Origin of the sequence: Colwellia sp. 1_MG-2023 (genome assembly GCF_030546755.1) — a bacterium.
Classification (GTDB): Bacteria; Pseudomonadota; Gammaproteobacteria; order Enterobacterales; family Alteromonadaceae; genus Thalassotalea_H.
The window spans coordinates 173,015-213,941 of record NZ_JAUOPE010000008.1; the positions used below are offsets into that span (position 1 = coordinate 173,015).

General features: G+C 37.4%; 42 protein-coding genes and 1 pseudogene (1 of these 43 only partly in view). 19 read left to right on the plus strand and 24 right to left on the minus strand.

Annotated elements, in window-relative coordinates:
* The 11 genes from Q4493_RS11225 to Q4493_RS11275 form a co-directional block, all read right to left on the minus strand.
* Window positions 1-405, minus strand: the 5' portion of a protein-coding gene (locus Q4493_RS11225; RefSeq protein WP_303452608.1) for a hypothetical protein. Its footprint begins 48 nt before the window's first position; only the first 405 of its 453 coding nucleotides appear in the window; its start codon is at window positions 403-405; its stop codon lies beyond the left edge, outside the window.
* 170 nt (window positions 406-575) lie between these two features.
* Window positions 576-1,535 carry an RNA polymerase sigma factor RpoS gene (gene rpoS, locus Q4493_RS11230; protein WP_303452697.1) on the minus strand — a complete coding sequence of 320 codons (960 nt, stop codon included), beginning with the start codon at window positions 1,533-1,535 and terminating at the stop codon, window positions 576-578.
* Window positions 1,536-1,575: 40 nt separating this feature from the next.
* A complete protein-coding gene (locus Q4493_RS11235; protein WP_303452610.1) occupies window positions 1,576-2,397 on the minus strand; it encodes a peptidoglycan DD-metalloendopeptidase family protein in 822 nt (273 codons plus the stop codon).
* A 37-nt stretch (window positions 2,398-2,434) separates the two neighbouring features.
* Window positions 2,435-3,013: a YqaA family protein gene (locus Q4493_RS11240; protein ID WP_303452612.1), complete on the minus strand. Its 579-nt coding sequence runs from the start codon at window positions 3,011-3,013 to the stop codon at window positions 2,435-2,437.
* Window positions 3,010-3,672 (minus strand): protein-L-isoaspartate(D-aspartate) O-methyltransferase, encoded by a 663-nt coding sequence (locus Q4493_RS11245; RefSeq protein ID WP_303452614.1) that lies wholly within the window; start codon window positions 3,670-3,672, stop codon window positions 3,010-3,012. Before Q4493_RS11245 ends, Q4493_RS11240 begins: the two co-directional genes overlap by 4 nt.
* Before the next feature lie 10 nt (window positions 3,673-3,682).
* On the minus strand, window positions 3,683-4,435 hold the full coding sequence (surE, locus tag Q4493_RS11250) for a 5'/3'-nucleotidase SurE (protein WP_303452616.1): 753 nt from the start codon (window positions 4,433-4,435) through the stop codon (window positions 3,683-3,685).
* A 3-nt stretch (window positions 4,436-4,438) separates the two neighbouring features.
* Window positions 4,439-5,488 carry a tRNA pseudouridine(13) synthase TruD gene (gene truD, locus Q4493_RS11255; RefSeq protein WP_303452618.1) on the minus strand — a complete coding sequence of 350 codons (1,050 nt, stop codon included), beginning with the start codon at window positions 5,486-5,488 and terminating at the stop codon, window positions 4,439-4,441.
* On the minus strand, window positions 5,489-6,010 hold the full coding sequence (gene ispF / locus Q4493_RS11260) for a 2-C-methyl-D-erythritol 2,4-cyclodiphosphate synthase (protein WP_303452620.1): 522 nt from the start codon (window positions 6,008-6,010) through the stop codon (window positions 5,489-5,491).
* On the minus strand, window positions 6,007-6,732 hold the full coding sequence (gene ispD, locus Q4493_RS11265; protein ID WP_303452622.1) for a 2-C-methyl-D-erythritol 4-phosphate cytidylyltransferase: 726 nt from the start codon (window positions 6,730-6,732) through the stop codon (window positions 6,007-6,009). Before ispD ends, ispF begins: the two co-directional genes overlap by 4 nt.
* A 9-nt stretch (window positions 6,733-6,741) precedes the next feature.
* Window positions 6,742-7,035 carry a cell division protein FtsB gene (gene ftsB, locus Q4493_RS11270; protein ID WP_303452624.1) on the minus strand — a complete coding sequence of 98 codons (294 nt, stop codon included), beginning with the start codon at window positions 7,033-7,035 and terminating at the stop codon, window positions 6,742-6,744.
* Between the two features lie 103 nt (window positions 7,036-7,138).
* Entirely contained in the window at window positions 7,139-7,768 is a 630-nt protein-coding gene (locus tag Q4493_RS11275) for a hypothetical protein (RefSeq protein WP_303452626.1), read from the minus strand.
* Between the two features lie 208 nt (window positions 7,769-7,976).
* On the opposite strand from Q4493_RS11275, the gene Q4493_RS11280 reads away from it, so the two are divergent.
* Window positions 7,977-8,876, plus strand: a complete 900-nt coding sequence (locus Q4493_RS11280) for a mechanosensitive ion channel family protein (RefSeq protein ID WP_303452628.1) — start codon at window positions 7,977-7,979, stop codon at window positions 8,874-8,876.
* A 229-nt stretch (window positions 8,877-9,105) separates the two neighbouring features.
* Here Q4493_RS11280 and eno read toward each other — a convergent pair whose 3' ends face one another.
* Together eno and Q4493_RS11290 are read right to left on the minus strand one after the other, a co-directional pair.
* Window positions 9,106-10,404, minus strand: a complete 1,299-nt coding sequence (gene eno / locus Q4493_RS11285; protein WP_303452630.1) for a phosphopyruvate hydratase — start codon at window positions 10,402-10,404, stop codon at window positions 9,106-9,108.
* A gap of 96 nt (window positions 10,405-10,500) precedes the next feature.
* Window positions 10,501-12,138, minus strand: coding sequence for a CTP synthase (locus Q4493_RS11290; protein WP_303452632.1), 1,638 nt, complete (start codon window positions 12,136-12,138; stop codon window positions 10,501-10,503).
* 258 nt (window positions 12,139-12,396) lie between these two features.
* Here Q4493_RS11290 and Q4493_RS11295 point away from each other — a divergent pair, with 258 nt between their 5' ends.
* Window positions 12,397-12,990 (plus strand): DUF4202 domain-containing protein, encoded by a 594-nt coding sequence (locus tag Q4493_RS11295; protein ID WP_303452634.1) that lies wholly within the window; start codon window positions 12,397-12,399, stop codon window positions 12,988-12,990.
* A gap of 54 nt (window positions 12,991-13,044) precedes the next feature.
* Here the strand turns inward: Q4493_RS11295 and Q4493_RS11300 are convergent, their stop codons facing one another.
* The 3 genes from Q4493_RS11300 to Q4493_RS11310 all read right to left on the minus strand — a co-directional run bounded on the left by Q4493_RS11300 (window position 13,045) and on the right by Q4493_RS11310 (window position 18,160).
* Window positions 13,045-13,404 carry a YbaN family protein gene (locus Q4493_RS11300; protein ID WP_303452636.1) on the minus strand — a complete coding sequence of 120 codons (360 nt, stop codon included), beginning with the start codon at window positions 13,402-13,404 and terminating at the stop codon, window positions 13,045-13,047.
* Window positions 13,405-13,803: 399 nt separating this feature from the next.
* The gene (locus Q4493_RS11305; protein WP_303452638.1) at window positions 13,804-14,997 is read right to left on the minus strand and encodes a metallophosphoesterase; all 1,194 of its coding nucleotides are present in this window, start codon (window positions 14,995-14,997) and stop codon (window positions 13,804-13,806) included.
* Between the two features lie 109 nt (window positions 14,998-15,106).
* Entirely contained in the window at window positions 15,107-18,160 is a 3,054-nt protein-coding gene (locus tag Q4493_RS11310) for a TonB-dependent receptor (RefSeq protein ID WP_303452640.1), read from the minus strand.
* 405 nt (window positions 18,161-18,565) lie between these two features.
* Here Q4493_RS11310 and Q4493_RS11315 point away from each other — a divergent pair, with 405 nt between their 5' ends.
* Window positions 18,566-20,713, plus strand: coding sequence for a winged helix-turn-helix domain-containing protein (locus Q4493_RS11315; RefSeq protein WP_303452642.1), 2,148 nt, complete (start codon window positions 18,566-18,568; stop codon window positions 20,711-20,713).
* A 183-nt stretch (window positions 20,714-20,896) separates the two neighbouring features.
* Here the strand turns inward: Q4493_RS11315 and Q4493_RS11320 are convergent, their stop codons facing one another.
* Window positions 20,897-21,901 carry an ABC transporter permease gene (locus Q4493_RS11320; RefSeq protein WP_303452645.1) on the minus strand — a complete coding sequence of 335 codons (1,005 nt, stop codon included), beginning with the start codon at window positions 21,899-21,901 and terminating at the stop codon, window positions 20,897-20,899.
* 1 nt (window position 21,902) lies between these two features.
* Window positions 21,903-22,787, minus strand: coding sequence for an ABC transporter ATP-binding protein (locus Q4493_RS11325; protein WP_303452647.1), 885 nt, complete (start codon window positions 22,785-22,787; stop codon window positions 21,903-21,905).
* 322 nt (window positions 22,788-23,109) lie between these two features.
* Between Q4493_RS11325 and Q4493_RS11330 the strand changes: the two genes are divergently transcribed.
* Both Q4493_RS11330 and Q4493_RS11335 read left to right on the plus strand, forming a co-directional pair.
* The gene (locus Q4493_RS11330; RefSeq protein WP_303452649.1) at window positions 23,110-23,292 is read left to right on the plus strand and encodes a hypothetical protein; all 183 of its coding nucleotides are present in this window, start codon (window positions 23,110-23,112) and stop codon (window positions 23,290-23,292) included.
* Window positions 23,293-23,308: 16 nt separating this feature from the next.
* Complete coding sequence (locus tag Q4493_RS11335) at window positions 23,309-23,518, plus strand: hypothetical protein (protein ID WP_303452651.1); 210 nt, start codon at window positions 23,309-23,311, stop codon at window positions 23,516-23,518.
* A 59-nt stretch (window positions 23,519-23,577) separates the two neighbouring features.
* Here Q4493_RS11335 and Q4493_RS11340 read toward each other — a convergent pair whose 3' ends face one another.
* The gene (locus tag Q4493_RS11340) at window positions 23,578-25,863 is read right to left on the minus strand and encodes a GNAT family N-acetyltransferase (RefSeq protein WP_303452653.1); all 2,286 of its coding nucleotides are present in this window, start codon (window positions 25,861-25,863) and stop codon (window positions 23,578-23,580) included.
* A 189-nt stretch (window positions 25,864-26,052) separates the two neighbouring features.
* Between Q4493_RS11340 and napE the strand changes: the two genes are divergently transcribed.
* From napE to rnk, 11 genes are all read left to right on the plus strand, one after another.
* Window positions 26,053-26,214 (plus strand): periplasmic nitrate reductase, NapE protein, encoded by a 162-nt coding sequence (gene napE / locus Q4493_RS11345; protein ID WP_303452655.1) that lies wholly within the window; start codon window positions 26,053-26,055, stop codon window positions 26,212-26,214.
* Between the two features lie 27 nt (window positions 26,215-26,241).
* Window positions 26,242-26,778, plus strand: coding sequence for a ferredoxin-type protein NapF (napF, locus tag Q4493_RS11350; protein ID WP_303452657.1), 537 nt, complete (start codon window positions 26,242-26,244; stop codon window positions 26,776-26,778).
* A complete protein-coding gene (locus Q4493_RS11355) occupies window positions 26,771-27,067 on the plus strand; it encodes a chaperone NapD (RefSeq protein WP_303452659.1) in 297 nt (98 codons plus the stop codon). Before napF ends, Q4493_RS11355 begins: the two co-directional genes overlap by 8 nt.
* 11 nt (window positions 27,068-27,078) lie before the next feature.
* A complete protein-coding gene (gene napA, locus Q4493_RS11360) occupies window positions 27,079-29,577 on the plus strand; it encodes a nitrate reductase catalytic subunit NapA (RefSeq protein WP_303452661.1) in 2,499 nt (832 codons plus the stop codon).
* Window positions 29,578-29,586: 9 nt separating this feature from the next.
* Window positions 29,587-30,066 carry a nitrate reductase cytochrome c-type subunit gene (locus tag Q4493_RS11365; RefSeq protein ID WP_303452663.1) on the plus strand — a complete coding sequence of 160 codons (480 nt, stop codon included), beginning with the start codon at window positions 29,587-29,589 and terminating at the stop codon, window positions 30,064-30,066.
* A 9-nt stretch (window positions 30,067-30,075) separates the two neighbouring features.
* Window positions 30,076-30,663 carry a cytochrome c3 family protein gene (locus Q4493_RS11370; protein ID WP_303452665.1) on the plus strand — a complete coding sequence of 196 codons (588 nt, stop codon included), beginning with the start codon at window positions 30,076-30,078 and terminating at the stop codon, window positions 30,661-30,663.
* Window positions 30,664-30,800: 137 nt separating this feature from the next.
* On the plus strand, window positions 30,801-30,968 hold the full coding sequence (locus Q4493_RS11375; RefSeq protein WP_303452667.1) for a PA3496 family putative envelope integrity protein: 168 nt from the start codon (window positions 30,801-30,803) through the stop codon (window positions 30,966-30,968).
* Window positions 30,969-31,147: 179 nt separating this feature from the next.
* Complete coding sequence (pdxH, locus tag Q4493_RS11380) at window positions 31,148-31,801, plus strand: pyridoxamine 5'-phosphate oxidase (RefSeq protein ID WP_303452669.1); 654 nt, start codon at window positions 31,148-31,150, stop codon at window positions 31,799-31,801.
* 92 nt (window positions 31,802-31,893) lie between these two features.
* A complete protein-coding gene (locus tag Q4493_RS11385) occupies window positions 31,894-32,637 on the plus strand; it encodes a transporter substrate-binding domain-containing protein (RefSeq protein WP_303452671.1) in 744 nt (247 codons plus the stop codon).
* A gap of 471 nt (window positions 32,638-33,108) precedes the next feature.
* Entirely contained in the window at window positions 33,109-33,336 is a 228-nt protein-coding gene (locus Q4493_RS11390; RefSeq protein ID WP_303452672.1) for a hypothetical protein, read from the plus strand.
* Window positions 33,337-33,376: 40 nt separating this feature from the next.
* Window positions 33,377-33,745 (plus strand): nucleoside diphosphate kinase regulator, encoded by a 369-nt coding sequence (gene rnk, locus Q4493_RS11395; RefSeq protein ID WP_303452674.1) that lies wholly within the window; start codon window positions 33,377-33,379, stop codon window positions 33,743-33,745.
* A gap of 86 nt (window positions 33,746-33,831) precedes the next feature.
* On the opposite strand, the gene Q4493_RS11400 is transcribed toward rnk, so the two are convergent.
* Window positions 33,832-34,671 (minus strand): LysR family transcriptional regulator, encoded by an 840-nt coding sequence (locus tag Q4493_RS11400; RefSeq protein ID WP_303452676.1) that lies wholly within the window; start codon window positions 34,669-34,671, stop codon window positions 33,832-33,834.
* 155 nt (window positions 34,672-34,826) lie between these two features.
* Between Q4493_RS11400 and Q4493_RS11405 the strand changes: the two genes are divergently transcribed.
* A complete protein-coding gene (locus Q4493_RS11405) occupies window positions 34,827-35,054 on the plus strand; it encodes a hypothetical protein (protein WP_303452678.1) in 228 nt (75 codons plus the stop codon).
* A complete protein-coding gene (locus tag Q4493_RS11410; RefSeq protein WP_303452681.1) occupies window positions 35,051-36,004 on the plus strand; it encodes an HPP family protein in 954 nt (317 codons plus the stop codon). Before Q4493_RS11405 ends, Q4493_RS11410 begins: the two co-directional genes overlap by 4 nt.
* Window positions 36,005-36,116: 112 nt before the next feature.
* Here the strand turns inward: Q4493_RS11410 and Q4493_RS11415 are convergent, their stop codons facing one another.
* From Q4493_RS11415 to Q4493_RS11425, 3 genes are read right to left on the minus strand one after another with little or no spacing between them, the layout of a single operon-like run.
* Window positions 36,117-37,247, minus strand: a complete 1,131-nt coding sequence (locus Q4493_RS11415; RefSeq protein ID WP_303452683.1) for a sodium ion-translocating decarboxylase subunit beta — start codon at window positions 37,245-37,247, stop codon at window positions 36,117-36,119.
* Between the two features lie 9 nt (window positions 37,248-37,256).
* A complete protein-coding gene (oadA, locus tag Q4493_RS11420) occupies window positions 37,257-39,029 on the minus strand; it encodes a sodium-extruding oxaloacetate decarboxylase subunit alpha (RefSeq protein WP_303452685.1) in 1,773 nt (590 codons plus the stop codon).
* Window positions 39,030-39,041: 12 nt separating this feature from the next.
* A complete protein-coding gene (locus tag Q4493_RS11425; protein WP_303452687.1) occupies window positions 39,042-39,314 on the minus strand; it encodes an OadG family transporter subunit in 273 nt (90 codons plus the stop codon).
* 646 nt (window positions 39,315-39,960) lie between these two features.
* Here Q4493_RS11425 and Q4493_RS11430 point away from each other — a divergent pair.
* Window positions 39,961-40,158, plus strand: a pseudogene (locus Q4493_RS11430) (hypothetical protein).
* A 52-nt stretch (window positions 40,159-40,210) separates the two neighbouring features.
* Here the strand turns inward: Q4493_RS11430 and Q4493_RS11435 are convergent.
* Window positions 40,211-40,633 carry a BLUF domain-containing protein gene (locus Q4493_RS11435; RefSeq protein WP_303452689.1) on the minus strand — a complete coding sequence of 141 codons (423 nt, stop codon included), beginning with the start codon at window positions 40,631-40,633 and terminating at the stop codon, window positions 40,211-40,213.
* Between the last annotated feature and the right edge of the window lie 294 nt (window positions 40,634-40,927).

The window sequence follows — 40,927 nt, forward strand, 5'->3', positions numbered from 1 at the left end:
CTTCTTTATGTTATAAGTTTGCGTTTCATACGATATACACTCTTTGTTAGTGCAAACCGTACCGGGCTTTGTGAGATAAGAACTTATGCGCTCATACTTTTCAAATACAGCCCTATTGCTTTTCATTGAGTAATGAACTTGATTATTTTCTTCTGATTGAGAATTAATCTGCTCACAAGATTTGCACTTAATAGTGTTGCCAACGATAACGTAATAAGGGTCAGCTTCACGGACTTGACGATTTATTTTTTCTTTATTATATTCTTTAAATAGTTCGGTCTGCCTTGCCTTTTCTGGAGTCAGTCCAAAATTCCCACATCTAGTAAATTTACAACAATTAACCTGAATTCCTTCAAACTCTGCTGGTATCCTTGGTGGTTTATTCTGGCAAGATTTTTTGCTCATAAAAAAAGTGCTACACTGTCTGGGTATACAGTAGTATAGCACTTTTAAGAAGGATACCTAGTTTTTAGATCCACGTATCCGTATCAGCTTGGCGCAAGGCTGGTTTTCTATTTTTATCATTCATTAAACTAACAATGAAATAATTCTGATATTCAAGTCTAATTAAATCGCTATGCCTGAAACAAAGCTTCTATCGATAAATCTTGCGAGCTTAAAATATCGCGCAAACGTTTTAATGCTTCTACTTGTATCTGACGAACTCGTTCTCTTGTTAAGCCAATTTCAACACCAACATCTTCTAATGTTGCGGCTTCATAACCAAGCAAACCAAAACGTCTTGCTAGAACTTCTCGTTGTTTAGAGTTCAGTTCATTTAACCAATGAACAATATTATTTTTAATATCATCATTTTGTAAATTGCCTTCTGGACCTCTTGCTTTTTCATCAGGAATTACATCGAGTAATACTTTATCTGATTCGCCACCAAATGGCGTATCAACTGACGCGATTCGTTCATTCAATCGCAGCATTTTAGTAACACTTTCTACAGGTACATCAAGCTCCTGAGCAATGTCTTCAGCGGTTGGCTCATGGTCGAGTTTTTGTACTAATTCACGTGCAGTACGCAAATAAATATTTAATTCTTTGACAACATGGATAGGTAATCGAATTGTGCGTGTTTGATTCATAATGGCACGTTCAATCGTTTGACGTATCCACCAGGTAGCATAAGTTGAGAATCGAAAACCGCGTTCAGGGTCAAATTTTTCAACCGCACGAATTAAGCCTAAATTGCCTTCTTCAATAAGGTCTAATAAAGGTAAGCCTCGATTATTATAACGACGTGCAATTTTTACGACTAAACGTAGATTACTTTCAATCATACGTTTTCTTGAGGGTTCGTCACCTTTTAAGGCAAGACGAGAAAAGTATACTTCTTCTTCTGCAGTTAATAGTGGAGAAAAACCAATTTCGCCTAAATACAATTGAGTTGCATCTAAGTTTGATGGTGCATCATCCTGAATTTTTGCTTCAACATCCTTTTTTTCTATCGTTGCTTTAACTTTTTGTAGTTCTTTTTCTATGCCCATGCTATTTCTCCCGTCATTAGCAAAGCTGAAATTACTGATTAAATATTCACGTTAGCTCCAATTATTATTAATATTGTTGTTATCTTCTCGGAAGGTATTTTAATGGATTGACAGATTTCCCGCGAAAGCGAACTTCAAAATGAAGCATGACTCTTTCCGCGTCAGTATCACCCATCTTTGCTATAACTTGCCCGGCTTTTACAGCTTGCTGTTCCTTGACCAAAATGTGATCGTTATGAGCATAAGCACTTAAGTAATCATCGTTGTGTTTAACAATCACTAACTTGCCATATCCTCTTAACACATCACCAGCATATACCACCCTGCCATCAGCTGCTGCTTTTACCGGTTCATTACGGCTACCTGCGATGTCTATTCCTTTATTACCTTGTTTTCTCGTTGAAAATTTAGCAATAACTTTACCATTTACAGGCCATACCCAACGTTTAACTTTTTGTGAGAATGTACCTGTTTTACTCAAGGGCTTTTTGACTGTTTTTTGCCCTCTTGTAACTTCACCATACTCCTGCTTTTTATTTGATGCAATAGGTTTTTTTACTACTATTTGAGGTTGTTTTTGTATACTTTCACGGGAGGGTTTATTTTTACTAGCTTTCGCTAATTTAGGAGACAATAATATTTTTTGCCCCGGAAATATTTGATAAGGTGCTGGAATATTATTTAATTGAGCAATGGTTCTTACGTCCAAACCCGCACGCCAAGAAATAGAATATAAAGTTTCACCTTTTTTAACTATATATTCAGTGTCTTTGAGACTGTTTTTTATTTTTTTACTTAAAGGTAGTTGAGCGTTCACGTCTACAACAGGTGCAGGCGTATGTCTTGAAGAACAACCAACAATAAATAAAATCAATATTAGAATAACTATTCTAAAAAACACGTATCCCCTTAGCTCGCTTTTTCTTAAAAATGATGATTTAACGCAATATAAAATACAAAATAACGATTAAACCTACAACTATCCAACCTAAAACATCAACCCATTTTCGTAAACTTTTTTCCATGCGTTCACCACCATAATGGATTAATCCAGCAACTAAGAAAAAGCGCATACCACGCCCAATTGCAGACACTATTAAGAAAGGTAAAAAAGCCATTTGTAAAAAGCCAGCACTGACGGTGAATACCTTATAAGGAACCGGCGAAAATCCTGCAATAAATACCACCCAGACTCCCCAGTCATTAAACCAAAGCACAGCTTGATCAAAGGTTGCTTGTTTGCCCCACTCGGTGATCAAAGGCTGAATCCAGGGCTCAAACATATAATAACCTAAGGCATACCCCGCCATACCTCCAAAAACCGACGCTATGGTAGTAATCGTTGCATACGACCACGCTTTTTTAGGTTTAGCTAATACCATAGGTGCTAACAAGACATCCGGTGGAATAGGAAAAAATACCGATTCAGCAAATGATAGTATTGCAAGTATCTTAGGGGCTAATTTATGCTCTGCCCATTTTAATGTCCATTCATAAAGGGCGGAAAAAATTTTCATTGTACAGCTCCAGGTACTAATGGCACAAAACGAACCGCTTCAATTTGGCGTTCATCATAGCTATCGCCATTACGGGTGATAATTTTTAAAATTTGTGTTTCTTCGCCAACGGGAATGACTAAACGTCCGCCATCAGCAAGTTGTTCCAGTAACGCTTGTGGAATATCAGAAGGTGCCGCCGTTACTATAATTGCTTGAAAAGGCGCTTTAGATTTCCATCCTTGCCAGCCGTCACCATGTTTCATCGATATATTATGTAAATCCATGGCTTGCAAGCGACGTTTGGCTTGAAACTGTAATGATTTTATTCGTTCAACTGAAAAGACTTTCGGGGTTAATTGCGCCAATATCGAGGTTTGGTAACCAGAGCCAGTGCCAATTTCAAGGATGCTTTCAGGCATGCCATCTGCTAATAACAGTTCTGACATTTTTGCAACAATGTAAGGCTGAGAAATGGTTTGTCCCTGACCAATTGGCAATGCGGTATTATCATATGCTTTATGGGCAAGTATCTCAGGAATAAATACATGTCTTGGACTACGGGCGATAGCTTGTAATACTTGTTGGTTAACAATGCCTTCAGCATGTAGCTTTTGTGCCAGTAATTCTCCACTGCGGGTCGATTTGCCGCTTGTGCGACTTCCTACTCTGACATTCATTTTATTATTCTCATATTGTAAAATCGCTGATCCATTCTGTAATTGTTGCCATGCTTTTATAGGCTGTCATATCTATAGTTAAAGGAGTGATTGAAGCATAACCTTCACTGATCGCGTGAAAATCTGTTCCCTCACCTGCATCTAATTCGGCACCCAATGAGCCATACCAATAAATATCTCTTTTCCAAGGATCTTGAGTTGATTTCATGGTTTCAGCTTTATGACGATGGCCTAAACGGGTCACTTTCACCCCTTTAAGCGCTTCAACCGCAATATTCGGGACATTAATATTGATGATTTGATCACTCGGTAAAGGATGTAACTGTAATCGTTGAATAAACTTAGCCGTGACAATTGCTGCTGTTTGGTAATGAGTTTCATCTTTACCTGCTAAAGATACTGCCACAGCGGGCATGCCCATATGTCGACCTTCAGTTGCTGCGGCAACAGTGCCAGAATACAAAGTATCATCACCTAAATTTGCCCCTCGATTTATGCCTGCTACGACTAAGTCGGGTAAAGGGTCCATCAGTTGGCTGATCGCTAGATGAACAGAATCTGTAGGAGTGCCGTTCACTGAAATAAAACCATTGTCTAATGTTTCAGCCCGTAAAGGATTAAGCAAAGTTAATGAATTACTTGCCCCGCTACAGTTTCTGTCGGGAGCAACCACTGTCACTTCGGCAAATTTGCTTAGCTCTTGATATAACACTTTGATACCAGGCGCATGAACACCATCATCATTACTTAATAATATTCTCATTATTTATCCATGACGTGAGCCAACACGTTCTGTTAAATCTTTATAAACAAGTAATTCTCTTAACACCGTAGTAGCAAAACAACCAGCCGCTAAAGTAAACGTAACCGTGACACTTTTTTGTACGTCATTGGTTGTAATTGCACCGTCTTCAATGCATAAACGAATACGACGTCTTTCTTGTTTTAAACCAAATTTAGCGAGTCCGTGACAAAAATCAGCATAACTTTCAAGCAAAGACTCTTCCAATGTCAAAGGTTCAGCCGATGTCATTAACTGTCCTGCTCCCCACAATGGTGCGGTAATATCGACATCTTTTTCACTAAAACGCTGTTCAATTACTTGATCAATGGCCTCAAGAGGAAAAACCGATTGAGTACCAGCAAGCATTAATACATCACCAATTTGTAATTTATCAAAAACATTGTTTTCAAGGCGCTTTGAGATAATATGATTAAACAGTAGAGAACGAGCGGCTGAAAGGTACATGCCACGCTTTTTCTTATCTTTAACTTTTTGCCCGGCAAACAAAGCCGTTGCCCTGTCAATATTTCCGCCATCAATACCAAAACGTTGCTCACCAAAATAATTGGGGACACCAAACGCAGAAACAGCATGCCAACGACGAACCATTTCATTGATATCAGATACATTTCTTAACGTGATTTCGAAGCGATTACCGCTTAACGATCCTATCCGTAATTTTTTATTATGACGGGCATAATCAATAACTTCTATACCATCAATAGCTAAGTCAGATAAGTCATATACTTGTTTACCAGGTAAGTGAACACCAAACCATTGTTCGGTTACCGCAAAGCGATCTTTAAGCCCCGCATAAGTGACCAAGTTTTCTTTGACAGCAAAATATTTCGCGAGCTGTTTGGCGACAAACCCGGTATTTAACCCTGTTTTTCTCACATGGATTAACAAGTGTTCCCCTTCACCACAGGGTGAAAAAGGTAATTGTTCAAATACCTTAAAGTCGCTTTCACTGCTGCGTAAATCACCGGTAACAGTTGGCTTGTCATACAGATAAGTAAATACCGGTAACATTTATTTTTTAACCTCTGCACTGTCTTGTTCTGTTATCACTTTTGCTGATTTATTTTCTGTCAGTAACACGACAGCATGAACAGAGATACCTTGCTTTTTGCCAACATAACCTAATTTTTCAGTGGTGGTCGCTTTCACGTTTATTTGATCTAAATTGCAATGTAAATCTTGTGCTAAACAGGTTCTCATCGCGAGAAGGTGCGGTGCTATTTTAGGTGCTTGTGCCACTATCGTAATATCAGCGTTGCTAAGCTCATAGCCTTTTTCTCGCATTAACCCCACCACATGACGCAGTAATATTCTACTAGAAATATTTTCATACTGGCCATCAGTATCAGGAAAATGATTGCCGATATCCGCTAAACATAACGCGCCTAAAATAGCATCGCATAAAGCATGAATAGCAACATCGCCATCTGAATGAGCAACAAAGCCAAATTCGAAAGGAATTTCTACCCCAGCTAAAACAATAGGACCTTGCCCACCAAATTTATGGACATCAAAGCCATGACCTATTCTCATTGTGTTACCTGTATATTTTTGTCGTTAATCGATTGCTTATTCAGAATAAATTCCGCTAATGCTAAATCGTCGGGATGGGTAATTTTTATGTTTTCACTGCTGCTCGAGATCAACTGACTTTTTTCACCGGAAAACTCTATCGCAGAGGCTTCATCGGTAATGATTGCTTGAGCAAAAAGTGCTTGTTCAATCGATGTTGTTAATTGCAGGGTTGGGTACATTTGCGGTGTTAATGCATGCCAGAGATTGTCTCGTTCAATGGTTTGTTGGATTAAACCATTACTGCCTCGCTTCATAGTATCTCGCACAGGGCTTGCTAAAATACCGCCAATATCATTTGTTAAACATGCATCAATTAACTGATTTAAATCATCTAAGGTTAAACAAGGACGAGCCGCATCATGCACTAATACCCAAGGAAATTCTTTCGGGTCAATAACCGCTAAACCGGCTAATACAGAATCTACTCGTTCTTTCCCGCCATCAACAACCATGACTTTGCTATTTGATGACAGATCAGTCTCTGAAAAATATTCATCCTCAGTTCCTAAAGCGATGATAATTTTTTTAATCATCGGATGTGAAGATAAACGCGTGACCGTATGTTCTAAAATGCTTTTTTGATTTATTTTTAAATATTGCTTAGGACAATTGGCTTTCATGCGCTTGCCAACACCTGCCGCGGGAACGACAACAACCAAAGGTATTTTCTGATAAGGCATACTGTCGTGTTAACCCTTTTTTTGCTTTTTTTTATTGGGGATAATGCGAAAAAAAGTTTCTCCGCTTTTAATCATGCCTAATTCATTTCGAGCACGTTCTTCAATCGCGTCGCTACCAGATTTTAAATCATCAGTATCGGCATATAGTAATTTATTACGTTGGCGTAATTTATCGTTATCTATTTTTTGTCGAGCAACTTCATCTTCAAGCGATAAGTAATCAGGCACACTATTTTTTCCGAACCACAGCCGGTATTGTAATAACACTAAAAATATCAGCAATACAATGGTAATAACGCGCATATTAATAAAAAATAGATCTTTAAAAAGCGATAGATGAATAGGCTATTATAAAAGGCTACTCACAAGTGTAAATACAAATAACGCTTTATTATGCTGCAAAGTATTAAACAAGGGCGGGTTGTTTAAAGTTTCGCCAATTAATAGCACATGAAAGTAGCAACTCTCTCAAGGTTGGAATATGTGGGTTAACTTTTTGATCGTTAAGCCAGCTATGGCCTGTACAAGCAGCTGTCATTACCCGTTTATTCGGCTTTAATAACCGATTCGTTCGATGCGATTGGTTATGTTGATCTTGCTCTTTATCTAAATAAAACCATCCGTGAACATTGGTTCTAATTCGATTGTTGTCTTTATCGATGCGATCAATGGAGTCTAAAACGATAAAGGATTCATGAACTATTGGGATCACTAAACCATGGGTTAACTCTGTCGATAAATACCATTGATTCACCGATTCAATATCTTGATCTTTTAATGGCATGTGTCCGGTCTGTTTTGCCGACCAACTCGCATTTTGCACATCAATAGTAAGCGGGGTTTTTGCTTGAAACATTAAATGAGCGGTGCGCTTGATATAATAAGGTAAACTTTTTAAACGGCCTTGAAATACTTGTGGCGATTGAATATCACTTTTTGCCAACAGCATAATTTCACGTTCATATAAGGCATTACAAAGCTCAGCAAAGTCTGCTGTTTTTGTATCATCTTGCCAAAGTGAAGCTTGCTCTGTCATAAAGTACTTGATTAAATTTTAATAACTAATTGCCTAAGCCTTAAGCATAATGCATTGCAGGTTAAAATTCACCAAAGAAGTTTAACAAAGCGGCGCTCAAATCAATTTTTCATCAAAAAGATTACTGAAAAGAAAATTCTACTTAGCATTGCCTAAAAAAAACAATACACTATATCGTAACTTCCCAATAAACAGAGCAAAATTGACAATGTTTAGTGAAACAGAGAGTGAAAACAAGAACAACACCTTAAACGCTCAATCTTTAGATCCCGCCAGCTTATTAAAAGATGAAATAGACCAAGTCAGCCGTTTTTATAACCTAATAATCGACTTTTTTTCCAATTATAGTTTTCAATTAATTGGCGCCCTTATCATCTTTATTTTGGGTTACATAGTCGCGGGGAAAATAGCTAATTTTGTATTGAGTTTGTGTCAACGTCACAAGCTTGATACGACATTAAGCCAGTTTTTATCAAACACCACCAAAATGCTTATCGTGATTATGATCAGCATAATGTCGTTAAATAAATTAGGCATAAGTGTTACACCATTTATTGCGGCAATTGGTGCTGTTTCTTTAGGCGCTGGTTTAGCGTTACAAGGGTTATTAGCGAACTATGCCGCCGGCTTTAACATTATATTAATTCGACCATTTGTAGTGGGCGATACCATTACTGTGCAAGGTAGAACAGGGATCGTGACAGAAGTGTTATTGGCGTACACTATTTTATATGATGAAGATAATGTAAAAATCACCATTCCAAACAAACATATTGTAGGTGAAATACTGTCTAACTCGAATGGCGACTCATTATTAGAATTAACGATTGGAATTGCTTATAAAGAAGATCCTATTAAAACCATTGCCTTACTAGAAGGTGTTATTAAAGATCTCAATATTGCCAGTAGCTCAAGAGAGCCACAAATTGGTATTGGCGAATTTGCTGATAGTTCAATCAATATAGATTTACGTATTTGGACACCCACTGAAAACCTTTACGCCTCGAAATACAGCGCAAATAAAGCCATTTATTCAGCTTTACAAGCCGCGAATATTGAAATTCCATTCCCACAACGAGATGTGCATTTAATTGCGAATGAAACATAAAAAAGCATTTAATGAATCAATAATGAGCGGATTATTCTCAATCCTTTTATTTAATTGATTTAAAAACAAAAAACCACTCAAAAGAGTGGTTTTTTTAATTTTACTGCATCATATGTAACGAGATACATTGAAGATAATTCATTTTAGCGCAAAGCGCTCACACGGAGCTGACGATAGTCAGTGAGTATGAGCAATGCAACTATAAGATGAATTAGCAATAATTTATCCGTTACTGACCTTTAACTTCAGATAAGCCATTGAAGATTGCTTTATCACCTAAGAACTCTTCAATACGTAATAATTGATTGTACTTAGAAACACGATCAGAACGACATAAAGAACCTGTTTTAATTTGTCCTGCAGCAGTACCAACGGCTAAATCAGCAATCGTTGCGTCTTCAGTTTCACCTGAACGATGAGAAATAACAGCAGTAAAACCTGCATCTTTCGCCATTTTAATCGCCGCTAAGGTTTCAGTTAATGAACCGATTTGGTTAAATTTAATCAAGATAGAGTTACCAATACCTTGCTCAATACCACGCGCTAAAATTTTCGTATTTGTCACGAATAAGTCATCACCAACGATTTGAACTTTGTCACCAATTAATTTAGTTTGATAAGCAAAACCGTCCCAATCTGACTCATCTAAGCCATCTTCAATTGAAACAATTGGGTATTCTTCACAAAGCGTTGCTAAGAAATCAGAGAATTCGTTCGCGGTAAATTGCTTGCCTTCACCCGTTAAGTCATAAATACCTTTGTCAGCATCGTAGAATTCAGAAGCTGCACAGTCCATCGCTAACGTAACGTCTTTACCTAATACGTAACCTGCTGCTTCAACGGCTTCTTTGATTACCGCTAAAGCGTCAGCATTAGATTCTAGATTTGGTGCAAAACCACCTTCATCACCTACAGCTGTGTTCATGCCTTTTGCAGATAATACTTTCTTAAGAGCATGGAAAATTTCAGCCCCCATACGTAATGCTTCTTTAAAGCTATCAGCACCAACAGGTTGAACCATGAATTCTTGAATATCAACGTTGTTATCAGCGTGTTCTCCGCCATTGATGATGTTCATCATAGGTAAAGGTAAAGAGTAAACACCCGGAGTACCGTTTAAGTCAGCAATATGCTCAAATAATTGTACGTTCTTAGCATTTGCAGCAGCTTTGGCTACCGCTAAAGAAACCGCTAAAATAGCGTTAGCACCAAAGTTCTCTTTGTTTTCTGTGCCATCTAAGTCAATCATAATTTGATCTACTTTAGCTTGTTCTAAAGCGTTTTGGCCGATTAACGCAGGGGCAATGCTATCATTAACTGCGGCAACTGCTTTTAAAACACCTTTTCCTAAATAGCGAGATTTATCGCCGTCACGTAATTCTAACGCTTCACGAGAACCCGTTGATGCACCTGAAGGAGCAGCAGCGCGGCCCCATGCACCAGACTCTAAGTACACATCGGCTTCAATTGTTGGGTTACCACGAGAATCCATAATTTCACGTGCAATAATTTTACTAATATTTGACATTGTATTTCCTTTAAATCTTACGTTTACGTAAACTTCTAAATTAAGGCTAAAAATGAAAACCGTAGCACTTGGCTACGGTTTTAGTTATTTTTTATTTTAGTTTGATTGCTGCTTTTGATGATCAAATGAGGCAGCAATAAAACTTTCAAATAATGGGTGTCCATCGCGAGGTGTTGAATTAAACTCAGGATGAAATTGCCCAGCAATAAACCAAGGATGATCTGGTATCTCAATCACCTCTACTAAGGTTTTATCCGTAGATAAACCTGAGAAAACTAAGCCAGCGTTACTTAATTTCTCACGGTAGTTATTATTTACCTCAAAACGATGACGGTGTCTCTCATAAATTGTTTCACTACCATAAACGTTATACGCATGGGTACCTTTCACTATGTGGCACAATTGAGAGCCTAAACGCATGGTTCCGCCTAAATCTGAATTTTCACAGCGGTATTCAATTTGGCCTTCTTCATCTAACCACTCGTTAATTAAGCCAACAACGGGATGAGGAGTTTCCGTATTAAATTCAGTACTATGCGCATCAGTTAAACCTGCAACATTTCGTGCATATTCAATTAATGCCACTTGCATACCTAAACAAATCCCTAAATAAGGCACTTTATTCTCTCGGGCATATTGAGCAGCTAATATTTTACCTTCAACACCACGTTCACCAAAACCACCCGGAACAAGTATCGCGTCTAATTCTTCTAATAATCCAACCCCTTTAACTTCGAGGTCTTGAGAATCAACATATTTAATATTTACCGCAACTTGATTTTTTAAACCGGCATGTTTTAATGCTTCATTTACTGACTTATAAGCATCAGGTAATTCAATATATTTACCTACCATACCAATCGTAATTTCACCCTTAGGGTTAGCTTCTTGGTAAAGTACTTTTTCCCATTCAGATAAATCAGCTTCAGGTACATCTAAGCCAAAACGTTTAACAACAATTTCATCCGTACCTTGCGCTTTTAACATCGCAGGGATCTTATAAATGCTGTCAACATCACGCATCGACACTACTGCTTTTTCTTCAACGTTAGTGAATAAAGCAATTTTTCCACGCTCTGCATTTGGAATAACTCGGTCTGAACGGCACACTAAAATGTCAGGCAAAATACCAATCGAGCGTAAATCTTTTACTGAGTGCTGGGTTGGTTTTGTTTTGATTTCACCCGAAGCTGCTAAATAAGGAACTAAGGTTAAGTGCATAAACATTGCACGATCACGACCGACTTCAAGCGCTAACTGACGAATCGCCTCCATAAATGGTTGTGATTCCATATCACCAACAGTACCGCCTATTTCAACCATAGCGATATCGTAGCCTTCGGCACCTTCAACAACTCGACGTTTAATATCATTAGTAATATGAGGAATAACTTGGATGGTTGCCCCTAAAAACTCACCTTTACGCTCGCGCGCTAAGATATCTTGATAAATTCGACCAGAAGTAAAATTATTGAGTTTTGTCATTTTGGTACGAATAAAACGTTCGTAATGACCTAAATCTAGATCGGTTTCAGCACCATCTTCTGTAACAAATACTTCACCATGTTGAATAGGACTCATAGTGCCTGGATCAACATTTATATATGGGTCAAGTTTAAGCATAGTAACCTTAAGGCCACGAGCTTCGAGAATTGCCGCAAGCGATGCAGCAGCAATACCTTTACCAAGAGACGATACAACGCCACCGGTTACAAAAATATATCTAGTTGTCATGTGATACCAAATGTCAGGGGAAACAGAATTTTTATATAAACTTGTTATGTTAGTTTAGCGTCGTTTTAGATAAACACACCACCCTAACAGGACGGGAAAGCATTATACTTAATATAGGGCAAAACGACAATATGATCTGACGATCAATCTGCACAATTATTTTACAGATAGCGCACATGATATTAATTAGGCGAGATCATTGAAAAAGCCATTAAAGTCATTACTATATATTTATCACCTCCTATCAAAACGCATTTTATGACAACGCCATTGCAAAAAGTTATTGCCGCCATTGACGCAATTAACCAAGAAGACCCCAATGTTACAGTAGTTAATAATCAACCACAGCCAAAAGAATTAGTGTATGGACATTATATGACGGGCTGTTTAAATCAATATTGGCCAGATTCAAATGAACATCTGCAAATAGCGGTGCGAGCGCAACACATTAAACGTTGGCACCTGCAACGTGCTGAGTTTCCAATGGGAAAACAAGGTTATTTAACCTGGCGAAAAGAATTAGGTAAGTTTCATGCAGAAACAACCAAACAATTAATGCTAGAAAATGGTTATGATGAAAATTCGGCAGAAAAAACAGCAAGCATTATCCGTAAAGAAAAATTAAAATCAAACACCGACAGCCAAACATTAGAAGATGTTGCTTGTTTGGTTTTTTTACAGTACTACTTTGATGAATTTGCAGCCAAATATATTGAAGAGGATAATGAAGAAAAAATTATTCGCATTGTGCAATTAACTTGGAAAAAAATGTCAGAAAGAGGTCATGAAATCGCATTATCATTAACCTTGCCTGACCATTTAGCCGCTTTAGTGAGTAAAGCCTTAAGTTAACCATGACATTAACATAAATCATATCGAATAAAACAACACGTTCGTTTGGCTCTTTTAAGTATCCTCTTTTGAAAGAGGCAAACGAGCAACAAAAACAAAAGGACAAGCCACGAGTAAAATCACAAGGATTCTCAGGTAATTATTGTCTAACAACCAACAAGAATAACTCACACCTAAAACCATAGTTATCAACGAAATAATTTTTGCCCGTTTGGGAATCGAGCGAGACGTTTGCCAATGATAAATCATCGGCCCAAAAGTTTTATTGTCGAGTAATTTTTGATGCAAGCGCGGGGATGATTTAGCAAAACATCCTGCCGCGACTAATAAAAATGGTGTTGTAGGTAAAATAGGTAAAAAAACGCCTAACCCAGCTAAGCCAACAAAAAATATGCCGACAACTTTTAAAAACATATCAACCTAACTAAATCAATCAAACACCCTTGGTATCATATCTTTTGACAGTCTTGAGTACAAACTAGATAAAGCTACACTCATTACATCGTTATATTAATCGGTTAACTAATTTGCCGAATAATTGTTATGTACGTTAGGATGTGTTGAATTTTCGAGGTTAAATTTTGTTCAAAATAAAAGTCATTTATTCCAGGCGTGAGTTAAATAGCATGGTTGTTCCTGGCAAATAGCGAACAACGAATAAAAAATGGCTTTTAATTGAACCCTTCGGGCAAGGTTTGTTTGTCATTTCTACTGCATTATTGCTCATTGAGGTGGCATAACCACATATCCTTGGCAATGCTTTGTATAAATACCAAACAAACGGTTGCAAAAATTATCGTGAAAGATCCCCGCCTAATGCAAAGGCAGCTTCTCACCGGTTAACGAGCCGCGCCATTTTTTATCGCCCTCCACAAACAGTAATTCACCGTATCTTCCTTTTTTAATACTGGAATCAATTGCGATAACTTTTCCTTGATGTCTCGTTTCTACTTGTTTTTGCGAAGTATGCCCCACCACTAAATAATCAATATCAAAATGTGCAAGTAACAAATCAATTTCTTGTGCACTAGCGCCATTATCTTTAAAGTAGCCGCGGTACCAAATTGGTCCATTTGATTTATGTAAATACTCTCCCCAACCTTCACGTGGACTCGCTAATTCGTCCATAACAAGGTTAGCCTTAAAAACTTGGTTAATTGCTGATAGCGAACGTTTTTCTTTAGCAAGTGATGGATGAAAACCGCCATGAGCAAAGAGCATATTATTAATTTTTACTAAAACAGGTTTCGTTCGTAACCAATCCCCTAGCACAGTACCTTTGCCATAGAGTTTTTCAAATGGCTGGTTAAGTTTTTTAGCAACTTCAACATATTTTGGGTGTAAATAACGCAAATCACCATTAAGCACCATGACCTCATGGTTACCTAATAACAAATGCAATTTACCACCGGCAAGCTCTGCTTCTTTTTCTAAGCGATATAAAAACCATAATATTTCCGTTACTTTATCACCACGGTCAAAAACATCGCCGGTAATAACAAAGTGACCTTTGCCAAACGCCCAATGATTATTTTCATCAATCACTCGATTGTTTTTTAATAAGGTATTCATGACGCCATACTGACCATGAAAGTCACTAGTAGCCACCACGTTGAAGTCACCCTGAAAAGTTAATACTGACTGCTCAGTAAAGTTAATTCTGTCAACAACCACATCAGTAGTACAACGGTTAAACGATTGCTTATGGTTGTCATTTTCGACAAACTCATTGTTTACCGTTAGTTTTTCAACGTTACCATTACATAACCAAAATGCTTGAAGATTATCTGGAGTATTAAAAATATAAGGTCCATCATTAAATTGCTTTTCAACTTTCGGCTGAACATCCACTATTTTAGGCGACGTAACGTTTGCTGAAGATACTTTATCAGTATTTGCTTCTACTTTTTTTGGTGTGGCGACGGGGTTATCCGCACTACAACTAATCAGTAAACTCACCGATAACGCCGTTTGAAGCAGCGTTAAAAAATATTTTTTAAATAACATAAAACTACCTAATTCACTGTCAAAACATTTCACATCCATATGAATTTAAAGATCATAAAATCCATTGGAATTTGTGACACGTCCTTGTGTCTTTTAACCAGAGAAAAGGTTAAAACTTAACTTCGGCGCCAAAATAAGCAAAGCGACCAACACTACTACCATAGCCACTGTAGAAGTGACCACGCCCACTTAAACTAAATGAACCTTGGTTATCAAAGATATTGTTTATGCCACCTGACAAACGTACTTCAGCTCCGCTTTCAGTATCCATGGTATAAGACACTGAAATGCTATGTTTTATATAAGAGCCAATTTCGTTAAACGCTAACGTTTCTGGATTCTCGATACAATCTGCGTTTCCTGCCGCACAGTTTTCATCATTAGTAGCCATATCATCAAGCCAGCTTTCTTTATCATCTTTATCGACAGTAATAGCTGCTTTATATTTTGTACTCCAACGTACTCGCCATGCATCTTTATACCAAGTTAATGAGGCAGAGCCTTGCGTATCAAAAATATCTTCGTTGAAATAGCCCACATAGTCAGTAGTTTCTAAACCATCGGGTGATTGCACGGTTTTTTCCCAGTCAATAACATGCGTCCAATCAGTTTTTAACTTAAGACGACCATTTTCATTTAAGTCATAAGCATATTCAAGAGCGAAATCAACACCGCTTGTACTTATCTCATCAACGTTATAGTTACGTTGCATAATTTCAATTAAAGCACCGTCTTCATCACGTTTTAAATCATTACAAAATGAGTTGCTACCACCTTTTTCATCCCATGAAAGTGAAGAGTCATAACAATATCTCATGATGTCTTCATTTGAGTAACTCGATAAAGCATCTTCAATTGCAATATCGTAATAATCAACAGCAATACGTAAACCTTCTGCGAAACCAGGTGCTAAAGTAACCCCAACAGTAAAGGTATCAGCGGTTTCCTCAATAAGGTTTTCATTACCCACACTTGGAGAATAGTTGTTATCACTTTCATCAAATTCGCCATCAACTAATATCGCCGCAGCTATGGCTGGCTCTTTACGGCAATTGTCATGTCCTTCATCAGTTGAGGTTGCGGTAGTGCCATAACAAATATCCGTGAACGAGTCATAATCGCCAGCAGGAGGAGATAACAAGTCATCGATAGATGGTGCGCGTTGTGCTCTTGCCCAATTTGCTCGAACCGCATAACCATCAACAATTTCCCACACTAAACCTGTTTTATAACTTTTTACTAAGTCTGTGCCTGACCAACTATAATCAGCAAAACGTGCCGACACTTCTGCCGTTAAGCTCTTCGCGCCTGCAACATTTTTTAATAAAGGAAACGCAGCTTCAGCAAACACTTCTTTAACTGTCACTTCACCAGAGTATTGCGGTACATAGTTAAAAGTAATACCCCCTTCTGTTGCGCCACCACCGGTTTTCACTTCTTGTGAATCTTCACGCCATTCAAAACCAAACGCAGTTGCCACAGGACCAGCAGGCATTTCAAATAAATCTCCCGCCATATAACCGGTAATCGTTAATTGCTCTACTTTGGTATCGATCGTAGGATTTGCTCGAATATAATCAGCAACCTCAGGTGTAATAGAACCTTCGCCGAATAAATTCATCGGTAAACAACCATCTGCCCTTGCTTGTTCATCAGCACATTGAATGGTTACACCATCTTCTGCATACTCAGCATCTAAGGCATACGCCGCTTTAATCGTATTAATTTCATTGCCACGTAATTGCGCTTGGGTAAATCGTCCGTAACCTACCGACAAATCCCAATCCCAATCACCGTCAAATACAGTGCCTTGCAAACCTGCCCACGAACGAATAGTGTTTCGTTCATTGTCAGTATAAATTTGACCAACCTCAGTAAATTCACGATCCCATTTAATTGTACTTCCACCACCAGCAGCAATTTCTGCCGGTACATATGGGTTGTCACGAGAAATCCGACCCATATCCACTTCACCAAACTCACCTGTTGCTGGATCAAAGGTGATCACTAAATCGCTTTCATCTTCACTTTCTGGTGCTTTATTATTAAACGATTTATTTAAACTGTGTTGAATTTGCGCATAAAACGAAACGTCGTCGGTTAATTCAAAATCAACTTTAATCGCGGTATTTAATCCTTCGTCAGGTACCTTAAGCTGTACGTATTGATCCGTATCAATACCATATTGTTCTTCTACCCAATCATCGCGCAATGTTTGTCCGTCATACCAAAAGCCGCCAATACCACTACTGCCTTCATGAAAAACCCCTCCTGGGATTGAATCGCTTAAGCTACGCCAATCTGACTGACTAATATCGCGCATACATTGCCCATCTTTTGGCTCCGCTTCTGTGAGCATGGCATTACACATTCTTTTATCATCATAAAAATGTGACTCTTGCTGCTGCGCTCTTTTACGATCGCCATAAGTTAAACCAAATTGCTTATCAAAGGTTGAACTGACATAAACATAACCACGGCCATTAGCAAATTCGCTACCGTAATTTAAATCGAGAGTGAACTCTTTTGCGCCCCCTTCAAGACTTTCGCCACCACGGGCTTTAAATTCAAAACCTTCTTTATCTTGCTGAGTGATAATATTAACAACACCGGCAATAGCATCTGAGCCATAAGCGGCAGACGCGCCACCAGTGATCACTTCGACTCGATTTACCATACCAGTTGGAATAGTTGATAAACTGACAGAATTACTACCATGACTATTTGAAACAACGCGTCTGCCATCAATTAACGTTAACGTTCTACTTGAACCTAAATTACGTAAATTAATGGTTGAAAGACCTGTAGCCGTTATATTTGATTGAGTATTCGTGTTGCTGCTGCTTTCTGAAATTTGCGGTAATTCGTCAACTAAAATTTCAGATAATGACCCTAAACCAGTATCTTCAATACCATCTTTGCTCATAATAGCTAATGGTGTTGCTACGCTAAAACTGTCACGTCTTAAGCGTGAACCTGTTACGGTAATTTTTTCAGTCGGCTCAGTTTTTTGAGCATTTTCATTGATTGTTGTCGAGGTTTGCGCTTGACGTGATACTTCATTAACGGCCTGCGCATTATTAGCAAAGGTCGATGCTGACAATGTCACCGCAGAACTAAAGATTGCAGTTTGTACGGCAACCGAGATAAGTGATTTATTCATTATGTTTTCCCATTCATGTTTTGCACTTTGGCATTTTCTTATAATGTTTTTATCAACGACTTTTTCGAGAAATATCAATTCACAGACAGATCAATGACACTTTCGAATCAGTAGTTAGCAATAAATAAATTATTGACCATGACTTTTCTAAGTAAAATCGTTATAAAGTACAATCGGTAGTAACTCGTTTATATATCTATTCAACATCTATTTGCATATTTGTTAAAAAAATCAACAAGTAACAACAAAACTTTTCGCTAATAATTTTTTGTCAAAATAAAAATTTTTACACTTTTTTCCTCAATTACTTGCTATATTTCATTGTGTCTATAGGCCGAAATCGCTATGATTTAACATTAATAAATATTCCTAAAATAATAATGCTAAGGCGCTTTTTTAAATCTTATGAAATTTGACCAAGCATTCATGATTGGTACATGCGAAGTAATTCCAATTGAATACGCAATAAAATTTGATGGTCATGCAAAGCAATCTATCCAACCCAAATTTATTGAAGTACTTTGCTATCTTGCCAAGCATTTTCCTCGTGTGATCCCCCGAGAAGAACTGATAGAAAATGTTTGGGCTGGTAATAATTATGTCGGCGAAAAAGCATTAACCAATGCTATTTGGCATTTAAGACAAAGTTTAAAAGGCATTAACGACGAAGATGAAACCATTGAAACTATTAGAAAAGTTGGTTATCGATTATTAGTTGAGCCTCAATACATTACTGATTCTCGTGATGAAACTGTGGCAGTAAGTGCTCAGCAAGTACCTCACAGTAAAATTAATCGGCAAAAAATAGCGGTATATGCATTAATAGCCGCGCTAACAGTCGGTTTGATTTTTAGCTTTATCAATACTTCCCAAAACTTTGATCAAGCAGTGATCACCCAAATAACTAAAAGTCCCGGCAGTGAGCTTTTTCCTGCCCCATCACCTGACGGCAGACAAGTTGTGTTCAAATGGTTAAATGATAAGCACAGCAGTAACTTATACATCAAAGATCGCAATAACCCGCAGTTATTACCGAAACAATTAACCTTTGGTAGCGCCTATGTAGGACACTCGGTTTGGAGTAATGATGGGCAATATTTATATTTTTCTCGCAAAGACAAAAGCAATGATGTTTGTCAGGTGATCCAATTAAAAGTTTTAACTCAACAAGAAAAGCCGATTGTCGATTGCCCCACTAATGGCGGTTATTATTATTTAGATATTTCCCCCGATGATAAAACTCTAGCTTTTCATGGTTATAGTGAGCCAGCAGATGACAGTGGCATATATTTCATAGATTTAACCAATAGTACGAGTCAACCAGTACGTTTTTCATGTCGTAATCATTGTGATTATAGAGAGCGTGATTTTGCGTTTTCGCCAGACGGCAAAAGTATTGCCGTTACCCGCCGTGTAAATAGGTTTAATGAAAATATTTACTTAGTTAACTTAACCACAAAAAAAGCAGAGCAATTAACAAAAGGCGAAGAAGATATTGTCGGCTTAACTTGGCATCCAGACGGTGATAAATTGGTTTATGGCGCACAACGTGCCGATATTCGACGAGGTTATATCCTAGATGTCCATTCGAAGGCGATCACTAATTTTCAATTTGAAGGATTTAGTTACCCTGCTTTTGCCAAAAAAAGTAAAGAATTGTTCTATCAACAACGTTATGAAAAGTATTATTTAGCCAGTTTGTCATTAGATAACAATGTTGCTTCTAGCCCTTTTCCTATCATAGAGTCTGAATTTAGCCACCTTGATCCCCATTACTCTAGCAACCGAGATCGTATTGCTTATGCTTCCAATGAGTCTGGCTTTTACGAATTGTGGATTTCAGATACTCAAGGATTAAATAGACAACAATTGACTTTTTTAAAGCAAACCATTCGTTATCCTAGATGGTCGCACTCTGGCGACAAGATCGCTTTTCTTGGGCCTGTTGAATCAGACAAAGCTGATAAAATATATATTTATGATTTAACCAGTAACAAATTATCAATTGTGCCAAGTTCACATCAAATTCATAATCGTCCGACTTGGTCATGGAATGATAAAGCCATAATTTCAGCTGTTTATGAGAAAGAATATGTAGATTTACATTACATCAATATAGAGACGGGTGAAAGCACTAGAATTTCAAATGATGGTAGTCGATTTGGTATCATGACTTCTCCAACGACTGTTCTTTACACTGGTGAGCGCAAAGGTTTATGGCAATTAGAGTTAACGTTTGATAACCAACAATTATTAAATACTCATGAGAATAATCAACCATTAAATAAAGTCAGCGGAAAAGTATTTAAAACGACTTATACCTGGGATCACACAGAGCAAGGGGTTTACTTTCATCAAAAATATGACAAACACCATCAAATATCGTTTTATAACTATGCAGAGCAACAAAGCACGCCAATATTAAGGTTACCAAGAAGTACGCTTAGAACAAGTACGACATTAAGTAAAATAACTACAAGTAATGAACTGCTATTCTCTCGAGCCTATTCTCCACAAGCAGATATTAAATCGTTGAGTCACCCGTTACTTTAACTGAACTGAGCTGAACAAACCTGAGAAGGGCTGGGATGGGCTAAATTGCAGATTAACAAGAATTAACATGAGGAGTATTAATGTTAACACTCCTTTATTTTCGTGTTTAAAAGGCGATCATACACGCTGCTTTTAACTGTTTTTACCTGCCAACTTTAGCCTCTATTTAAATAATAAAGTAAGTTACCTTTCAGTATTCCAATTAAATAAGTACGCGCCTAAAACTAAAAATATTGCTGACATAATCGCCAACACACCTAAGTGGTAGCTAATATCGGCTAGTGTAGCCCCCTCAGTAATGATCTTACGCGCACCAGCAACTAAATGCGTGAGCGGTAAAAAGTCAGCGACCGTTTTAAGCGCATCAGGGGCACCTTCTAAACTAAACCACACACCAGAAAGTATCATCATTGGCCAAGAAGCTAAATTGAGTAACCCTCCGATTAACTCTTCACTTTTACTACGACAAGCCACTAATAGTCCTAAGGTGATCAAACTAAACGCACCTAAAAGCCCAACAATAAATAAATCTAAATAGCTGCCAAGCATGTAAAAATCAAAGAAAAAATTACAGCCGATATAGACCACAGATGACGTGAACATCACGATAAAAGCACGAGAAAACAATTGTGCGCTAACAAATTCAAAAGCAGAAAGTGGTGTAGCTTTTAAGCGCTTTAATACTGAATTTTTACGATAACGAACAATGACATAACCGACACCAAACAAGCAACCAAACATCATGTTCATCCCTAACACGCCAGGCAATACCCAATCTACATAACGTATTTTTTTGCCCTCGGTGGTTAATTGTTGAAAATCTTGATGAGAAGCTAAAAATATTTTCTCAACTAAATAACCATTGGGTGATTGCTGATTCACCCAATATTGCTTTGCTGGAAAATCAATCAACATATCTAAACTATGCTGCGATAACTTTGTTTTAGCTAAGGCTTTATCTTGATAATCAACAAAGCTAATAAACTTAGTGTCTAAAAAAGTCGATTGTGCCGTCGATAAATTCATCACTCCTACTTTATAGGCCGCTTTGCCGTCACCAGAAAAAACAAATGACATACCGACTAACAATAAAATAGGAAATGCTAAACTCCAGCCTAATGAAGATTTATCACGAAAAAATTCAATATTTCTCGCTTTCACCACGGCTAAAAAACGTTTGAAATTCATATTATTCCCTCAAAGAATGGCCGGTTAATTTTAAAAATAAATCATCTAAATTGGCAGATTTTACGTGTAGGCCTTCCAGTGAAACTTGCTCTTGCATTAACAAAGCTAAAGTCGATTCCACTTGAGTTGTGGTGATTTCGACCCGTTCGCCAACCACTTGCCATTGATACCTTTGTATTAAATCTGCATTGACTTGCTCGGTAGGTAAATATATAAAAACATCTGAAAAATGCTTATCTAATAAGTGATGTGGTGTACCACTTTCAATGATTTTTCCTTTATCCATAATCACCACTTCATCGCATAATTGTTCCGCTTCATCCATATAATGTGTGGTAAGAATAACCGTTTTATTTCGGGCCTTAATATTTTTAATCAACTTCCAAAAATTTCGACGCGCTTGTGGATCTAAACCTGTAGTTGGCTCATCAAGAAAAACAATTTCAGGATCGTTTATTAGGGCGAGTGCCAGTAATAATCGTTGTCGCTGCCCCCCCGATAACAAACGGTTATCTCGATCAAGAAAATCACCTAGATCACACAACTCAATTAACTGCTCATGCGACAAGGTGTGTTGATAAAAAGCGGTGAATAAATCTAGCGTTTCTTTCACCGTTAAAAAATCTTGTAATGCGGTATTTTGAAATTGAATACCTATTTGCTGCGAAATATCGTCATGAATTGGTTTGCCATAATACTCAACCGAGCCAGATGAAGGCTGAATAATACCTTCCATTATTTCGATTGTTGTCGTTTTACCTGCGCCATTTGGCCCTAGTAAGCCAAAGCATTGCCCTTTTTTTATCGAAAAATCGATACCGTCAACCGCATTCACATCATTGTAAATTTTGGTTAATTCTTTTACTTCTATGACCGATGTCGTCAAAGGTAACTCCTTTTTGCGCTTAACAATTATTAGAAATGGTAACTCGCCAATTAACAAATTAATACCTTGTTTATTGAAAAATTAAAAAAGCGTTGTAAACAACTGTGAAACTCATTTCAATTCACATCGCCAATGAATTATTTATTTAAGAAAACCGTTATTCTTTTCGACTTTCATTATTCAATTAGTTTACTTGTTATGTCAGATATTATTAAATCATTAGATTGCTTATTGATAATAATTATCATTTGCATTAAAGTTTTTTTTCACTTAATCTAAACAGACAATCATCAATAAAGTGAAGATAAATGGAGTGTTGAACATGTTAATTAACCAAACCAATATTGACCAAAATTTAGCACAGGTTGCTTTGCCGACAAATGTTCTAGAAAAACTAATTTCTTTAGGGATTGTTCACGGTAATGAATGTCGCTGTTTAAATAAAGTCGCCAAAAAGGTGATATGGCAAACCTTATTAAATAATAGCGCCCATATTGCTAGTTAACTTTAAAGGACATGAAATGGAAAAATCAAAAACTGAGTTGCAACCTTTTGAAAATTGGCTAAAAATCTTAATCAATACTTATCGAATCCACCCAAGTCATGGTTTAGCCAAAGTGATAAATTATTACTTAGAACGCATTATTAATCATGAAGATACTAAGTTTGATCATAGAAAACTTGCGCAATATTGTTCGATGAAAAAATTTTGGCTGTGGCGCAGTGCATAATCCCACTCACTCGTTATTAATGATTCCGTGAAGAAAACATAAAGAATAACCCGGTTTGTTTACGTGTGAGCCTTTTGAAATAAGTAACTAACACCATCGATTACAGTATTATTTAATTGTTTTTTCCCTGTTAAAGCAAATTCTTGGCAAATGCTTTCAATTGATTGTTTTTGTAATAGTCGTTTTACTAACACTTCAATCAAGCGGTGATTCTCAGTATTTTTTTGCGAAATATTGTTTGAGTAAGTAGCAAGAAAATGAATTAATTGTAGGTGTAAGCTATAGCTACAGTTATCAAATAAACTTTTTCTAGCGATAAAATCTTCAATCACTTGTTGATCAAAATCTGTTAATACCGGCAAACTTTCTGCTGGCCATTGCTTAATAATGCTAATAATAACTTGTGCGGGAATTGGTTGATATTGTTCGGTAAGTAGATAAGTAAAACTACAGTAAAACTGTTTTTGTAATTCAGTAACTAAATAAACAGCTTTAGCGTTTAATGGTTGTAAATACATGCTTGAATGCTCACCACTAGCTTTATCCACAGAAAAACCTAGCCGCACCAATGAATAATGCGCTTTATGCCAAAAACTTAATAACGATTCATTAGCTCCGAAACTTGTTCCGAGCAAATCAATACTGTTTTGCTCAGCATATTGCTTAATATGACTCAGTAACTTTATCCCCAAACCTTGTTGTTGAATACTCGGCAATACAGCAATGCGCATCACGCGTAAATAATGATAATCGAACGCTTCTGTACAATGATTATGTAGAAATAAAGACTGTGGTAAAAACTGATTTTTTAACCGACGCTTTGCGTTAGCTACTTGATTTATTTCGTGCTTTTCAGCATTCCCTTCTTTTAAAGTCAACGCAACAGCAACTATTTGCTGATTAATGGTTAAAACAAATAATCGCAGCGCTTTGTTATTTAACAGCAACTTTAAGTCACTTGGCGAGGTCTGATAATGAGCGGTCACTAATACTGAAAAAATTTGCTGCAATAAACCTTCATCGGCAATTAATTGTTGTTGCTCAATACGCCTAAACATTACATGGTCGTTCTTACTATGTGCTTGAGTCGACTGTTCCAGTGACTTTTTATCCATGTTTTTATTTTCAAGTGAAGCGCTTCTTACGTTCTTATTCTCGGTGCACTTGTTTTCGGTAGACAATATTGCGGTAAACGAGCTTTCGACGTTATTACTTTTTAATAAAAAGGCATCAAAAACAAAAGATTCTAGAGGATCATTTTCCGCCCAACGAATGGGTTGATGAATATGATATTGATTAAAATGAGGCGTTTTTTCCGTTAATAGTTGAGTAAATTTCACCGCAAAACCACGACCTGCCCCTTCATAACCGTGTTGCGTTGAAGAAAAAACAGCACGATGATAACTATCAACGAGTTGAGATAAGATATAAACAGGAATTGCAGCAGCCTCATCTATTAATAATAAGTCGGCTTTTGGCTTTTCTTTGATAAGTACATCAACAGCAATAAATTCAATGCAATGACGATTAAAAACAAAAGTGTTTTGACTAAGCTCACCTTCAGGGCAAGATTGTTGTAATTGTTGAAAAAAAATCGCTAATGCATTGCTATGAGGCGCGGTAATAATAATTTTTTGCGAAGCTTTGCTAGCATTTTCAATCCCGATTAGCTTAGCAACCGCAATTGCCAACGCGGAAGATTTCCCTCTGCCGCGATCGGCTGTTAACAATAAAGGACGTTTGCGATGCCCTAAAGCCACCTTTTCAATAGCATTTACCGCGCATTGTTGCTGAAAGGTTTTACAGCCATTTTCTCTTGGCGAAAAATTCAGTTCTTGTGCTGATTTATACTGAATTTCACTAATTTCTTGTCGTTCAACTATGACCGGTAAATCATTATCCGTTTGCGATAAAGCAAAACTAAACCTATCGTTTTTTGCTTTAGTTAATATCCTTTGCAAAAATAAATTTTCACTGTCGAGAGCTTGCGCTTTACTGCAATGCCAAATCATGACACCGCCTGCGACAATAGTGCCAGAAAGCGCAGCAAAGGCATCCGGATGAAAATCAGGATCGTTAAAAAGCACAACATCATTTTCACGACCTAACTGTTGCCTAAAGTTAGCAATCACGTCACTATTAACATCAATGAACGCTTCACCATAAGTGATTACACGTATGGAATTATCGCAAGTTGCATTTTGTGATAACTGCTGAATAAAAGTAGCAGAAACTTCGCTTGCCCAAGCACTATCTCCTTGTAAAACGATTAAGCTTCTTTGGCTATTTTTGCGCAATTGTTGAGTTAAGGTATTAAACCAAAAACAGATGTCAGATTGACTCACTATGATGCTTATTTTTCAAAAAGATAGCTTGATTCTAACAAGCATTTTAAAAAATCGGAACTATAGCAAATAACAATCAATTAGCTGAGCCATAAATAATGGCTAAAAGTTAAGAACATTGATCCAGATCATATTGAGAAATTAGAGAATAAGTAACAATAAAACCTCTAATAAAGTAAGGATTAATTTATGACTGCACACAGCTCCCCTGAGCAAATAAAAAAATATGAAAAAAACACATTCGTATTTCTTGCTGTTTTTCTAGCCCCGATCCTTTCCATTATTATTGTTGGTGGCTTTGGTTTCATGATTTGGATCAGCCAAATGCTTTTTGGCCCTCCAACTTCTTAATAACTTGGCAAAGTATTGACTTCATATATGACTCAACCATTAGAAAACCCTAGTAGACGAAGATTATTCAAAGGGAAGATTGCAAAACAACCTTCATTACCGCGCTTACCTTGGGTAAAAAGTGAAAGTTCTTTCACAGAACTATGTAATCAATGTGGTGACTGCATATCTGTTTGTGAAACAAACATTATCAAAAAAGATGAATTAGGCCTGCCATTCGTCGATTTTAATACCGATGAATGTACTTTTTGCGGCAAATGCCAAGAAGTGTGTCAACAGCCGCTTTTTCTTGATAAAAACATCATCGAATCTAACCAAGTCCAACCTTGGCCAGGCACTATAACCATTAATCAAACGTGCTTAGCGCAGAACAATATTATGTGCCAAAGCTGCCAAGATGTTTGTGATACTCGCGCTATTTTATTTAGTTACAAATCATCAAGTATTCCTGAACCAAGCATTAATTTAACCGACTGTAATCAATGTGGCGCATGTATTTCTACCTGCCCTCAACAAGCCATTACATTAAATTTAGCAAACAACATTGAGGTGGCTCATGTCTGAGAACATAGTGCAAGTTGTAAATCCTTCATCACATGAAGTTCAACAGAATGAATACCATGTTGCGAGTTTTGTTGCACATGCGATGCAAAAAAATATCGCTGATGTAACAGAAGAAATAACAGGCACTGAAGGTGCTGAAATACATGCGGTCAGTGAAGAAGGAAAAATAGTATTTACCATAGAAGCCTCAAGCCAAAAGAAAATAGGTTTCTTGATTGACCAATTAAAACATCATGTCGGGTTGTTAAATCTATCCCCGATATATCATCAATTTCTAACTGAAGAATAATAGGTACCTATATGACTATTAATCGCCGAGAATTTATAAAAGCAAATGCTGTTGCCGCAGCTGCTACGGTTGCCGGAGTATCTATCCCAGCTAAAGCCTCTAACCTTATTACCAGCAGTGATGTCACTAAATTAAAATGGGATAAAGCGCCCTGTCGTTTTTGTGGTACAGGTTGTAGCGTTAATGTTGGAGTGATGGATGGCAAAGTTGTTGCCACCCACGGAGATATTAAATCACCGGTTAACAAAGGGTTAAACTGTATTAAAGGCTATTTTTTATCAAAAATTATGTATGGTAAAGACAGATTAACCACGCCGTTACTGAGAATGAAAAATGGGAAGTTTGATAAAGAAGGAGATTTCACGCCAATAACTTGGGATGCCGCTTTCGATATTATGGCGGAAAAAACCAAACAAACGCTAAAAGAAAAAGGTCCTACCGGCATTGGTATGTTCGGCTCTGGCCAATGGACCGTATTTGAAGGTTATGCCGCATCAAAGTTAATGAAAGCGGGTTTTAGATCTAACAACATAGATCCAAATGCCCGTCACTGTATGGCATCTGCTGTTGGTGGCTTTATGCGTACTTTTGGTATTGATGAGCCAATGGGTTGTTATGACGATATTGAAGCTACTGATGCCATGGTGCTCTGGGGTTCAAATATGGCAGAAATGCACCCTATTTTATGGACACGTATTACCGATCGTCGATTAAGTGCACCACACGTTAAAGTTGCTGTGTTATCAACTTATGCTCACAGAAGTTCAGATCTTGCTGACAATAGCATGATTTTCACCCCGCAAACTGATTTGGCGATTTTAAACTTTATTGCTCACTACATTATTAAAACCGATCGGGTTAATAAAGATTTTGTGAATAAACATACCAACTTTAAACTTGGCAATACCGATATTGGTTACGGTTTACGTCCTGAGCATCACCTTGAGCAAAAAGCGAAAAACAACGGTAAAACCGCTGGTGGCTCTTCACCGATAAATTTTGACCAATATGCAAAGTTTGTAAGCACTTATACCGCAGAATATGTCTCGAAATTATCTGGCGTGCCGGTTGACAATCTTAACGCATTAGCTGAACTATATGCCGATCCAAAAACCAAAGTGTGTTCATTTTGGACTATGGGCTTTAATCAGCATACACGTGGCGTTTGGGCGAACAACCTTGTTTATAATATTCACTTATTAACCGGTAAAATTTCAACCCCAGGTAACAGCCCATTCTCATTAACCGGGCAACCATCTGCATGTGGTACGGCTCGCGAGGTAGGAACATTTTCTCATCGTTTACCTGCGGATATGGTTGTTAATAATAAAAAACATCGCGACTTATCAGAAAAACTATGGAAAGTTCCAACAGGCACTATTCCTCCTAAGCCCGGTTATCACGCTGTTCTACAAAACCGTAAATTAAAAGATGGTGAGCTCAATTTTTATTGGTCTATGTGTAATAACAACATGCAAGCTGCGGCTAACCTTAATGAAGAAGCGTATCCTGGTTATCGAAACCCTAAAAACTTTATTGTAGTTTCAGACCCTTACCCAACAGTTACGGCTCAAGCGGCAGACTTAATTTTGCCAACAGCTATGTGGGTTGAAAAAGAAGGTGTGTATGGAAATGCAGAACGAAGAACGCAAGCTTGGTACCAAATGGTAGAAGCTCCACAAGGCGCTAAATCTGATTTATGGCAATTAGTTGAGTTTTCTAAACGCTTTAAAATTGAAGAAGTGTGGCCACAAGAATTGCTCGATAAAAATCCAACATACAAAGGTAAATCAATGTATGAAGTGTTATATAAAAATGGCCAAGTCGATAAGTTTTCGATTAATCAAGTCCCAACTGACAGATTAAATGATGAAGCCAGACATTTTGGTTTTTACATTCAAAAAGGCTTATTTGAAGAATACGCAAGTTTTGGTCGTGGTAAAGCACACGATTTAGCCGATTATGATAGATATCATCAAGAACGCGGTTTACGTTGGCCTGTTGTTGACGGTAAAGAAACGTTGAGACGGTTTAAAGAAGGCTCAGACCCCTATGTCGAAGCCGGTAGCGATTTTCAGTTTTATGGTAAAAAAGATGGCAAAGCTATTATTTTCGCCTTGCCTTACGAGCCACCAGCAGAGTCACCAGACGCAGAATTTGATATGTGGCTTTCAACAGGACGGGTGTTAGAACATTGGCATTCAGGCTCAATGACCCAACGTGTACCCGAATTATATAAAGCTGTACCTGATGCATTAGTATATATGCACCCGGATGATGCTAAAAGTAGAGGCATGCGCCGTGGCGACTTAGTCAAAATAGTTTCACGCCGTGGAGAGGTACAAACTCGCGTTGAAACCCGTGGCCGTAATAAGCCGCCAAAAGGCTTAGTGTTTATGCCTTGGTTTGATGCCAGCCGTTTGGTAAATAAAGTCACTTTAGATGCAACTGATCCCTTATCAAAACAAACTGACTTCAAAAAATGTGCTGTGAAAGTAGTCAAGGTATAGGAGAAATATATGAAAACTATGATCAATCATTTAGTAAAAACACTTGTCCTTTCAATCCTTTTCACTACTTCGGTATTGGCTGCAGATAAACATGTCGCGACACTACGAGGTGAAGTAAATATTGATACTCAAGCGGAGCCTTCAGCCATTGCAAATACAGTGAATAAAGATATTAAGCAAGGAAGAAATTATCCAATGCAGCCACCGGTGATCCCTCATAAAATTAGAAACTATGAGGTAAACTTAAATTCAAATAAGTGTATGTCTTGTCACAGTAGAAACCGTACTGAAGAGTCGCAAGCTCCTATGGTGAGTGTTACACACTATATGGATAGAGATGGCAACTTTTTAGCAGAAATATCACCAAGACGATATTTTTGTAACCAATGTCATGCGCCCCAAAAAGATGTGAAACCTTTAGTAGAAAATACCTTTATTGATATGCACACATTAATGAAATCTAAAGTAAATACTAAGAATGAGCATTAGGAGTCACTGATGAAAGAGATAATAAAAATAGGTTGGCAAACCCTGAAAAAACCCAGTGCTTATTTCAGTTTAGGCTTTTTAGTGATCGGTGGTTTTATCGCAGGTGTTATTTTTTGGGGGGGCTTTAACACCGCCTTAGAAGCAACAAACACTGAGGAATTTTGTATTAGTTGTCACGAAATGGAAAATAATGTTTATGAAGAACTGAAAACAACCATTCACTTTTCAAACCGCTCGGGTGTTAGAGCAACCTGCCCTGATTGTCATGTTCCGCATAAATGGACCGATAAAATTGCGCGTAAAATGCAAGCGTCGAAAGAGGTATGGGGCAAAATTTTTGGTACGATTAATACTCGAGATAAGTTTTTAGCTCACCGCAAACGACTGGCTCAAAACGAATGGACCCGTTTAAAAGCAAATGACTCGCTAGAATGTCGAAATTGCCACAACTTTGATTATATGGACTTTACTGCACAAAGCTCTAGAGCATCACAGCAGCATTCAACATCACTTGCCGATGGTGAAAAAACGTGTATCGATTGCCATAAAGGTATTGCACATCAATTACCTGATATGAAAGGTGTAGAAGGCTGGTAATTGGATTTACCTTATTGATTGAGCCAGCATTTTGCTGGCTTTTTTTATCAAAATAAAATAACGAAAATATTTGAAAATTTTAACAATCTTGCCTATGTTACAAAATATGATGAGTCATGAATTATTAGGTACCCATTATGTCAGACGATATTTCCGAAAATTTTACCAGTGATGATGTTGATACAGACTTAACAGTAGACGTAAAAGACTCTGAAGTTAAAGACGCAACCATTCGTCAACGTATCGATGACTTATTAGAACAAAAACGCTTAAAAGCACTATTAGACGACAGTGAAGATTGGTAATAAGCTCATTTGCATTGCGACACTATCAATGTTGATCCGCCTAACTTTTTGCTTAGCAAAACACCTATAAACGACCGTTAAATCACGTGTTGATTGTGGCTATCAACACGATAAATGATTTTCGCTACAAATTTTTCCTGTTAGAATTAACCCACTCCACTTTTTATATATGATTAACAATGACTTTCCTTGAAAAACTTCGTTGCCTATTAACCTTTGGACAAGGGGTTGCGCTACCTGCGCCAGAAATATTACCGACAACTTCACCTTTTGACATATTTCAACAATGGTTTGATGATGCTAATAAATCTGGCATCTTGCTACCCGAAGCTATGTCGGTGAGTTCATGTGACGAACACGGTCAGCCTAGCTCTCGCATGGTGCTATTAAAGTCTTTTGATGAAAATGGTTTCGTTTTTTATACTAATTACGACAGTAGAAAAAGTATCGAGTTGGGTGCAAATAATAAAGTAGCATTATTATTTCATTGGAATGTTTTACAACGACAAGTGCGTATTGAAGGAACCGTTGAGAAAACTAGCCAACAACAATCAGCTGATTATTTTCATAGTCGCGATCGAGGCAGCCAAATTGGCGCATGGGCCTCAAAGCAAAGTCAAAAGCTTAATAATGATAACGAATTAAAGCAACGCTTTGAAAAATATCAACAAAAATTTACTGGTGAAGAGATTCCATTGCCCGATTTTTGGGGTGGGTTAAGAGTAAAACCTCATTACCTAGAGTTTTGGCAAGGTCGAGCAAGCCGTTTACATGACCGTATTTGCTTTGAAAAACATGACGACAAATGGCAATGGTTTAAACGTCACCCTTAATTGAACAATTAAAAATGGCAGCTTTATAGTTTTTATGGTTTAATTTTAGACTATTCACTTTTATAAAATTTGAGGTTGATACAGGGCTAATTTTGAATCTTTTAAAATGTTACATTATTGTCTTGTTATCGCTAGCGCCTATTGCAGCTAAAGCTCAAAAGGTTATTGTTGGCCTTGAACCTTTTCCGCCATTTATAAATGAAGACGGCTCTGGTTTTGCCATCGAAATGTTTAATGCGTTAGCTGAGCAATCAGACCTGACTTTTCAATTTAACTTAATGACATGGGGTCGAGCAAAAAGAGAATTAAAATCTCATCATGTCGATCTAATTGGCATCAGTCCAAAAAATAATGAAACCGCTGAATATTATCAATATGCGAAAGAACTTGATTGGTCTTTTATTGCCACAGTTGATCTTTTTTCTAAAGATAAAAATAATTTAATACTAGAAAATCTCCCGAATAAAAGCATTGGCACGCTTATCGGTAATGCTGATTTTTTTGCTGAATTGTCTGAAATTCCAAGAAGTAAATTCATAGAAATTAGTAACCTTAAGCAACTTGTTAAAATGATGGATAAGGGGCGTATTAAAACGGTAATATTCGATAGAATATCCATGATGTCGACGATTAAAAAACTAAAATTAGCGAACATTCATTATCAAGAGTTAATGAAAATACCGGCAACCTTTGCAGTAAAAAATACGCATGAAGGTCAGCAACTACAAAAAAAGCTCGATACCTTGATGAGCGCTAAAAACATCGAAAAGTACCAAGAAAAATTATCGCTTTACAACAAACTACCAGCCACAGGCATTGTTCAAATCCATGATTAAATCAGCTTTTGCTAACGTAATAATTCAAGTTAAGCTTAGCAACCGCTTCAACGACTCACGTAAGGAACTAACTAAGGTACAAATTTAATATTTACTAAACAAATATCTAATGAACAATTGCCTACAAAACAATTACCTACAGAACGATTACCTATTGAATGAACACATTTGAATAATCATAAAACTTGTACTTCACTCTTGTTCAGGGCTGTGTTAACTTTATCGTATGCAAACAATCACGTTAATCAATAAAAATGTTTATTTATCTGCCTTAATTACGGCATGGATAAGTCCTGTTTGTATCTTTCCCAATTAAGGACGATTAAGCGCTATTCTTCTTAATCGTCCAAGTTAAATTCTATCTATAAAAACTTTATAACCCAGTATTACATGTTTGTTTTCTTCTCTTCGATGCCAACAGGTAATTTGGTTATATTTTCCCATTAATTTGATCAATATTGAGCACACGATATGCAGAGTAATTTTTGGAGTTATCTTCTAGAAACCACAGAGACCATTGAGTCTAGCGAACAAACCATCAGCTTAAACCAGCTAGAATCTCGCCTACAAAACATTGGTTTTTTATATGAAAAAACCTTTGATCCTGTCGACTCTTTTGAAGCATACGTTGCCTTAAAACTAATTAATACAATTTCGCAAACGATTCAAAGTAATGCGATACAAGAAAATGCTATTTAAGAAATTGAATAGCTTGAGCTACTATTAAGGAGATTAGCGAATGAACCAACCTAAAATAACCATTTGCGGCAAAGATTACGATGATATTTATGATTTACTGGAAAATGAATGTGATGAATCATCCTATCATTTATTAAAAGAAGAATTAGACCGCGCCAATATCGTTAAATTCAATGAACTACCAAGCAATGTCGTTCGTATGAATTCTACGGTAAAGTTTACAGTTCAAGACAATCAAGAATGCTTTTCGTTAAAACTGGTTTATCCGCAAGAAGTTCAAGATACGGGAACTATCTCAATTTTATCCCCTGTAGGCAGTGCCTTAATCGGGTTATCCATTGGCCAAGAAATAGAATGGCCACTCAAACACGGCCAAAAAACCATCGTTCATATTGACGCCATAGATTAAGTTTGCATACGACACGCTGGTATGTTTTTAGTAAGAGGTTTAAACGTTGCTGTTTGAAAAGGTTTAAACCTTCATTACTTTCCTAGTTAAAACCATTCGTCTTCATCTGCTAGCACTTGAATAAAGATTTTTTTTAGCTCATTGATATTGATATCTTTATTTGCATACTGCAATAAATAAACAGGATAGGAAAATTCAGGCGCATCAGGCGTTAATTTAAGCGTGCCCTCGTGCAAATGACGATTAATAACACGCGTGCGAAAATAGCCACTACCGCCACTTTTAAGCATGAGTTGCAAAGCGACGGGCCCTAAACTAATTGAAATTTTACTGCGAGCAAGTTCAGGTAAAGCCTGATCATGAAGTCGTTTAAATTCATCCCCCCAATCGACATACAAGTACGGCTCTGGTTGTTCGACCGATTGCACACGTACTAGTTTTTCATCTAATAAGTGCTCAACTATGGTACGAGAGCTGTACTCAGGTTGGTGCACTAAGGCGACATCTAAACCACCCGATCGTACTTTCTCATTTAATTGCTTTTTATCACCGACTTCAATGGTTATCGCTAATTCCGCAGCTTCTTTATTTAACATAGCAAGTAAAGCAGCTGCAATGGGGTTCCACAATGTCAAATCAACGCCAATCGCCAAACTGTTTTTTGCATTATCAGGCAACGGTAAATCTCTTTTAGCAGCGTCCCAGGTTTGCACAACTTGTCTTGCGTAAGATTTAAAGTGTTCGCCATTTTTTGTCAGTACAGCGCCACTTTTATTACGAGTAAATAACGTGCAATTTAATTCGCTTTCTAATGATTTAATGCGGGCTGTGATAGTCGTTTGCGTGACATTAAGCGCGTTAGCCGCTGCACCAAATGTGCCCAATTCACAAATGGTAAGAAATGTTTTTCCAACAATATAATCCATAAGCACCTTTTAATATCAAAATTATAAATAATAAATCGAATTATTATTCATTATACATAAAGCACTGAATTGATATACCCTCTTCGCACCAATTTTGTGCTTACGAGCCAAAATAGCGCATCCCTTAATTTTTATACGTAGTACAAGAGATAAAGATGAACAAGCCCTCACCAACTAAATTATTAAAAATTGCAAATTCACTAATGCTAATTACCGCACTAATCACAGCATTAGCGGTTTATTTTGTTTATGGTATTGAAGAAAAGTTAACCATGATGCAACTCATTGGTGGCCATATTACCATTATGGTTATGCCTGCCCTTTTTAAACTTTCTTATGTTTTACGGTTAATCAGTTTAAGAAGTGTGGGAATAGCAGAATGAATTTACTCAACTTAATGAATGAGTGCCGATTATTTTTAGGCATACAACCGATCAGACCTTCTGTAAAAGAAGTTTTCGTGGCCTCCTTTACCGCGTTAATCGCAACTTTATGTATCTTCTGCCTATCTAAAACATTGCTTAGTCATTTAAATGTGGCTACCGAGGCTTACATTCTGATCTCCATTGCTGCAACATCTGTGTTGGTTTTTGTCGTCCCCCATGGCGTATTATCACAACCTTGGCAAGTGATTGGCGGTCATTTTATCAGTGCCGTTATCGGGGTATTATGTTTTAAGTATTTTGGTGAGCACATCCGTATTGCAGCGGCACTTTCAGTTTCGCTTTCTATCATGGCAATGATACTTTTTCGTTGTGTACACCCTCCTGGAGGCGCTACAGCGCTTGCTGCGGTAATCGGTGGAGATGCAATACATCAGTTAGGTTTTTTATATGTGCTTGTTCCCACCCTATTAAACTCGCTATTAATTGTGGTTGCGGCAACCTTGTTTAACTATCCTTTTCAATGGCGCCGTTATCCTTCTCATCTATTTTATAAAAACAATTTGGCCACTGAAATTTCGCCGGGTGACAGGAAAAATGAGATCACCACTGAAGATTTTTTAAAGTCAATTCATGAACATGCTTCATTTATTGATGTGACCGATGAAGGTTGGATTGAAATTTTTGAAAATGCTAAAAGACATGCCGAGCTTGATGATGTTCATCCAGCCAATATTGAGGCAGGTTGCTCGTATAGTAATGGTAAAATAGGTAACGCTTGGGAAGTAAGAAGTGTTGAATCCTTCGTTGGTAAAAACATTGTAAAATACAATATTGAAGCAGGTGTAAATATTGGTTTTTCAGGGCAATGCTCAATAAAGAAATTTATTCAATGGTCTAAATTTAAAGCCGAAAAAAATGACAGCGGCATTTGGGGGAGAGTGGCGTAATTCCTAATGCACCACAAGTATTTAGGTTTATATCAAATAAAACAAAAAACGCCGCTTTTGCAGTGGCGTTTTGTACTTTGTAAAGCTGTTATAACATGTATAACCTTTAGGTTTAACCAACTAATGCCAATAAGATACCGGCAGCAACCGCTGAGCCTAGCACCCCTGCAACATTTGGTCCCATGGCATGCATTAATAAGAAGTTATGAGGATTTGACTCTAAACCAACCTTATTGGCAACTCGCGCCGCCATAGGTACAGCCGAAACACCTGCCGCACCAATAAGTGGATTAACTTTCTCTTTACTTACCTTGTTCATGAACTTCGCCATTAAAACACCCGACGCAGTACCAATTGAGAATGCCACAGCACCTAACGCTAAGATACCTAAAGTTTCTACATTTAAAAATGCTTCTGCGCTCAATTTTGAACCAACGCCTAAACCTAAAAAGATAGTCACGATATTAATTAACTCGTTTTGTGCTGTAGAACTTAAACGATCAACCACACCACACTCTTTCATCAAATTACCTAAACAGAACATGCCAACTAACGGAGTAGCTGCCGGTAAAAAGAAAATTGTCATTAATAATACCCCTAATGGGAAAATTACTTTTTCAATTTTGGTGACATGGCGCAATTGTGCCATTTCAATTTTACGTTCATCTTCAGTGGTTAATGCACGCATAATTGGTGGCTGAATAATCGGTACTAAAGCCATGTAAGAATATGCGGCAACCGCTATTGCACCTAATAATTCAGGCGCTAATTTAGACGCTAAAAATATCGCAGTAGGGCCATCGGCTCCACCAATAATGGCAATTGCTGAAGCATCTTTTAAAGTAAATTCAAAACCTGGAATAGCATTTAAAGCGATAGCACCAAATAAAGTTGCAAAAATACCGAACTGCGCAGCAGCCCCTAAAAACAAAGTTTTAGGGTTAGCGATCAACGCACCAAAGTCAGTCATCGCCCCAACGCCCATAAAAATAAGCAATGGGAAAATACCTGTATCGATACCTGCATAATAAATATAATGTAATAAGCCGCCAACTTCTGAAAAGCCAGCTACAGGTATATTTGTTAAAATAGCACCAAAACCCATAGGTAATAATAATAATGGCTCAAAATTCTTAGCAATGGCTAAAAAGAGTAATAAACACCCCACGAGCATCATGATCACTTGGCCTAACTCAAAGTTAGCTAAGCCAGTTGACATCCACAATATATGTAACGATTCCATTAGTGCACCTTATGCCAAGCTTAACAATATATCGCCAACAGTGACCGAGTCACCTTCTCTAACGTGTATAGAAACAATTTCACCGCTACTAACAGCACGAATTTCAGTTTCCATTTTCATCGCTTCCATCACGATAACCACATCACCGGCTTCGACGTGGTCACCTTCATTGGCTAACACTTTGAAAATATTACCCGCAAGAGGAGCATTTAAAGTTTCATCGGCACTCACCGAAGCAGATTGATGAGTTTCTGAATCGGTAGAAGCTGAAACAGAGTTTACTGAGCCACTTGGACCAACAACCACTTCATAAACCTTACCATCTACACTGACAGAATAATTTTCTGTCGCGCCTTTAGCTGCGCTTGCAGTAGAGGTAACTTGTACATCCTCTTTTGAAGGAGCCGGCTCAAATGCCTCTGGATTATTACGATTTTCTAAAAACTTCAACCCGATTTGCGGGAATAATGCGTAAGTTAACACGTCATCAATCACTTCATCGGCTAAAGCAATATTTTTCTCTTTTGCTAAATCATTTAATTCGGCAGTTAAATTATCAATCTCAGGTGAAATTAAATCAGCTGGGCGACAGGTAATTGCTTCTTTACCATCTAATACACGCGCCTGAAGTTCTGCATTCACTGCCGAAGCCGTTGCGCCATATTCACCTTTTAGTACGCCAGCAGTTTCTTTCGTGATTGATTTATAACGCTCACCCGTTAATACGTTTAAAACCGCTTGGGTACCAACAATTTGTGAAGTTGGGGTAACTAATGGAATATTACCTAAATCTTTACGAACGCGAGGGATCTCTTTTAGAACGTCGTCAAATTTATCAGCAGCGCCTTGCTCTTTTAACTGACCTTCCATATTCGTTAACATGCCACCTGGCACTTGCGCAGATAAAATACGTGCATCAATACCTTTTAAACTACCTTCAAACTTGGCATATTTTTCACGTACTTCTCTAAAATAGGTTGCTACTTCAGCAAGTTTTTCCGTATCTAAACCAGCATCACGGGCTGTACCTTCAACGATAGAAGCAATTGTTTCTGTTGGTGAATGACCGTAAGTTTGACTCATTGATGAAATAGAAGTATCAATCACGTCTATATCAGCATCAATCGCTTTCATATGAGTCGCAACACTTAAACCGGTAGTTGCATGACAATGAAGGGCAATCGGTAACGAAACGGTTTCTTTCAACTTACCAATTAATTCTTGTCCGTCATAAGGCTTTAATAAACCAGACATATCTTTAATACAAATTGAATGCGCTCCCATATCTTCAAGTTGCTTGGCCATAGTTAACCAACCTTCAAGCGTATGGACAGGGCTTTCAGTGTAACTCAACGTACCTTGAGCATGGGCACCAACTTTAACCGCTGATTTAATTGCCGTTTCTAAATTACGTACGTCATTCATCGCATCGAAAATACGGAATACATCAACACCATTGATATGTGCACGTTCAACAAACTTTTCTACCACATCGTCAGCATAATGGCGGTAACCTAAAATATTTTGACCACGAAAAAGCATTTGCTGCTTCGTTTTTGGCATCGCCTTTTTTAACGCGCGAATACGTTCCCAAGGATCTTCACCTAAATAACGAATACATGAATCAAAGGTTGCACCACCCCAAGATTCAATAGACCAGTAGCCAATTTCATCTAACACTGGAGCTATCGGTAACATATCTTCTAAACGAAGACGGGTAGCCAATAATGACTGATGGCCGTCTCTTAAGACAACTTCTGTAATACCTAAAGGCTTTGACATGTGAGAATGCTCCTATTTATTTTTACTATGTTGTTGACGGTATTGTGATACAGCAGAACTTATTGCCGCCACAACAGGAGGTGAAATCCCTCCTTTTTCAACGTTCGTTTTATTAGTTTTGCGCTGAGGTTTTGATTGAATAATAGGATCTGGAAATTTGATCGCTAGCTTTAAGAGCACTTTATTGATAAAAATGATCAATATCCCTAAAAAAGCAAAAACAAACACCATTCCGGCTAACATTAAAGTACCGGCTTCAACAAATAACTGCGTTAAGTTATCCATGATTTATCTCAATCTATAAAATGATGGAATTAGAATAATCACTCCAATCACCAAAAAGCAAATGAATTTTCGCCGTTTCAGAAAAAAAAATCCAAGTCAATAGTTAATCAGGCTAATAAAAGAGGAATATTCAATTTTTTTTAATAAAAATTCAATTTTTAGTTATAAAAACAGATATTGTATACAATCAACCTAACAGTAAAAACATAGCTCAAAACGGTATAATGCGATATTGTATACAATACTTAAGCAAAAACACCCCCTGAATATACAGTGCATATTTCTCATTTCTATTTACCAAGACAATGTTTAATAGTACTAATTTTCACCGAAAAATGATAAAAAACTCCCTGCTATGATGAATCAAAATTGATGATTTAAATGGCAGATCTTTGTTAGATTAACTAGTAGGGTAAATAATACCTTCAAAACGCTTTTTATATTCCCCCTTCCCGGCCTTAGTAATATTGAAAAAGGTTGCCCAAAGTCCTACAAATTTAAATACTCAAAAGAAATCGTGAAAGCAACTCAAACGTATTGTCTGATTTGAGTACAAACGAATAGTTTATGTGGTTAATGCTAGGAGCTGTTGAACTTTCGCGGTTAAATTTTGTTCGAGATAAAATCGTTTTAATCGCGGCGAGTAATGTGTAGCCTAGTCAATCTAAGCAAATTCTACTCAACAAAGCGTAAAACGATGTTAGCCGAATCCTTCGGACAGCGTTTATTGATCATTTTTAACGGCGTTGCCCCACAAGGATGTGGGGTAAGGTGACTTTGCAGGAGCATAAAGTCTTTATCGCCTTTTTATGTGGAACAACCCTATTACAAAGGCTCTGCCTAGTATAAATACCCAACAAAATGCGGCAAAAACAATCTCGAACGATCAACAGCCCCTAAACGTCTGTACAAATTTTAAAGGTATTTAATAAGCTCAGTACTCCACTTTTTTGTTTTTCAATACTGATAGGCGCATCTGTTGCCGTAAAAAAGTCAGAATACCCCTTCATCAAGTCTGGCGGAATATCACTAGCAGTCTTAAACCCCATTGACCATTGAGGAAAACTCCTCGTGTCAATATTTTCTCTTTGAATGATAGTATTGCGAGTATTTCTATCATCCTTTAATATTGACTGGTAGATGTCATCTACAACAACCTCCTCTCCTTCAAGAACTTGCATGAAGTTATCTTTAGCATAAAGCAATAAGCCTGTTACATTGTGTTTTTCATTTTTAATTCTAGATTGCTTAAGCAAATCTAATAAATTTTGCTCATTCATCTCTCTAGTTGCATAGCTAATATAAATTAACTGAATCACATTACTTCCTTATGATTGATTTAAACAAAATAATAAAAGATATAGTAACCCTAACTTAATTTACGTATTAGCTAAAGGGATTAAATATAGGTGAGTTAAGAGTTGAAATTGGTTATCTATTTATATAAAACGAATTACCAAGGAATAACAATACAATGTTTTTTAATAACCATCAGATACAAAAAAGCCCCTGTAAACAGGGGCTTTTTTGCTTAATGTGGCGGACGCGGCAGGAGTCGAACCTGCGACCGCCTGGTTCGTAGCCAGGTACTCTATCCAGCTGAGCTACGCGTC

Excerpts from the sequence above, each read along its gene's own strand:
- Q4493_RS11240 (WP_303452612.1), bottom strand. The coding sequence starts at position 3,013 with ATGAAAATTTTTTCCGCCCTTTATGAATGGACATTAAAATGGGCAGAG.
- Q4493_RS11245 (WP_303452614.1), bottom strand. The coding sequence starts at position 3,672 with ATGAATGTCAGAGTAGGAAGTCGCACAAGCGGCAAATCGACCCGCAGT.
- surE (WP_303452616.1), bottom strand. The coding sequence starts at position 4,435 with ATGAGAATATTATTAAGTAATGATGATGGTGTTCATGCGCCTGGTATC.
- truD (WP_303452618.1), bottom strand. The coding sequence starts at position 5,488 with ATGTTACCGGTATTTACTTATCTGTATGACAAGCCAACTGTTACCGGT.
- ispF (WP_303452620.1), bottom strand. The coding sequence starts at position 6,010 with ATGAGAATAGGTCATGGCTTTGATGTCCATAAATTTGGTGGGCAAGGT.
- ispD (WP_303452622.1), bottom strand. The coding sequence starts at position 6,732 with ATGCCTTATCAGAAAATACCTTTGGTTGTTGTCGTTCCCGCGGCAGGT.
- ftsB (WP_303452624.1), bottom strand. The coding sequence starts at position 7,035 with ATGCGCGTTATTACCATTGTATTGCTGATATTTTTAGTGTTATTACAA.
- Q4493_RS11275 (WP_303452626.1), bottom strand. The coding sequence starts at position 7,768 with ATGACAGAGCAAGCTTCACTTTGGCAAGATGATACAAAAACAGCAGAC.
- Q4493_RS11280 (WP_303452628.1), top strand. The coding sequence starts at position 7,977 with ATGTTTAGTGAAACAGAGAGTGAAAACAAGAACAACACCTTAAACGCT.
- eno (WP_303452630.1), bottom strand. The coding sequence starts at position 10,404 with ATGTCAAATATTAGTAAAATTATTGCACGTGAAATTATGGATTCTCGT.
- Q4493_RS11290 (WP_303452632.1), bottom strand. The coding sequence starts at position 12,138 with ATGACAACTAGATATATTTTTGTAACCGGTGGCGTTGTATCGTCTCTT.
- Q4493_RS11295 (WP_303452634.1), top strand. The coding sequence starts at position 12,397 with ATGACAACGCCATTGCAAAAAGTTATTGCCGCCATTGACGCAATTAAC.
- Q4493_RS11300 (WP_303452636.1), bottom strand. The coding sequence starts at position 13,404 with ATGTTTTTAAAAGTTGTCGGCATATTTTTTGTTGGCTTAGCTGGGTTA.
- Q4493_RS11305 (WP_303452638.1), bottom strand. The coding sequence starts at position 14,997 with ATGTTATTTAAAAAATATTTTTTAACGCTGCTTCAAACGGCGTTATCG.
- Q4493_RS11310 (WP_303452640.1), bottom strand. The coding sequence starts at position 18,160 with ATGAATAAATCACTTATCTCGGTTGCCGTACAAACTGCAATCTTTAGT.
- Q4493_RS11315 (WP_303452642.1), top strand. The coding sequence starts at position 18,566 with ATGAAATTTGACCAAGCATTCATGATTGGTACATGCGAAGTAATTCCA.
- Q4493_RS11320 (WP_303452645.1), bottom strand. The coding sequence starts at position 21,901 with ATGAATTTCAAACGTTTTTTAGCCGTGGTGAAAGCGAGAAATATTGAA.
- Q4493_RS11330 (WP_303452649.1), top strand. The coding sequence starts at position 23,110 with ATGTTAATTAACCAAACCAATATTGACCAAAATTTAGCACAGGTTGCT.
- Q4493_RS11335 (WP_303452651.1), top strand. The coding sequence starts at position 23,309 with ATGGAAAAATCAAAAACTGAGTTGCAACCTTTTGAAAATTGGCTAAAA.
- napE (WP_303452655.1), top strand. The coding sequence starts at position 26,053 with ATGACTGCACACAGCTCCCCTGAGCAAATAAAAAAATATGAAAAAAAC.
- napF (WP_303452657.1), top strand. The coding sequence starts at position 26,242 with ATGACTCAACCATTAGAAAACCCTAGTAGACGAAGATTATTCAAAGGG.
- Q4493_RS11355 (WP_303452659.1), top strand. The coding sequence starts at position 26,771 with ATGTCTGAGAACATAGTGCAAGTTGTAAATCCTTCATCACATGAAGTT.
- napA (WP_303452661.1), top strand. The coding sequence starts at position 27,079 with ATGACTATTAATCGCCGAGAATTTATAAAAGCAAATGCTGTTGCCGCA.
- Q4493_RS11365 (WP_303452663.1), top strand. The coding sequence starts at position 29,587 with ATGAAAACTATGATCAATCATTTAGTAAAAACACTTGTCCTTTCAATC.
- Q4493_RS11370 (WP_303452665.1), top strand. The coding sequence starts at position 30,076 with ATGAAAGAGATAATAAAAATAGGTTGGCAAACCCTGAAAAAACCCAGT.
- Q4493_RS11375 (WP_303452667.1), top strand. The coding sequence starts at position 30,801 with ATGTCAGACGATATTTCCGAAAATTTTACCAGTGATGATGTTGATACA.
- pdxH (WP_303452669.1), top strand. The coding sequence starts at position 31,148 with ATGACTTTCCTTGAAAAACTTCGTTGCCTATTAACCTTTGGACAAGGG.
- Q4493_RS11390 (WP_303452672.1), top strand. The coding sequence starts at position 33,109 with ATGCAGAGTAATTTTTGGAGTTATCTTCTAGAAACCACAGAGACCATT.
- rnk (WP_303452674.1), top strand. The coding sequence starts at position 33,377 with ATGAACCAACCTAAAATAACCATTTGCGGCAAAGATTACGATGATATT.
- Q4493_RS11400 (WP_303452676.1), bottom strand. The coding sequence starts at position 34,671 with ATGGATTATATTGTTGGAAAAACATTTCTTACCATTTGTGAATTGGGC.
- Q4493_RS11405 (WP_303452678.1), top strand. The coding sequence starts at position 34,827 with ATGAACAAGCCCTCACCAACTAAATTATTAAAAATTGCAAATTCACTA.
- Q4493_RS11410 (WP_303452681.1), top strand. The coding sequence starts at position 35,051 with ATGAATTTACTCAACTTAATGAATGAGTGCCGATTATTTTTAGGCATA.
- Q4493_RS11415 (WP_303452683.1), bottom strand. The coding sequence starts at position 37,247 with ATGGAATCGTTACATATATTGTGGATGTCAACTGGCTTAGCTAACTTT.
- oadA (WP_303452685.1), bottom strand. The coding sequence starts at position 39,029 with ATGTCAAAGCCTTTAGGTATTACAGAAGTTGTCTTAAGAGACGGCCAT.
- Q4493_RS11425 (WP_303452687.1), bottom strand. The coding sequence starts at position 39,314 with ATGGATAACTTAACGCAGTTATTTGTTGAAGCCGGTACTTTAATGTTA.